The sequence below is a fragment of the Lujinxingia vulgaris genome, assembly GCF_007997005.1.
GTDB lineage: Bacteria > Myxococcota_A > Bradymonadia > Bradymonadales > Bradymonadaceae > Lujinxingia.
Map to the genome: position 1 here is coordinate 115344 of NZ_VOSL01000054.1, position 57671 is coordinate 173014.

The window sequence follows — 57671 nt, forward strand, 5'->3', positions numbered from 1 at the left end:
AGCGGGTGTCGACATCAACGATCGTCGCCTGTCCGCTGTCCCAGTGGATGCGCGCTACGTCCCAGAACTCGCCAGTACGCTCCAGAGGCTCCAGCGCCGATTCATAACGCAGCTGCCCCTGAATGTAGATGCGCACGGTGGCGTAGGCCGTACCGAAGAGCTGTCGGTAGTAGTGGACGCCGATGGCGTACCACTCGCAGTTGGCGGGGTTGCGCATCGTGATGTTCTCCGGGCCCGCCCCGTCGCGCACGTCAATGTCGAGACTGGGATCTTCCGGGCTCCAGATCGACTCCTGAGAGCGGTTGGGGAACTGGAAGTACACGCTGAAGGGCTCCTCCGCCCAACTTCCCGGCCCCATCTTCGTCAGGTGCAGGTCGACGTCGCTCCCTTCGCCGTCGCCCTCATCGGGGTCGCTGGGGTTGGTCCAGGTCAGCTCGATATGGATGTCCTGGTCGGGGATCGCCCGAATCTCGACCTCGGCTCCCTCACAGGAGCGGAACCCGTCGTTGTCGATCACGTTGAGGCCAATGCGGTAGGTGCCCGCGGTGAGCAGGCGGAACTCGCGGCGCGAGGTGTCGTTGCCCAGCGGATCATCCTGAGTCGGCCCCAGCTGCACGAGCGTGCCCGGAGGCCCCTGAAGCACCTCCCACTCATAGTCGACCACCTGCCCGTCGGGATCTTCGCTCTGGCTGCCATCGAGGATCACGTACTGCAGGGGGATCGCGGTGAGTGAGGGCCGGCCCATGCCGCTGACCCCGCGCACCCTCCCGAGCGCGGTGGCAATCGGGCACTCCCCGTCGGCCCCGCGCCCGACCACATCAATGACCAGCTCGGGCTGAATCGGATCATTGTTAACGATAACCACCTCGGCGCGCTCGGTCCCCTCCTCGAAAGGGATGAAGCGCACGCCGAAGCTCACGCTCATTCCGGGCGCCACGGAGACGGGATCATCGATCGCGCCGTTGCCGCTGCGGTCCCAACTCCCAAGGTCCAGTTCAAAGGTGTTGCCGGATTGATCCACCACGACGTTTTCGATCTGCAGCACCTGAGTGCCGCAGTTGGTCACCTCCACCCGGTCGAGGCTGGAGCTCCCGATAGGCACCTGACCGAAGTTGCGGTTTCGACTGTCCACCTCAATGCAGGCCGCATCAGCGTCGGCGCGCACATCAATACGCGTCAGCCCACGGTCCTCACGGCCCGGAACCGGGTCGCGCACGTCGTTGGTCACCACCGAGATCTCCCCGGTATCCTGACCCTGACCGGTCGGCTCATAGAGCACATCGATCACAAGCTCATAACGCTCGGGGTTTTCTCCGGCCGCTTCGGAGTCGAAGGGCAAAAGCTCCAGAGGATACGAGCGCTCGGGCAGCGCGATGCTGAAGTCTTCGCCGCCGCCGTACTCCGGCGCTTCGTAAATCACCAGGGGCGCGGTGCCCACGTTGATGAGGCGAGTCTGCCGCTCTTCAAAGGCGCCGGTCCCGGCGCGCGCAAAGCGCACGATAGGTGGGTCCACCAGGATCTCCGGCGAGTTCTCCAGGGTGGTGATATCGACATAGAGTGGCGAGTCGGCCGAAAAGCGCGGATCGCTGGAGAGGATACGAACGCGACCGCGAGCGGCCTCACCGGCCTGCGGCGCATAGGTCACCTCAATGACCTGCTCTTCCTGCGCTTCCAGCGCGAAGGGGAGCTCGGGCACCGAGCCCAGGCTCAACCCGTCAGCGCTCCCCTCCCCCGTCGCCTCCAGCTCCAACTCAAAGATCTGAAGCCGCTCATCGGAGTTGTTTCGGATCGTCAGAAACTCGGTGGCCGAATCGCCAAGCTCAACCTGCGCAAAACCAATCTGGGTCGGTGCCACCTCGATGACGCCGGCGCCGGTCTCACCGATGCCATCGCGATCGCCGCAGGCAACCAGCGCCATCGACGCCAACACCACCCAGAGCAGCATCCTACCGCCCGTTCGAAATCCCGACTGCCAGAGGCTTTGCATACGTCTCACCGACCAGAGGTTACGTTCCTTGAAGCGCCGCAACGACGCGACGATCGTGCGTGTGCCGACACCATAGCGAAACCCGCCCCCCATTGGAATGGCGGGCCTGCCGCTATCGACGACCGTCACGACGCGCTCCCGGAGCGTGCCCCTGACAGGCAGCGCCTCAACCGGCAGGCAGCGGACTCGTGGTCGATGCAGCGTCGCGCTGGCGCCCCCGGACCACGCCCTGGAGCGCCCGGGCTCGACGCGCGTAAACCTCATCACCCTTCCCTCCGAGGGCAATCACGCGATCGAGCATCTGGTGGGCTCGCTCCAGATTCCCCGCACGCAGAAGCGCCTCACCCAGCCGAATCAACACGTCGACATCCTCCGCGTCTTCCTCGGCAGCGCGCTCCAACCACATCACGGCCTCCTCGGCGTCGCGGCGTCTCAGCGCCACATCGCCCAGCACGAGGAGCGGATACACACGTGTGTCATCCAGCGCCACAATCCCCAGCGCCACCTCCTCGGCCTTCTCCAGCTGCCCCTGGCGGTGAAACTCGTAGGCGCGCCCCTCAAAAAACGCCATATCCGAGGGCGTCAGCTCCAGAATGCTCGCCATCGACTCCCCGGCCGCCACACGTTCGGCGACCTTATGAAGTGTCTTGATCTCTCTGGCATACCTGCCCTGCTTGTGCTCGCTCATCTCATCTTCTCCCGGGTGGTGGTCAGGCGCACATCGTGGCGCCCGAAGATCGCTGCGTGGGCTGCGCTCACACGCGCAGGTTGCTGATGATCGCCTTCGAGGTGTCGTGCATCGCCTGCGAGAACTGCGAGACCATCGAGAAGAGCTGGTTGATCTGCTGAAGCTGGCCCTGTACCAGCGTCATCATCGCCGCGCGCTCCTGAGGGTCTTCGATCGACTGCAGCTCCTCCATAAATGCGGTGGGATCGCTGGAGAGCAGGTTGACCATCTCGTGGACATCGACGTCCGCCGTGGTCTTCCCCGCCTCCTTCGTCGCTTCGGTCGAGTCCGGCGCGTCCGTCGTGTCCGGGCCTTTCGTATCGTCCGCTCGGTCGACACCACCGGACACGTTCGCGGCGTAAGCATCCAACATCCGAGCGCGCGCCGGACTGGCCCCTTCCACAAGCTCGGCGTTTCGCACGTGGGGCGATTGCAGGCTAAGCGGCCCCATCGCATCGAGCCCTCCGGACGATGGCGAGGCCGAGGCCGTGCCATACGCTTCATAGCTCGCCCCCAACTCGACCTGCATCTCGCGCACAAGCCCCTGAATCTGACCCAGGGGCATGCGATGCGAGTCGTCGTGAACATGGGTCACGCCCCCACGCTCAAAATGATGCTGAACCACCGCATCACTGAAGGCACGAAACGCATTCTCCAGTCGAGTGATCTCGCCCTTTAGCTCCAGCGACCTCGCGCTTTTGGGGTTGTCGGCGATCTGCGCCTTCAGGTCATCGATGCGTGCCAGAAAGTCGTTCTGCAGCTCCTGAACCTTGGGCGCCATCGAGGGTTTGACGCGGTCCATATCAATGGGGTTGTAGTCGACCGGCGCCTGCTGGTTGATGCCTCCACTGCTGATGCTCGTCATGCTGACCTCGGCAATAAGGGGTGTTTCGAAGTTGAAAACCGCATCCAGAAGCATCTTCACCCGATGCTCTCCCCTTTATTGTCGAGCGCTTCGCCGGCGTTTTGCGTCCGAGCCCCATTTTTTTTCATCACGCGCCTCCCCACCGCCTCACACTGGCCAAGGCGCGCCCCGCGTTTTATGACTTAGTGCACCTCGCTTGCCCTGATCCCACAGGCCCGGAGCCACCATCGTGAAGACCTACAAACTCAACCCCACCCCCGGCTCGGCCTCGGGCCTGGACTTTGAGCGCGACCTCAACGACGAGCAGCGCCAGGTGGTCACCGCCGGCTCCGGCCCTCTCCTGGTCATCGCCGGCGCGGGCACCGGCAAGACCCACACCCTGACCTACCGGGTGGCGTACCTGGTCTCCAAAGGTGTGCCCCCCGAAAACATCCTGCTGCTGACCTTCACCAACCGCGCCGCCCGCGCGATGACCAGCCGCGCCAGCGCGCTGATCACCACCGACGTGACCCGCCAGTGGAGCGGCACGTTTCACTCCGTGGCCAACCGCGTCCTGCGCGAGCACGCCCCCCTTCTGGGCTACCCCAAAGACTACACGATCATCGACGGCGAAGACGCCCAGACCCTGATGAAGTCCTGCATCGCCGAGGCCGGCGTCGGCCACCTCGATCGCAAACTTCCCCGCGCCAGCATGCTCACGCGTCTTCTGAGCACCACCCTCAACACCGGCGTCTCCCTCTCCGACGCCCTCTTCGAGCGCTACCCCTACTTCGCGCACCTGGTCACGCCCATTGAGAAGATCCTCCACCTCTATCAGATCCGTAAAAAAGAGATGGGACTGATGGACTTCGATGATCTTCTCGTGGGCTGGCATCGCCTGCTCACAGAGCACCCCGAGGTTCGCCGTCACTACGCCGCGCGTTTTGAGCACATCCTCGTCGACGAGTACCAGGACACCAACCACCTCCAGGGTGCGATCGTCGACCTGATGGCGTCGGTGCATGGCAACCTCATGGTCGTGGGCGATGACTGCCAGTCGATCTATGCCTTTCGCGGCGCGAACTACCGCAACATCCTGGAGTTTCCCGAGCGCTACCCCGACGCCCGCCAGTACCGCCTGGAGATCAACTACCGCTCCACCCCGCAGATTTTGGAGCTGGCCAACCGCTCGATCCGCTACAACGTCCACCAGTTCCAGAAGACGCTGCGTGCCGACCGCCCCGAAGGCCCGATGCCCGCGCACATTCACCTGCGTGACCCCAACCAGCAGGCCGCCTTTGTCTGCCAGCGCATCCTGGAGCTCGTCGATGAGGGCACCGAGCTGAGCAACATCGCTGTGCTCTACCGCTCTCACCATCACTCGCTGGAGCTGCAGCTGGAGATGACCCGCTGCGAGATCCCCTTTGTGGTGCGCTCCGGGCTGCGCTTCTTTGAGCAGGCGCATATCAAAGACGCGCTCAGCTACCTGCGCTTTCTCTTTAACCCCCGCGACGAGCTGGCGTTTTTGCGTCTGGTGCGCCAGTGGTACGGCATCGGCAACAAACGCGCGCAGGATATCTGGCTCTTCTTGAGCTCGCAGCCCGACGCCCTGGCGGCGATCGACGATCCGGCGCTTCTTGGGAGCCTGGGCGGGCGCGCCAAAACCTCGTGGGAGCGCGCCTCGAAGTTGCTCAGTCGGCTTCGCTCCGACCGCCTGGCCACCGGCCCCGATCAACTTCTGGAGACGCTGCTCCAGAGCGAGTTCAAAGATCATATTCAGAGCACCTACGATCAGGCCGACAACCGCATCGCCGACCTGGAGCAGCTGGCCAACTACGCCGCGCAGTACGAGTCCCTCGACCATCTTCTTGGTGAGATCAGCCTGCTCTCGGGCATCTCCGGCCAGGAGATCGGTGTGGGGGAGGCGTTCGACGACCAGTTCGTCTGCTTGAGCTCGGTGCACCAGGCCAAGGGCCTGGAGTGGGACGCGGTCTTCATCCTCAGCTTGAGCGATGGGGAGTTTCCGCATCAGAGCGCCTCGCAAGATCAGGCGCAGATGGAGGAGGAGCGGCGTCTTTTTTATGTGGCGACCACCCGCGCCAAACGCGATCTTCACCTCTGTCACCCGCTCATCAAGACCACCCGCGACCGAACGCCTGTGGTGCTCCGCGAGTCGCCCTTCGTGCAGGAGCTTCGCGATGAGTCGCACGTCGAGCAGCGCCCGCTTCCCTGGGAAGACTGGAAGATCGAGGCGTAGAGCCACCACCTTGACACCCGCACGCGCGCCGCGCCACCTTAGCGCCACTCGCCGCGCCCGGATCGGTGCGCACTCTGAGTCGACACAACCTCGTACGCCTCGCCACACCGGGCCCCTTCTTCCCTCTGACCTGTGAGACTCCTATGGCCAACGCACCTCTACTCTCCGGCGCCCTGACTGCCCTGATCACGCCTTTTACACCCGCGGGTGAAGTCGACTTCGACGCCCTGCGCGCGCTGGTCGATCGCCAGATTGAAGGCGGCATCAACGGTCTCGTTCCCTGCGGGACCACAGGTGAGGCGGCCACGATGAGCGACGATGAGTGCGCCGCCGTCATCAAGGCGGTCGTCGAGCACGTCGATGGCCGCGTCCCGGTGGTCGCCGGCACCGGCTCCAACTGCACCGCCTCGACCATCGCGTTTACGCGCCGCATCGCCGAGGAGAACCCCGGAAAGATCGCCGCCGCCCTGGTCGTGACGCCCTATTATAACAAGCCGGGGCAGGCCGATATGATCCGCCACTTCGAGGCGGTCGCCAACGAGGGCGGCCTGCCCGTGCTCCTCTACAACGTGCCCGGCCGAACCGGGGTCTCGATGAGCGCCGACACCATCGTCGCGCTCTCGAAACACGCCAACATCATCGGGGTCAAGGAAGCCAGCGCCGACCTTGTGGTCGATACCGACATCGCCGCCCGCGTCGCCCCTGACTTCGCGCTCCTCTCCGGCGACGACTTTACCACCTTCCCCTTCATGGCCATCGGCGGCCACGGCTGCATCTCGGTGGTCTCCAACGTGAGCCCGGAGACGATGAGCACGCTCTGCAAAGCCGCCGCCGAGGGCAACTTCGAGCAGGCGCTGACGCTTCATCGCAAGCTCCAGCCCCTGGCACGCATCCTCTTCGAGCGCAGCAACCCCATCCCCGTCAAAGCGGCCGCGGCCGCGCTCGGGTGGTGCTCTCCCATGATGCGTGGCCCGCTCTATGCGCCCGATGAGGCTTTTGTGGCGCGACTTCGTCAGGCCCTCAACGACTTCGGGTTGGCATGAGCACGCACGCCATTCACATCGCCATCGTCGGGGCCGCCGGCCGCATGGGCACGCAACTTCTCGAGGAGGCGGCAAAGCTCGACGCGCTGAAGGTGAGCGCGGCGATTGTCGCGCCGCAAAGCGAGCACGTGGGCCAGCCGCTGGGACCGCAGGGGCTCATTGCCACCAGCGACCTCGACGCCATCACCGACGTAGACGTGATCATCGACTTCTCATCGCCAGCGGCCTGCGTGCAGGTCGCCGAACACGCCGCCGGCGCCGGCATCGCAATGGTCAGCGGCACCACCGGCCTGAGCGCCGAGCAGCACCAGGCGCTCGTTGTGGCTTCCGGCTCTATTCCGCTGATCCTGGCGGCCAACTTCTCGGTCGGCGTCAACCTGCTGGAGCACCTGGTGGAGCTCGCCAGCCGCGGCTTTGGCGGCGATGCGGACATCGAGATCTTTGAGGCGCATCATCGGCGCAAGGTCGATGCCCCCTCCGGCACGGCCTTGATGCTGGGGCATGCGGCAGCCCGCGGCCGCGACTGGAACTTAGAGGAGGTCGCCACCTGGGCGCGCGAAGGCCACACCGGCCCTCGCCCTGACGACGCGATCGGCTTTCAGGTGCTGCGCGGCGCCGACATCGTGGGTGAACACACCGTCTACCTCTGCGCCGCCGGCGAGCGACTGGAGTTGACCCACCGCGCCACCGACCGGGCGATCTTTGCCCGCGGTGCGCTTCGCGCCGCGCGCTGGCTCGCCGGCAAACCGGCCGGGCGCTACCAGATGCGCGACCTCCTCTTCGGCGACGCATAAGCCTCACTCACCCGGCCCGCAGCCTCACTGCCCCTTCCACTGCGGGTCGCGTTTTTCCAGAAACGCGCTGATGCCCTCGGCGGCATCTTCGGCCAGGGTGTTGATCGTGAGCTGGCTGTGCAGCGAGCGCAGCGCTTGCTCCAGGCTCATGTCTTCGGTGGCGTAGTAGGCCTGCCTCCCCAACCCCACCACCGCCGGGGAGTGCGCGGCCACGCGCTCCGCCAGAGCGCCGACGGCGTCGTCCAGATCAGCCGCGGCCACCACCTCATTGACCACGCCAAGCTCCAACGCGCGGGCCGCATCGACGCGATCACCGGTGAGCATCAGCTCCATGGCGTGCTTCTGCGAGAGCGAGCGCTGAATCAAGGCCGAGATCATCATCGGGAAGAGCCCCACCTTAACCTCCGGCGTGCCGAAGGTCGCATGATCTGCGGCCACCGCCAGGTCGCTGGCGAGCACCAGCCCAAACCCGCCGCCCAGCGCATGCCCGTTGACCCGGGCGATCAGCGGTTTGGGCGAGCGACGCATCGCCAGGATCAACTCCGCAAAGCGCCCGCGCGCTCTGTGCATCCCCAGCATCCCCCCTTCCGGAAGCTGGTCGCCCAGGTCGCCGCCGGCGCAAAACGCGCGCTCCCCTTCGCCGGTGAGCACGATCGCGCGCACGTCGGCATTGTCGGAGAGCTGTGCAAGTCCGGCGATAAGCCCCTCGACCACCCCGGCGCTCAGCGCGTTGCGCCGGGTCTGCCGGCAGATGGTCAGGCGCGCCACCTGCCCGACCTCGATCTTCACGTCATCAGATGCTTCGACCATCGTTGCCTCCCGGAAGTTGCGTCGCTGCTTTTAACTTCTCATTTCCAATGAGATCATTAGGGTGCCACCTGCGGCGAGCCTCTCCAAGCCTCGCCAGACCTCAACCTCTTGCCCCACGGAACGATCATGGACGACACCGCCTGGATTCGCGCCGAGATGCTGGTCCCCATCGCCCAGACCGACTCCCATGTGCTCTGGGAGCTTGGCGCCCTGGGTGTCGAAGTCCAGGACCGCGACACCTTTATGGAAGACGCCCCCTTCGCGCCGCTGCCCGATGGGATGAACCGCCTCATCGCCTTCTTCGACCAGGGCGAAGACGCCGTGGAGACGCTCTCGCAGAAGATCGTCAGCCGCCTCGACGGCGCGCAGCTCGTAGGCGTCGCCCCCTACAACGACCGCAGCTGGGAGACGGCCTGGATGCGTTTCTTTCGCCCGGTCCGCCTCTCGCGCCGCGTGGTCGCCGGCCCCCCCTGGGAAGAGCTGGAGACGCCCGAAGGCGGCATGACCATCACCATTGAGCCGGGCATGGCCTTTGGCACCGGCACCCACGAGACCACCCAGCTCTGCGCAGCGATGCTCGATGAGCTCCTCGACGCCCGCACCTCCCCCACCGTGCTCGACGTGGGCTGCGGCTCGGCGATCCTCTCCATGTTGGCAAGCGGCCTGGGCGCAGGCCACGTCGTCGGCGTCGACGTGGACGCCACCGCCGTGGAGGTCGCAAAAGACAACCTGCGCGCCAACGGGTTTAGCGACGCGCAGATCGCCCTCTCGACCACCCCGCTGGCCCGGGTCGAAGGCGACTTCGACCTGGTGGTGGCCAACATCCTGGCGCATATCCTGCTGGGGATGCGCGACGATCTTCTAAGCCACGTCGCCCCCGGCGGCGACCTGCTGCTCAGCGGCATCCCCGACTTTGAGAAAGATCGCCTCATCGAAGCCTTCACCGAGCCCGGCTTCACGCTCATCGAGGATCGCCAGCGCGGCGAGTGGGTGGCCTTGAATCTGCGCCGGGAGGGGTGATGCGACGCGTCCCCCTGGCACCCGAGCGCTTCGACGCGCTCGACACCCCGGCACAGCGCGAGCGCTTTTCGCTCCCGGCCGAGGCGGCCCACTACGTGCGCACCGTGCTGCGCCTGGCCGCGGGCGCGCGCATCGAGCTCTTCGATGGCAGCGGGCGCCTGGCCCGCGCCACGCTCATCACCTCGGCCGCCGATGAGGTCATCGCCGAGGTGGAGCCCCCGCGCGTCAGCGAGCGCGGGGAGTCGTCGGTGGAGTGGGTGCTCTTTCAGGCGATCCCCAAAGGCGACCGCTGGGAGTGGTTGTTGGAGAAAGCCACCGAGCTTGGCGTCGACGCCATCGTGCCCCTCACCACGCGCCGCGGTGTGGTGCAGCTCTCCGAGGATCGTTTTGAGAAGAAGCGCGCGCGCTGGGAGAAGATCATCGCCGGGGCCGCCCGGCAATGCCGTCGCGCGAAGATCCCGACGTTGCATTCGCCGCTGACGCCCTCGCGCGCGCTGAGCGACCACCCCTGCGACACCTACCTTGTGGCGCACCTTGGCGAGGGTATGACCGGGGTGCAGCAAGCCCTTGACCAACGGGCGTCCGAGGGCGACGCCATCGCTCGGGCCGGCTTGTGGGTGGGGCCCGAGGGTGGGTTTGAAGACGCCGAGGTCGACGCCATCTTAAACGCCGGCGGCACCCCCATCACCCTGGGCCCGCGCGTGCTGCGCGCGGAGACCGCGGGAATCACCCTGCTCACGCTGGCTCAGAACGCCCTGGGCGAGCTCTAAGACCGCCCAGAGCCGGCAAGCGCCCCTGCGTTTAGAGCGCGATGAGCTCGCCAATCCCCCGCGCCAGCTCGCCGATCACATCGATCTCGTTGGAGAGGTGGCTGACCGTGTTGCACGTCACCACCCGCTCGACGCCGGCGCCGCGCAAGATCTGGTAGGCATCGCCCACAAAGAGCGCGTGCACGCCCACGCACACCGGAGGCTTGAGCCCGGCCTCGCGCAAAAGCCGCACGGTCTCGACCATGGTGCGTCCGGTGGAGATGATGTCATCGAGAATCACCGGGGTCTGGTCGGTCCAGGGCGGAAGCCCCGCGCCGGTGACCTGCACGTCGCGGTCACCGTGGCGGATCTTATCCATGATCACCGAGGGCAGACCGGCGCGCTGCGCCACCGCGCTGACCCACTGGAAGCTCTCCTCATCGGGCCCCACCACAAGCGGGCGCTCCACGTTCTCGGCGATCCAGCGCGCGATCGGGCCCGCGCTCTCGGCGACCTTGCTGGGGATCGCGTAGCACTCGTCCAGACTCTGGTAGCGATGCAGGTGCGGATCGATGGTCACCAGCCAGTCAAAACTCCGCGAGATGAGCGACCCGAAGTACTGACTGGTCAGCCCCTCCCCGGGCTCAAAGCGCGCGTCCTGGCGCATATAGGGAAGGTAGGGCGTGGCCAGGCCAATCGACGCTGGCGAGAGCTCGCGGGCGGTCTCGGCCAGAAAGAGCGCCGGAAGGATGCGGGCGTTGGGTCGCACCAGGTTGGCCACAATGATCACGTGACGGTCGGCCACCTCCGAGTCGATGCGCACATAGGTCTCCTCGTCGGGAAACGCGCGCACCTCCACGCGGGCAAGCTCCGCGTCCAGGTGGGCTGCGACATGCTCGGCCAGGGGGCGATCGGAGGGCGCGGCAACAATCAGGGCTTTCATCGGTCTGAGCTCTCCCCGGGAGCACGCAACGCAACGCCGCGCACACCCGTCGAAGCAAGGGAGCTCTCGCCATGAGGCTCCCACATCGTTGAGACTTCTACGGGCAAAACCGTCGGCGACTTTAACACCACGGCAACGCTCACCCAACCCTTAATCGCCGCCGGGCTTCGATGCTGTGATCACGTCTTCAAATCACTATAGTGAGCCGAGAACTTGCCAGCGGCCTCCCCCAGACCATCTTTGTTGACGGTCGGCTTGATCTGGCCGCTGTGGATGTCCTGCTCCAACCCTCGCACCAACCTTTGGGGGCCTGCCCCCCACGATGGATACCTGATGAATGACGCGACGATCCGGCGACTTCTGCCCTCCGCGCTGCTTTTTGCGACCGGCCTTGTGCTCACGCTCAGCGCGCTGCCGCCGGCGGCCGAGGCGCAGATTTACGTGTATCCGCGCCGCCCCAACCAGTCCAACGTGCGCTACTTCGACTTCGAGTGGTACCACGTCGACATCCTGGTGGGACCGGAGGCGGACCCCTCCGACGCCGACCGCCTCGACTCCCCGCGCGGCCCCTACGACGGGCCGCTTCAGCTAAGCCCGTCGACCTCCAAACAGGCCCCGCGCCTGGACTTCGGGCGGCCTGGCTTCGGCGACGCCCGTCCTCCCGTGCTGGCCGACGAAGACGCCTCACTCAACCCCGCCGACGACTTCCCGGACCCGGCCACCGACACCGCCACCGAGCCCCCCGAGATCGAGCTTCCGGCCGAACGTGAGGCGCGCAAGAAGCGCCGGAACACGCCGTCTCCGGAGTTTCCCGCCTCCACCCTCGATGAGCGCTCCGGCGGCGTGCGGCTCTACTTCTATGAGCGAGAGCGCGAGGTCGCCGAGCGGGCCGCCGCCTACATCGAGCGCAGCTACCGACGGCTGGCGCACGACTTCAACTACGTGCCCACGCGCACCCTCCCCTACATCCTCTACAACTCCTACCAGGAGTTTTTGCAGACCAACATCTTCCCCCTCCAGGAGGGGGTGCTCGGGGTGACCAGCCGCCGCGGCGACCTCAAACTTGTGCTCCCCTACTTCGGCGACCACCGCCTCTTTGAGCACGTCTCCTCCCACGAGATGGTTCACCAGTTCACCATCCAGAAAGCCCAGGATGTGGCCAAAAACGCCGGCGTAAGCGGTGATCCTCTCGACCGCATGCCCCTGTGGTACATCGAAGGCATGGCCGAGTATTATTCGCTCGAAGGGCTCGACCCCGAGACCGAAATGCTCGCCAGGGATCTGCTGCTTAATCCCGATCCCGAGCGCGGCTACGTGATGCTCGACTTCTTCGAAGACCGCCCCTACAGCGGCCTGTGGACCTACAAAATCGGTCAGACCCGCGTGGCCTTCCTCGAAGAGACCTATGGCGAAGGCACCCTCCAGGACATCCTGGAGGCCTCCCACCGACTGCTCGGCGGGCGCAACACCGAGGTTGAGCCTGTCTCCTTCCGCGGACTTCTGGCCGAGGTCACCGGCGATGATGCGCGCACCATCTCGGCGCGTTTTGAGAGCTGGCTCAAACAACGCTCCTACAAAAGTTTCTTAAACAGCGGGCAGGACGCCCCGGACCTGAGCATCTACACCGAAACCGAGGGGGTCATGCAGACGATGACCACCTCGCCAGACGGTTTTTTGATGCTCTACCGCGCCATCGCCACCGACACCGGCCAGGTGCGCCTCTACCTCAACGATGTGCGCGACCCCGAGCAGCATGTGCGCGTGGCCGCTGACGGCACTCCGGGCGTGGAGTCGCTTCACCCGGTCGGGCCGCGCACCTTCGATGTGCGCGACGACCGCCTCGTCTTCGTCGCCCGCGCCAACGGCCGCGATGTGCTCTACATCCAGGAGATCGAGAATGAGGTCGAGCGCACGCAGAATGGCGATGGCGAAAACACCGGCTGGAACGTCGACCTGGACCTCGGCAAACGCCGCGCCTTTGAGCTTGGCCGCGAAGGGCTGCTCGCCGCCGAGTCCCCCTCCTTCTCCCCCGACGGTCGGCGCGTGGCGTTTATCGGGTTGGACGACGACGGCCAGAAAGACCTCTACCTCTTTGAACCTCTCGAAGGTGACGACTACACGCTGCGCCGTCTCACCCGCGATCTCTACGCCGAGCGCGGTGTAAGCTGGGGTCCCTCCGGCATCGTGTACACCTGCGATGCCACCGACCACCGCTACTACAACCTTTTTGAGATCTCCCCGGCCCCCGGCGCCCGCCCCCGTCGCCTGACCCGCGAGGCCCGCGACCACATCGCGCCGCGCGCGCTGGAGGACGGCCGCGTCTTCTTCACCGCCTATGACTCGGGGCGCGCCAACCTCTACCAGGTCGGCGAGGAGGGGCTTACGCGCCGCACCGACATCGTCACCGGCCTCTTTGATCTTGCGCCCGGCCCCGGAAACACGTTGTGGGCCGTCTTTCATCACCGTGGCCAGCGCCGGCCCGCGCGCATCCAGGAGCAACGCCTCCTCGACGTCGGCCTCCCCGCGTCGCAGGCCCCTTCGGCCACGACCGATGTGCCCGCCCTTCCCAGCCGCTCCATCGAAGGCGCGGAGCGCTACAGCGCAGCGACCTTCAAAAACTGGGAGCTCGCCAACGTCTTCGGATTGCTCGGCGCGAGCAGCTCCGGGCTCTATGGCCAGCTGATGCTCCTGACCAACGACCGCCTTCGCAACCACGCGGTCTTCGTCAACGTGCTGGCCTTTGGCGACCTCAACAACACCCTGGCCGACCTGACCTACCTCAACCAGGAGCGACGCCTGATCTGGGGCACGGGCATCTTCCAGGACGTGCGCTACCGCGTCGAAGACACCCTCCCGGACACCCCGCGCTTTCTCTCGGGAGAGCGCTTCTACGGCGGGCGCGCGACGCTGCGCTACCCGCTTAACCGCTTCGCCTTTGTGCAGGGGGAGCTGGCCCTGGGTGGTGTCTCCTACTTCCTGACCGAAGGTTCCCAGAACCTGCTGCTCAACGAAGATCTGGCCACCCCGGATGTGGGGCGCCTGGAGCGCTGGGCCGGGCGCTACGAAGGCCCGCGCTTTCAAACCTCACCATCGTTGAGCATCGGCTACAACACCATCCGCTACCACCCGGGCACGGGGCCGCTGTCAGGAGGCTCGATCCTGGCGGAGACCACCGTCGATGTGCAGCCCTTCCAGGATGAAGTTCACGGCTCGGTGCGCGTCGACGCGGAGCGCTACTTCCCCATCTACGGTCGCATCAACCTCTCGCTGCGCGCCGCCGCCGGGACCACCTACGGCGGGCAGCTCGCCAGGCAGTTCTACCTCTCCAGCTTCGATACGCTGCGCGGGGTGGAGTTTGGCGACATCGACTACCTGCTCGGCAGCACCTTCGGCTTTCTGAAGACCGAGCTGCGCTTTCCGCTCAACTTCCTGCTGCGTGTGCCGCTGATCGACATCGAAGGGCTGGTGGGCGCCGACTTCGGCGGCACCGGTCAGGATCTCGAAGACCTCTGGCGCTGGCGCGCCTTCTCGCCGGTGGCGGGCCTGAACTTCGGGCTGGGGCCGCTGGTCTTCCGGCTGCACTTTGCCAAACCCATCGACATCGGCGCCCCTCGCCTGCCCCGCGACGGGCAGTGGATCACCAACTTCTCGCTGGGCTGGCGCTACTGGTAAAACAATTCCCTGCCGCCGGCCTTAGAACCAACGCCACGCTTGACGCTGCGCGTAATCTACAGCTAAAACTTGACAAGTTGTCCTCGTTCAGTCCTGTACGGAGGTTCATCCTTGTCAGATCCCATCGAGATCCTGGAGCGTCGGCTCAAGGCGGTCCTCGATCGTGAGCAGGACACCACCGGGCTCCACTTCTTCTGTCAGATTGGTGGGAACTACGACGATCTGGGTATTGTCACCCTTCAGATCTCGGGTGCCGGGCGTCTTCTGCTGAGTTGGCGCCTCGACGATGAGAGCCCCGATCTGTGGAGCCTGACCCTCTCCGAAGACGACACCCGCCGCTTCATTGCGATGCTCCTGGAGCATCCCTTCTGGACGGCGAGCCCGGCCCGGCGCCCGCGCCGCGACGATGAGACCAACGTGCACTTTCGCATCTGCGACCAGACCGTGGCCACCTACAAAGGGGTGCAGTTCTGGAGCGGCGATTTTGACGAATTCCCGGTGTTGCGCACCCTCACCTGGCGCATCTGCCGTATCATCGACCGGGTCAGCGAGGGTGAGATCGATCTGGACGATCTTCAGGCCGCCAGCGCGTGAGACCCTTTTACCGCAACATCTTCGGGGGATGCCTTCTCGGCGTGCTCTGCCTTGCCGGCTGCGAAGCGAAGCCTTTGCCCGAGGTCGATCGCGACGCCATCGAGGCGCGCATGCGCACCGAGCAGCAGGCCCTCAACGAGGAGCGCGCCGCGCTCGATGAAGAGGTCACCGAAGCGCTCGATGAGGCCGCTCAAGAGGTGCAAGAGGCCATTGAGCGCGCCGACGACATCGACGAGTCGACCTTCACCTTCGACGACTAACCCGTCGAGCTCCGGCCGCGCGAGGTCTCAGCGATTTAAGGCCGATGCAGCCACGCCAGCGTCTCAATATGGCGTGTGCGTGGGAACATATCGAAGAACTCCAGCCCCTCCACCTGCCAGCCTCCCTCACTCAGCACGCCGAGATCTCGGGCCATGCACCCGGGATCGCAGGCCACGTACACCACGTTGGGGATCGGGTTGTCGGCGGCGGCCAACCACCGGGCTGCCTCCAGCGCCCCGTCCCGCGGTGGATCGAGCAGCACGGCATCAAAGTCCGAGGCGACCACCGCGTCAAAGCTCCTCGCCGCAAAAAGATCTGCCCGCGCAAAGCTCAGATGCCCCAGGCCGGCCTCGCTCGCCATCGCCTGCGCGGCGCGCACCGTCTCGGGGCTCCCCTCCAGGCCGTAGAGCGCGTCGAGCTGCCCGGCCAGCGCGAACGAGAAGTTGCCCGCGCCGCAGAAGAGCTCCAGCACACGCCGACCTCCCAGCTCCGAGAGCAAGGCCGCGACACGCTCCACCAGAAGCGCGTTGACCTTCGGGTTGCTCTGACGAAATTGCCCGGCGTCGAGCGTGAAATGCCCCTCGCCCGGCACCTTCGCCACCACCTGACTTGCGTCCACCTCCACCCGCCCCAGATCGACTGCGGCTTCACCGGCCGGCCGCACGCGAAGCCCGCGCACCGCGGCGTCTTGCTCCACATCTCGACCCAACGCGTCGAGCGCGGTCGCACTCGGCGCGGTGTCGCGCTCGAGCATCACCGTGATCACGACCTCATCGTGACTCGCCGTCTCGATGAGCACCTCGGCCGCACCCAGCGCGCCCAGGCGGGCCTGCCACTCGGAGGCGACCTGGCGCACAGACGGCATCGCCACCTCACATCCCCCTCCCACCTCAATGAGGCGCTTGCCCTCCGCGCTGTAAAACCCAAACCCGGACTCGCCATCGCGTTGATGCATGCGCACCCGCGAGCGGTAGCCCTGGATCTCCGGGGAATGGCGTAGCTCAGGCTCGGGAAGTGCCACGCCAGCGATGCGCTTCATCGCCTCATACGCGGCCTGAGCCTTCCAGGCGAGCTCCTGCTCGGGCCGCACATGCCAGAACTGACACCCTCCGCAACCCTTTGAAAAATAAGGACATTCAGACACCACACGATGTGGCGAATCGACCCCACGGGAGAGCACCCGGGCCCGCGCCCAGCGCTTTTTATCGCGCGTGAGTTCCACGTCCACCACGTCTCCCGGCAGCGCGCCAGGCACAAAACAGACCCGACCGTCGGGGAGCTCCGCCACACCGTCTCCTCCCTGAGCGATCTCGCGCACCTTCAGCGCCTGATAACGGGCTCTCGCCATCTTCGTACCTCAACCTGCGTGCTGCTCCGGACGCAACGCCGCAACATCGCGCGCCCGGGGCCTCGGGGCCACTGTGGGGCGCGTGTCGCGTGGTCACCTCGAATCGGATGTTAGAAGGTGCTCTCCAGCGCCTTACGAAGCGTGCGGTCGTCGACGGCCGGTGAGCTGGTCTCGCGGTCTTTGCCGCCGCCCTCGGCCGGCGCCTCGACCTCGTCGTTGACGAACTCAAAGTCCTGCACTTGCCCCAGGCGCTCAGCTTCGGCCAGACGACGGGCCAGCTCGCGCGCCTCAAAGGAGACGTACGCGCCGTGCATCGCCGCCGCGCTTACCACGTTGCCCATATCGAGCGGCGTCGTCGGAAGCTGCGGAACCTCCGCCTCAGCGGCGGCCCCCTGCTCGGTGACGGTCGCCTCGGTGGGTGGGTCACCGCCGGCCATCAGCGCGGCGATCATAAGCACCACCAGGGCCGCCCCTGCGCCCACGACCATCATGGTGCGACGGCGCTCCTCCCGGGCCGGTGCCGCGTCCAGCACCGCGCTGAACTCCTCGGAGGCCGTCGCCGGCCCGCGATTCACGCTGAGCTCCGCAGAGGCCGGAGGCGATGACGCGTTCGCTGTGTCGGAGGCGCCCGGCGCGGGCAGCGTGTCCAGAAACTCCCGGGCGCTGCTCAGGGGAAAGGCTGGCAGCGCGTTGGCCATATCAGTCTGGCCAAACGCGTCGATCTCACGAGCCGGTCGCTCCTGGGAGATCGAAGCCTCCGAGTTCGCCCGGGCGTCCAGAGTCTGCGAGATGTCCGGCGCGTCGCGGATCCAGGCCTGCAGCGCGATCGGGTCGACCTCCTCCGCGGGAACATTCGCCAGCAGCTCCGGTCCAAAGTCCTGCGCGCGGATCACCTCCAGGCGCGCCACCACTTCCTCCATCGACCCGGGCCGCTCGTCGGGGCGCTTGGCCAGCATGCTCAACACCAGCTCATCGAGGGCCGGAGGCACGCTGTTGAGCCCGGGGATCGAAGAGAGCGGGCGGGCCGGCTCGTTGAGGTGTTTGACCGCAAAGCCCATCTGCGTCGAGGCGTGAAAGGGCAGGTTTCCGCTGATCAGCTCGTAGAGCATGACCCCAATCCCGTAGATATCGGCCGCCGCCCCGACCACATCACCACGGGCCTGCTCCGGGCTCATGTACGCCGGTGTGCCCCAGAGGGTGCCGGACTGCGTCATGGTCTCGGCGCGGTTGTGTTTGGCGATGCCGAAGTCGATAAGTTTAGGAAACTCGCGGTTCTCCTCAACCTTGAGCAGGTAGATATTTTCGGGCTTCAAATCGCGGTGAATCACATCCTGGGCGTGCGCCTCACCTAGCACCCCGCAGATGGGCGGGATGATGTCGAAGACCTCGCGGTAGGTCACAAAACGGTAGGCCAGCCGGTCGGCCAGGCTCTCACCATGGAGCAGCTCCATGACCATGTAGAAGTGGCCGTCGGAGGTCTGACCGAAGTCAAAGAGCCGCACCGCGTGCGGATGCTTGAGGTTGGAGATGACCCGCGCCTCGTACATGAAGCGCTTTCGGATCCCCTCGTCGCGGGCAAAATCGACCTTGAGCAGCTTGAGGGCCACGTCGGTCTCAAAGTCCAGGCGGCGCGCGCTGTAGACCGCGCCCATGCCGCCCTCCCCGAGCTTTTTGTAGATCTGAAAACGCCCGTCGAAGATCGAGCCTATCAGGGGATCTTCGAGGTCTTCGAGCCCCGTCTCAATGAGGCGAGCGCCGTCGTCCGGGCATACCTCGAGCGCGGTGCTGAAGGTGCGGCCGCATTGCCAGCAGACCTTCTCGCGCACGGAGCTTGTCGGGTCGTGTTCGTCGGTAGAAGCCACACACGTCTCAGATAGGCTTGGGCAGGGTCCCACGCGAGGGCCGCACGGGGGGCTCCGAGGCTCGGAGCACAACATCATGGCAATATAGGAGAAGCCCCCACAGGGGGCAATCACCCTTCGGTCCTCACCGGGTGCAGGCGTGGTTGTCAGATCGTCTGCTACCTCGTAGAGTTCGGCCAGATTTTCTGCGCACTTTCTTAACCTGACTGCTGTGGTTGAACGAACGCTGATGCTGCCATCATTCCGTCTTCTCGCTTCCGGGGGAAGCCGTCTGAGTCTGGGCGCGCTGACCGTGGTGGCCGTGAGCCTCTCGTCGCCCCTCTCGGTCCGGGCGCAGGCGCCCGCCCCGGCTCCTGCTCAATGCCCCGACTACGTCATCCCGGATCAGCAAGAGGATCCGCGGGTGTTGACCCTGCACGGGGTGTCTTGCTTTGAAGCCGGCGACTTTGAGCGGGCGTTGCATTATTACCTTCGCGCCTACGCCCGCAGCCCGGAGCCGCTTTTGCGGGGAGCGATCGGGCGCTCACTGCATGAGCTGGGCATCTACGGCCCGGCCCGCCAGTTTTATCAGGATTATCTCGACAGCCCGGCGGCCGACGCCTCCGGCGCGCAGCGCATCCGCGAGCGCATCGATCAGCTCGACGCGACCCTCGCCGCCGACGCCGCCGCGCTGGAGGTTCGCAGCTCGCCGCCGGGCGCGCGCGCCCACCTGGTGTTGGAGAGCGGGGAGTGGTTTGAGCTGGGTCCGACCCCTGTGACGACTCGGCTGCGCGAGGGGCATTACGAGGTGGCGATCACGCGCGAGGGCTACCAGACCCGACGCGTCAGCACTCGGGTTGACGCCAACGCTCAAGCGGTAGTCGAGCCCACGCTTGTGGCGGATGCCGCGGCCTTCGATGTGAGCGCGGCCGGCTGGCGGCGCGGTGCGCTCTGGACGCTTGCGGCGAGTACCCCGGTGGCGGCGGCAGGCACAGCGATGCTCGTGCTCAGCGCGCAGGACACCGCGGCGGCCCGCGACGCCGCGCGCCAGTATGATGACCCAGGTGAGTTGGAGCGACGTCGTAGGGAGCTTCTGGAGCGCTCCGATGACCTGCGCACCTGGGGGACCGTCACCACGGTAGCCGGCGCGGCAGGCATCCTCACCGGCGTGGTCCTTTATCTGAGCGCCAACCGCCTCGCCAGCCCGGGAGGTGGGTCCGATGGCGAGTCGCAGGCTGGCTTGCGTGTGCAGCCGGAGCTGGGTGCCAACTACGCCGGCGTGCGCGTTCACTTCTGACGCGCCCGCTCAGGTGGAATCGCCGCCCGCGTCGTCGGGCGTGCCATAGCCACCACCTCCCGGCGTCTCGATGATCAGGCGATCCCCCGCCTCGACCTCCACGCTGACCTTTCCCTCCAGCACGTCTTCGCGACCGGTGCGCGCGCGAACCAGGCGCGTCGCGCCGCAGACCCCGGGCGCCCCGCCCTCCAGTCCGTAAGGGGCAAAGCGCCGGCGCTCGGCCATCACGCTGACCGTGGCCGCCGCCTCAAAGATCATCTCCCGAACCACGCCCTCGCCACCTCGGTACCTTCCCGCCCCGCCGGAGCCTTCCCGCCGGGCGTAACGCACCATGCGGATCGGATAGGCATGCTCCAGCGCCTCCACCGGCGTATTGAGCGTGTTGGTCATGTGCGTGTGCACCGCCGACTGCCCCTCCCAGCCCGGCCCGGCCCCCGCACCGCCGGCGATCGTTTCGTAATAGGCGAAGGGCCGGCCACCGTGGCGAGGATCATCGCCCCCAATCGTCAGGTTGTTCATCGAGCCGCAGGAGGCCGCCGGGATACGCCCGGGCAACGCCAGGGCCAGCGCGCCGAAGACCACATCGACGATGCGCTGGCTCGTCTCCACATTGCCCAGCGCCACCGCCGCCGGATAGCTCGCGTCGACCACCGTGCCCGCTTCGGTCAACACCTCGACGCAGCGCATGTACCCGCCGTTGGAAGGAAGCTCCGGCGGCGCCAGGCAGCGGAAGCAATAGAGCGCCGCTGAGACCGCCACCGCCCTCGGCACATTCAGTGGCCCACGCACCGCCGGCGCGCTGCCCCGAAGATCCACTGTGGCGCGGCCATCCTCAATGCGCAGGTCGCAATGGATGCGGATCGCGCCGCTCCCAAGCCCGTCATCATCGAGCGCATCTTCATAGGACCAGCGCCCCTCGCCCACCTCGCGCAGCACCTCGCGCATAAAACGCTCGCTATGCGCCTGCAGCGCCCGGCAGGAATCGAGCACGTCCTTACCGCGCCGCTCCAGCTCCGCTTCAAGCCTGGCCACACCGCGCAGATTCGCGGCCAGCTGAGCCTGGAGATCACCTCGACGCTCCTCCGGCGTGCGGCTGGCCGAGGTGATCGCCTCCATCACGTCCTCATCAAAGACCTGCGGTCCCAGCCGGATCCCCTCCTCATCGATATGTTCAGAGAGGCCCATGCTGCCCGGCCACCTGCCGCCCACGTCGGCGTGGTGCGCGCGGTTGGCCACCACAAACGCAAGCTCACCGGCGCCGTCAAAGACCGGTGAGACCAGCGTGATGTCCGGCAGGTGCGTGCCACCGGCGTAAGGGTCATTGAGGATGATATGCTGCCCGGGCTTCATTGGCAGCGTCTCCAGCGCGGCGGCCACGCTCATCGGCGCCGACCCCAGATGCACCGGGATATGCGCGGCCTGCGCCACCATCTCGCCAGCCCCGTCAAAGATGGCACACGAGTAGTCGCGACGCTCTTTGATGTTCGGCGAAAAGGCCGAGCGCATCAGCACGACGCCCATCTCTTCGGCGATCGAGGCAAAACGGTGCCGCTCAAGCTCCAGGGTGATCGCGTCCATTAAGGCTCCCGCTCCAGAATCAGATGTCCCCGACTCACAACCACCTCCCAGCCCGGGAGCACCACCGTGGTGGCGCTGTACTCGGTGAGGATCACCGGCCCTTTGATGCGCTGGCCTTCGGCCAGCCAGGCCCGTTCGACCACCCGGGCGGCTTGAGGCCCCTCCCCCATGTCGAGCATCACCTCGTGGGCCGCTGCCAGCGCTTCGGCGTCGCCCCGAGGCGCGGCCGCATCAAGCGTCGGCGCATCGTTGAGGCTCGCGCTCAACCGCAAGCCCACAAGCTCCACCTCGCGGTCGGCGCGATAACCGTAGAGACGCTCATGCTCCTCTTCAAAGCGCTCGCTCGGGTCACTCAGCTCGTGGCGTTCTGCGGCCCAGTCCACGGGCACCACCACCTCGAAGCTCTGCCCCTGGTAGCGAAGCCCTGCCTCCCAGCGAAGATCGATCGCGGCACCCTGCGCATCTCCGAGCGCCACCCGGGCCCGGGCCTCGCTCTCGTCGAGAAGTTCGCGCAGCGAGCCAACATCGGCGAGCACGTCGTGGAGCGGGCGCAGCACGGTGCGGCGGTAGTAGCGCCGGCGTTTCGCCCCCAGCATCCCTCGGGCCGAGAGCAGGCCGGGGTTCTGCGGGATGAGCACCCGCCGCATCGAGAGCGCCTCAGCCAGGCGGCAGGCATGCAGCCCGCCGGCTCCGCCGAACCCCACCAGGGTGTAGTCGCGGGGATCTCGCCCGCGCTCCAGGCTCACCACCTTGAGCGCGCGGGCCATCGCGGCGTCGGCGATAGCCAGCACCCCGCGGGCGACCTCCTCGGGTGGCGTCTCAAGCTCGTCAGAGAGCCGCTCCAGCGCCTCGCGGGCCGCCGAAGCATCCAGGGTCATCTCGCCACCTAAGAAGCGGTCGGAGCGCAGCGTTCCGAGCGCGAGATGCGCGTCGGTCACCGTCAGATCCTGCCCCCCGCGTCCGTAACATGCCGGCCCCGGGCTCGCTCCGGCGCTGCGCGGCCCCACCCGCAACGCCCCGCCCGCGTCACGGTACGCGATCGATCCCCCGCCGGCGCCCACGGTCACGATATCGATGACGGGAACGACCATCGAGAGCCCGTCGACCTCCGCGTCTTCCCGGACCTCCAGCTCGCCGTCGACCAGGCTGACATCGGTGGAGGTGCCGCCCATATCGAGCGTGATGATCGTCTCCAGGCCCACCTCCCGGGCGGCCTGAAGCGCTCCGACCACCCCGCCGGCCGGCCCCGAGAGCACCGTGTGCACGGGCTGCTCAGCCGCAAAGGCAACCTCCGCCCGACCACCGTGCGAGAGCAGCACCTCCACCCCACGCGCGCCCTCAAGCCGCTCCTGAAGTCGCCGCAGATAGCGCGCCATCAGCGGCCCCACGTACGCATTCACACTCGCGGTGCTCGCCCGCTCAAACTCCCGAAACGCCCCGCTGATCTCGTGACTTGCGCTCACATGCCAGCCGGCGGCGTGCGCGCGAAGCGCGCGCGCAAGGCTCGCCTCATGCGCCGGGTTCGCCCAGGCGTGCAGCGTGCAGATCGCCACGGCCTCCACATCGAGGGCCTCAACCTCGGCCACCACCCGCGCGATCTCCGCCTCACACAACGGCTCGACCACCTCACCGGCGGCCGAGAGGCGCTCCCGCACCCCGATCACGTCGGCGCGCGCCACCACAGGCTCGGGCATCGTCACGTGCAACGCGTAAAGATGTGGCCGAGCCTGCCTCCCGAGCCAGAGCACATCCTCAAAGCCCGCCGTGATCACACACGCCACGCGCGCCCCGCGGCGCTCCAGGAGCGCGTTGGTCGCCACGGTGGTCCCGTGCACCACCTCGTAGGGCCGCTCGCCAGGGCCAAGAAGCGCCTCGACCCCGTCGCCGATCGCCTCAGAGGGATCGGCCGGGGTCGAGAGCAGCTTATAGACCCGGAGGCGACCATCGCCGCCCGGCATCACCACATCGGTAAACGTACCACCGGTGTCGACGCCGAAGCGGCTGGCCTCCGTGGGCCTGGTCATGATGCTACCTCCAGCTTTAGTCCCTTAAGGGAAGACGCCGCGCTCCACATAGACCGCGTTGATGCGCTGAATCGCCACGGCCAGCGCCGCGGTGCGGTTGTCGACGTCATTGGCGCGCGCAAACGCCCGCATCTCCTGGTAGGCGCTCTTCATCATGAAGTGCAGGCGGCTGTCGACCTCCTGAAGCTGCCAGGACTCCGAGCGCTTATTCTGAATCCACTCAAAGTACGAGACAACCACACCGCCAGCGTTGGCCATCATATCGGGGATCACCTCGATGCCCCGCTCGGCCATCACGCGCTCACCGCCCAGGGTGGTCGGGCCGTTGGCCGCCTCCACCACCACGCGGGCTTTGAGCTTGCGCGCGACTTCTTCGGTGACCTGAAGCTCCAGGGCGGCCGGAATGCAGATGTCGCACTCCACCTCCCAGAACTCATCCGACGTGATTGTTTTGGCGCCCGGATAGCCCGCCACTCCGCCATGCTCGGCGACGTGCTCGACGAGTTTACGCGGGTAGATGCCATCGGGGTTATAGAGCGTGCCGGTGTGGTCTTCGACCGCCACCATCACCGCGCCCAACCGCGAGAGGATCTGCGCGGTGTGGCTTCCCACGTTACCAAAGCCCTGCAGCGTGTAGGTGCAACCATCGAGGCGGAAGCCGTGCTCGTCGGCCCACTCCTGAATGCAGTAGACCACGCCCTGGCCGGTGGCCTTCTCACGGCCGACGCTACCGCCGGAGTTGAGCGTCTTGCCGGTGACAATCCCGCGCTGCGCGTTCTTATCGTTGGCGTTATGGGTGTTCATGTAGGTGTCCATCATCCAGACCATCGTCTGGCTGTTGGTGCCCACATCCGGCGCCGGGATGTCGTACTCCGGGCCGATATTGTTGCCCAGGTCGTGCGTAAAGCGACGGGTGATGCGCTCCAGCTCGGTCTGGCTGTACTTGCTCGGGGTGAGGCGAATGCCGCCCTTGGCCCCGCCAAACGGCACGTTGAGCAGGGCGCATTTGTAGGTCATCAGCGCGGCGAGTGCTTTGACCTCTTCGAGCGTCACCTCGTGGTGATAGCGGATCCCGCCCTTGTAGGGGCCTTTGATGTTGTTGTGCTGAATCCGGTAGCCGGTAAAGAGCTCGTAACTTCCGTCGTCCATGCGCACCGGGAAGTTGACGATGACCTCGTTTTTGGGCTGGCTCAAGATCAGGCGCACGTGGTCCTCAAGCGGCGCCGCGTCCATCGCCCGCTGGAGCTGAGCGAGGTGAACCTCAAAGAAGTTCTCCGCAGCAGCGGGGCTGGTCTGGGCCGCCTTCACAGAAGCCGGTGCCGTCGCCTCAACGACGTCGGGTGCGTCGGGTTTCTTGCTCATCGCAGGACCTTAATTTGGGACGTAGATGAAGAGCCAGAGTCACGTGCCACGACGTGACTTCAGCAGCGGATGGTCGCTCCGGAAAGGGGCTGCACAACGCTTACCGGACGCGATCGGATTAACAGCGCCACAGGGGAGCGTCAAGCGCTGGAGACGACGCGATGCGTCATCCCCGACCTGCCGAATCGCCTTACTCGGTGCGGTCTTCCGCGCTTTGCTCGGAGTCGGCCGCGGGGACCTCCGGCGCATCCTCGCCCGCAGGCTCCGCATCACCATCGGAAGTCCCATCGCCAGGCACGCCGCCCTCCGGCGGTACCGGCGCGAGATCGGGTTTCAACTCGCCCGCGTCGCGCTCCACCGGGCCTTCAAACCCGAGGATATCGCCGGTGTTTGAGACCTCGTACACCACATCCAGCGCGACCTCGCCGCGGGGCACGCGCAGGGTGACCTCGGCGCTGCTGAAATCCTGAGGCGTCACCGCCACCACACCCGCCGGCGTCACGCCCAAACCCTGCAACGCGGCGACGCGCTCACCGAACTCCTCCAGGGAGGTGCCGTAGAGCTCCGACTCCGCCGCCACATAGCGGCGGGCCTGCTCGACGCGGCCGTTGGCCACGTCGCGGTGGAAGCGTTGCGCCAGCATCGCGGCGGGCTCGTCGGCCAGGCTTCGCGTCACCCGGGTCACCTCCCAGGCGCTCACGCCGTAGACGGGCTCAGCGCCTTCCCCACCGTGGTAGGCCACCTCCAGGCTGATCTGAAGCGCGTGCGAGGCGCTCGGCTCGGCAACGCGCGTGGTCATCTCCCAGACCACCTCGCTCTGGTCGTCGTTGCGCGAGAGCAACGTCACGCCGAGGGGCGTGGGCATCCCCTTCTGCAGATCCTCGGTGTGCGGCTCAAAGGCACGGCGCACATCCTCGACTTCGAGCTCCTGCTTTGCGCTGGCGTCGAGCGCGGCGTAGGCGCTCTCGTAATCCTGCTCACGAAGATCGACCACAAACCCGTAAGCGTGCTCCTGAGCCCCCTCGGCCACCAGCGCGAGTTCTTGAAACTCGCCACAGCAGGAGACGGCCTTAAACGCTCCGAAGCCGGCCAGCACCGCGCCGATCAACACGATCACCGCGCAGCCGATCGCGCTGAACTTCAGCACTTTATTGAACGTGCTCGAGCCCTGCTCTCCACCCGAAAAATCTTCCATCGTCCCGTCTCCTGCCGAAGATCGTATCTGACGCTACCGCGAACCTCGCAACCGGAGAGGACCATACGCAAATCCGCGCGTGTTGTCCTCCCCGGCAGCCTCAATCCCATCGTAACTTAACGAGGCGGCGCTTCGCCCCGAGCCCTCAGCGGCCTCGCCCGTCGAGCACCCGTGAGACCAGCGCTCCAAGCCGCCCGGGGGGGCGCAACAGCGCCACCTTCGGCCCCGGGCTCACGCGCAGCACGCAGCCCTCATCCGGCGCAAAGAGCTCGCCATCGAGCACCCAACCCGAGGGCGCATCGAGCACCAGCTCATCAAGCGCGGCGGCGCGCCCGGCCCCCTCTCCGACCGACTCCAAAAGCTCCGGTTTGAGCCCCTGGCTGACCAGCGCGCGGGTGGGAATGTGCGCCCAGATCGCGGGCTGCGCGGCGGGGTTGCGAAGCCCGTACCAGGTGCGCTCCAGAGAGGTCGCCACCACCGAGCCCTGATGCATCTCCACAACAGCGCGATCCACACGCATCCGGGCGGCCACATCCTGGCCCTGCGTCTCGCGCAGGGTATCGGAGGCCAGCCGCGCCACCGCGCTGACCAGCCGCCCTGCCCCCTTCTGAGCCTCGCGCTGCGCCCGCCGCGCCCGATACACCCAGCCCGCCCCGAAGCTAAACCCGTAGCGCGCCCCGCCGAGGGTGCTCGCGCTGACCTTGAGCGTCGGCGTCATCTGCACCGGCCACTCCGCGGCCTCGCTCAGAGCGCGCGCCGCCCGAGCGGGCTTCATCTCTGCGCCCAGGGCCTCCCCCACCACCGAGGCCCCCTGCGGCCCACAGGGCCACACACGCATCCCGCTGGCCACCAGGCTCACGTCACCGAGCAGCGCGCTGATGGCTCGACCCACCAGCGCGTCGTCGCCATAGACCGCCAGCAACTCCACCCCGTCGGCGGCCAGTTCGTGAAGCTGCGCGCCAACTTCGGCGCGATCGTCTCCGAGCGCGATCACCCGTCCCGCGCCAAAATAGCGACGCGCGTCATCCAAAAAAAAGCCGCCCGAAAGGACGGCGTACGTTGCTACACTCATGTCTCACTCAGCCTTGAGGTGCCATCACCGTGGATGGCACCGTCTTAGCGCTTCATCGTGCCGGCGACCAGCCCCAGAAAACGATCTTCCTCAAGATCGCTCGTCATCGCATAGGTCACACCCAGATCCTGGACGACGGCCACGCCGTAGCCCTTCTGGTTAAGCCAGACAATGTCGCGATCTTCGACCTGACGGATCGACTCCCGCGGCACCTTGAGCCCCTCGCCATCAAAGAGCAGCACGCTCATGCGCGCCCCGTCGACTTCGTAGAGCACCAGCGCCGCGCGACGATCTTCGACGTGCGCGATGCGCCCGCCCAGCAGGTTGACGCGTCCGTTGTCGAAATGCGGCAGACGCACCGAGAAGTCCACCTTGTCCTGGAACCAGGCGCTGGCCTCCTGCGGGTTGCTCGTGGTGATCTCCAGGGGGAAGTTGCCCTTGTGCCACTCCACGGTCTGGTCGACCACGGGGGTGGGGCTGCTGGCCGCCGGCGCAATGGTCATCTCCGGCATCAGCAGCACCAGCGCCAGCATCGCCGCCAGCGGACCGGCCACCCAGCCCACCCGCACATAAAGCGGGCGCACGTCGGTGCGCTCCTCGTCGAGCTCAACCTCCAGCGTGGCGAGCTCCGAGGTGATGCGCTCACGCAGCGACTGCGGCGCGCGCTCCTCCGACAACGTCTCCCGAAGCTGCGCTTTAAAACGCATCTGGGCGTTCACTCGCCCACGGCAGCGCTCACAGCCGGCCAGGTGCGCTTCCATATCGGCGCGCTCCCGCTCGTCGAACTCTTCATCGACATAGGTGTCGATAAAAGGCTCAAAATCCTCACAGCCCAACGCCACATTTTGCACCAGTTGTCCCACGTTCTTCACCTCATCTGGAAGTTCGACTCAACCCGTCACCACCGACAGCGTCAGCTGGCCTGCGCGGCCTTGCGTTCGCGGTAGGCGTTCAGGTCGGCAGGCGCGTCCGTGGCCTCCGTCGCCTCTTCTTCCTCATCCTGAGAGGGGATGTAACCATTCTTGAGCGCGTACTCTTTGAGCTGCGCCTGAAGCATGCGCCGCCCGCGGTAGAGGCGGCTCATCACCGTGCCGATGGGGCAGTCCATGATCTCGGCGATCTCTTTGTACGCAAAGTCTTGCAGGTCAGCGAGGAGCACCACCATGCGGAAGTCCACCGGCACCTGCTCCAGCGCCCGCTTGACCTCGTCACCGAACATCTTGAAGTAGAGATGCTCCTCGGTATCGAAGCTCTCGTGGAAGGGCGTCAACTCCGGCGCCTCCGCGCGCTCCTGCAGCGGGCGGAAGTCGTCATCGACCAGGTACTCGCGGCGCTTCTGCTGCTTGCGGTAGCGGTTGATGAAGGTGTTGGTCATGATCTTAAAGAGCCACGCCTTGCAGTTGGTGCCCTGCTCGTATTTATCGAAGTAGCGATACGCCTTGAGCATCGTCTCCTGAATCAGATCCTCGGCGTCGCTCTCGCTCTTGGTCAGACGCAGCGCCGTGCCGTAGAGGGCATCCAGATGAGGGATGGCCTCCTGCTCAAACGCCAGCCGCTCCTTTGCGTCCATCTTCGCTTTGTTCTTCTTAAACATGGGCACCTTCCCGTGCTCTTAAGTCATCGCTGCGCCCCGAGTGGGCGGCGGCGCGCTGTCTTCCGAGGAAGCCGGCAGACCAACGCGTCGGTTGTAACTTCAGACGCGGGCGCTTCTATTTCATTCAGTCTGCAATCTTCCAGCTATGCGCCAATCGAGATCGCGTGCGCGTCACGCCTTCGGGCCGAGGATCGCAGATTGGGCGCCAGAAAAAAAGACACCCCCGCCAGACCTCAAGCTGGCCGCGGGGGTGTCGGTGTCTCCGGCGAGTCACAACCCGAGGTTAGAGCAGCTCGCTCAGCGGGGTGTACTCAAGATCCAGGCTGTCGGCGACGGCCTTGTACACGCACTGCCCCTTGTAGGTGTTGACGCCCAGGGCCAGCCCCGCATCGTCTTTGACGGCCTGCTCAAAGCCTTTGCTGGCCAGCGCCAGACCGTAGCCCAGCGTGGTGTTGTTGAGCGCAAAGGTCGAGGTGCGGGCCACCGCCCCGGGCATATTCGCCACGCAGTAGTGGACCACGCCGTCGACCACGTAGGTCGGATCTTCGTGGGTGGTCGGGTGGCAGGTGGCAATGCAGCCGCCCTGGTCGACCGAGACGTCGACCACCACGCTGCCCTCCTGCATCTGGCTGATATGATCGCGGGTCACCAGATGCGGCGCCTTCGCCCCGGGGATGAGCACCGCGCCCACCACGAGATCGGCATTGAGCACCTGGTCGTAGATCGTGCCGACGTTGGAGTGCATCGTCTGGATCTTGCTACCGAAGATGTCGTCGAGATAACGCAGGCGGTTGAGGTTCAGATCCACGATCGTGACCTGCGCGCCCATGCCCACGGCCATCTTCGCGGCGTTGGTACCGACCACGCCACCGCCCAGAATCACGACTTTGGCGCGGGCCACACCGGGCACACCGCCCAGCAGCACACCCTTGCCGCCATGCTCGCGCTCCAGACAACGCGCGCCCACCTGAATGGCCATACGACCGGCCACCTCACTCATCGGCTCCAGCAGCGGCAGACGCCCGTCGGGGAGCTGAATCGTCTCGTAGGCCACCGCGCGCACCTGACGCTCCAGCAGCACCTCGGCCAGCTCCGGCACTGCGGCCAGGTGGAAGTAGGTGTAGACGAGCTGACCTCGCTGCATCAGCCCGTACTCCGGGGCCATCGGCTCTTTGACCTTCACGATCATGTCCGAGGATTCCCAGACGGCTTCGGCGCTGGGCAGAATCGTCGCCCCGGCCTCCACGTAGCGCTCGTCCGGGATGGCGCTCCCTTCGCCGGCGCCGGCCTGCACCGCCACCTCGTGGCCCTGGCGCACGTACTCGGCCACACTGGCCGGGATCAACCCCACTCGATATTCGTGATTCTTAATCTCTTTCGGAACCCCAATTCTCACGGCTCTTCTCCGGGTAGCGGCAACGTTAAGGAATCCCGGGCCGCCCGCTCTCGGGGAGCCCTGTGGGCCGGACTATAGCGAGCGCTAACCGTCCCGGCAATCGAGCGACGCCCGCTCCAGCGCGGTAGCAAAGATGCACCGCGGCGCTGCACGTGCTCGCGTTGCGAAAGATGCGCTCGACCGCTAGGAATGCGCACGATCGCTTCGCGCTTCTTCATGCGTTGAGACTTCCCCACACCAGGACTCCCTCATGAATACTCACCAGACCTTGATGACGCGGCGCACCATTCACGACTACAAACGTGATCCCCTGCCCGAAGGTGCTCTGGAGCGCGCGTTGCAGGCGGCCACCCGCGCGCCCAACCACAAGCTGACCAACCCCTGGCGCTTCACGCTGATGGGGCCCGAGACCCGCGAGCGCATCACCGAGATCGGTGTGGCCGAGAAGCGCAAGAAGCGCGGCGGGTTGAGCGAGGCGGCCGAGACCTCCATCCGCACGAAGTTTAGTCGCCCCCCGGAGCTCATCGCGGTCAGCCAGGTGATCGACGCCGACCCGCACCGCCGGCGCGAAGACTACGCCGCGGTGTCCTGCGCCATCCAGAACATCCAACTCTCGCTGTGGAGTGAGGGCATCGGCTCCAAATGGAGCAGCGGCGGCGTCACCAACGCCCCCGAGACCTACGAAACACTCGGCATCGACCCGGCCGTTGAAGAGATTGTGGGCTTTGTCTGGGTCGGCTTCGCTGAAGTGGTGCCCGACCCGCCACGCGCCGCGCTGGCCGAGGTGATGCGCACCACCCCCTGACGCCCACGCGCCGAACTTACTGCCCCGGAACCTCATCCTGGAGACGCTCCGGGCGCATCTCCACCCGTGCGCCTTCGAGCAGCGCGCTGAGCTGCTCGGTGTAGGCCTGGGTGCGCGCCTCGCGTGTCAACGCGTGGGCCGCAAAACGCTCAACCTCTTGAGGATCGGCCGGCTGCCCGTCGAGCACGTCATCGACTTTGAGCAGGTGCCAGCCTACGGGCGAACGAACCGGCTCACTCAACGTACCGAGGTCATGCTCGCTGGCAAGCGACTCCGCCGCCCGGGAGAACTCCGGCACGACCTGAATCCACCCTTCGGGCAGGCGCTGGCGGACATCGCCCTCCGAAGGTGGGGCAAAGCGCATATGCGCGTTGACCACCGCCTGATACTCCGCAGGCAACACCTCGCTGTTGAGCCGCTGCGCCTCGGCGATCAACGCCTCAAGCGTGGGCGCTTCGCCGAGCTGCTCGGCGCTGGCGTCGATCCAGTCCTGTGCGCGCTCGAAGCGCTCGTCCCGAAGTTCTCGACGGCGCTCCGCCCCGAACTTCTCATCGCCGGGCATGCTCCTCGGGACCACGATCACCAGATGGCTGGAGCGGTATCCCCGGGGGAAGTCGGCGTTCTTCTGCAGGATCGCGACAAAATCCTCGGAGGGATCGTCGATCCGATTCTCAGCCTCAATCTCCCCTTGCAGATAGGCGTTCACCAGCCCCTGTTTACGTGCAAAACGGGCGTCGGGCCGCTGGTGCAGCCTGCGGCGGTAGGCCTCCTGCCAGAGCAGCGTCTCGTCGATCAGGGCGCGCATTGCCTCCCGACGATCGAGCTCCGGGTGAGCCTCCCAGAAGATCGCCAGCTCCTGCGCGCCCAGGCTGACCTCGCCAACGCGGGCGAGCTCCGGTTGCGGCGACGCGGCCAGCACACGCTCCATCGCCTGCTCCACCGGAGGGTGCGCTACCTCGGCCTGCTCCTCGGCGCACCCGGCCAGCAGCGCGATCACCGCCAGCCCCCATCCTCGTCGAAAGCTACGCATCAATCCTCCCGGCTCGCGGCCACCGCCAGGCGGCTCAAGTCCACGCCGGCGCGCACCACGGCGAAGGCCACCGCCAGCGCGATAAGCGCCGCCACATAATCGGCCTCCGCCAGAAAGTTCACCGTGCGCACAAAGAAGTACGCGCTCCCCGCAATAAACCCGATCCCCAGGATGTCGTACATCGTCGCGCGCATCTCGCCTCATCTCAGGTGTGTGGTCAGCCGGCAGAGAGCCATCCGGCGTCATGGCAACCTTACGATCATCTGCATGCCCAGCGCGATCACCATCGCCGCCGCAGCCACCCAGCCGACAACACGACGTTTCAGCGCCCCGGGGGACTCCAGAAGACGCAGCTGCCCTCGGCTCAGCACCGGCTGACGCCGCTCGTATTCCCAGTTCAGCGCCGGCAGCACCGCTGCCATGTAGGCCATCACGACCCAGGCGAAGAGCATCAGCACCGTCATAAAGGTCAGGTGCAGGGTAGCGCGATCACCGGCCCGCTCCACCAGGGTGCGACTGATCTGCGGATCGACAAAGAGCATCCAGACCAGGACGGCCAGCACACCCAGAACGACGGCCGAGCGCGTGCGCACGAAGACGCGGTAGCGCGACGCGAGGCTATCGGTGGTGTGAACCTCGGTAGGTTTCTGGCCCGGCGTCTCGTTGAGGTCGTCGCCGATCGCCGCGACGACCAGGTAACTCAAAAAGGTCGCCGCGCTGGCCAGCAGCGTCATCGGCTCGGCCATCGCCGCCCACTCGCGCTCGGTCAACAGGGCCATCGCCGGCAAAAAACTCACCGGAAAGACCATCAGCCGAAGCGCGGGGTTGGCGCGCACCACCGCCAGCGCCCCGAAAAAGAGCGGGGTCAGCATGGCGATCACGCGCAACCCGGAGCCATCGGCGCTGAGCACCTCGGCCACAAGCCCCGCTCCCAGCCACTGACCCCAGAGGGTCAGGGCCAGAAAGGCCAGCAGCATCGTACGCCACACCGAGCCTCGTTGACCCGATGCCTCCTGCTGCCCCTGATCCTCGCTCCGGGAGCGTTCAACCATCCCTGCCGCCCTGTCGGCTTCCACAACTGCTCGGGCTCACTCCACCCGCCAGATGGCGTGCGCCGGTTGCCCGTCGCGGCGAAAGTCCACTCGAATCTCATCGGCCTCGGCCAGCGTCGACCAGGCGTTGAGGTAATGATCCGGCCGCTCCAGTTTCACGAGGTTGACGTGGGTGACCACGTCGCCGACGCGAAGCTGAGGCGCCACAAAGCTATGCGCATGGGTGGAGATGTCGACGATCAAAAAGCCCACAAAGGCGCCGTCTTCATGGAAGGGCTCGGTGTCCACATGCTGAAAGACCACCGCCGGGCCGCGCTCTAAGAGCGCGTCGACCTCACCGCGGGAGATCAAGGAGACGCCATCGGGTCCGACCATGGGCTCTCGGAGCTCGACGCGCCGGGCTGGCGAGGAGGCGGGGTTGTCGGGGAGGGGCGCGACCGCCGCCTCATCGCCCGAGGGCGGCGCGCCTACATTCTGCTCCGGCCCTCGCTCGGCGGCCCGCCGCTGGTCGGGCGCACTCGCGCACCCCACGCTCAGCGCGATCAGCGCCAACGCGCCCAGACACAGACCCAACCTTTGCACTGCGTTCTTCATCAACGCTCCTCATCAAGTTTTTGAAACATCTCGGCCCGCGTGGCGAACTTGAACTCCACAAGCCCTCGCGCCTCCGCCTCTTTGGCGGCGAGTCGGTCGAGGTGCTTGACGCCCTCATAGTCGACGACGCGGACCTCGCGCTCCTCAAGAAGCGCGAAGAGCCCCTTGCGAACATCCTCGTAGCCGCGGGTGCCAGCCGGTCGCACCCGAAACGCACCATCGAGGTAGGCGAGGATCTCATCACATCCCTGAACCGCATCGGCGCGGGCTTTACCCACCAGACCATCGGAGGCTTTGCGTGCCCATCCCACCACGAAGGTGTCCCAGATCGGGGTCTCATCGACCGGGTCGTAGACCATGTAACGCGGGCGCTCCGGGTGCGTCTCCCAGGGCTCCTGCACCGTCGCAAACTCGCCGGACCACGCCGGGGAGAGCGGCAACCCGAGCGACGGCTCAATCGCATCGCCAATGGCGAAGACGATCGTGTCGCAGGCCAGCGTCTCGAACTCCCCGGTACGCTCCACGCCCACCCGACCATCCGGGCCGGGCGCCTTCAGACGTGTCTTTTCGCAGGTCAGCCCCGTGACCCGACCGTCCTCATCGACCTCCACCCGCGCCGGAGATCGCAGAAAGCGCATCCGGAAGGAGGTCTCACTGGGGTGCTCCAGGGGCTCATCCACAAAGCGCACATAGTCCTCGAAGAGCGCCTCTGGATCCTGGCCCACGTCGGTGAGCACCGGCGCGATCTGATCGAACTCCGCGCGCAACGCGTCCTGATCGAGCGCCTCACTGACGAGCTTGAACTCTTTGTCGGTAAACGCGCGCTCGGCCGGTCCCCGTCGGGCCACCGCGGTCACCGAGCGCACCTTCCGCTCGCAGACCATCCAGTGGACGATGTCCAGACAGACGTTGCCCATGCCCACCACCACCACGTCGTCGCCGACCGGGAACTCCCGCTCACTGAAGGGGGGAAGCCCGTTGTAGTGGTACACCAGATCTTTGGCGTGGAAGCAGGCCTCGGCATCTTCACCGGTTAGCCCGAGCCACTTGGTGCCCTGGGCCCCCACCGCGACCACCAGGGCGTCAAAGCCCAGCTCGCGAAGCTCATCGAGCGAGACGTCGGCCTCCTGCCCCACGCTCACGTTGCCCACGTAGTAGATGTTCTCGTGGGAAAGCACCCGATCGAAGTAGCGGCGAAGGCCGCGCTTCATCTTGTATTTGGTCGGGTAGATCCCGAACTCAGCCAGCCCGCCCGGCTTGATATCCCGGTTGAGCATCACCACCTGATGGCCTGCCTTGGCCAACACCTCCGCCGCATAAATGCTGGCCGGGCCAGCGCCGATCATCGCTACGGTGTGCGTTGCTTTCGTCGTCATAGTCTCGTGTCCTTACGCCTGGAGCGCGGCCTGGGCCAGCTCCTCATACTCCGCCACGTCGCCTTCAAGATCGGCGATGGCAGCCCGCCAGAACGTCGGATCGCCAAGGTCGCCACCGAGGTAGCGCTCGGCGAGCTCTTCGGAGGTCATCCGCCCGGAATCCAGCAGCAGATTGTCGATCTGATCGATGAACCCTTCGCCCTCCTTCTTTGCCCGCGCGTACACCGCCCGCGAGAAGAGGAACCCGAAGGTGTAGGGGAAGTTGTAGAAAGGAAGCCCCGTCAAATAGAAGTGCAACTTCGAGGCCCAGAAGAGCGGATCGACCGAGTCTAAGCTCTCGCCGAAGTGCGTGGTGAAGATCGCCTCGGTCATCTCGCTGAGCTGCTCTTCGTTGAGCGGGCCCTCAGCGCGCGCGTCGTGCAGCGCCAGCTCCAGATCGTAGCGCGCCGGGATGTCCATCAAGAACGCCACCCCGCGTCCCAGACGCTGGTCGAGCAGCCCCAGGCGCTGGGAGGCATCGGCGCGGGCCAGCGCGCCCTGCTCCACGATCACCTCCAGCAGCGTGCTGGCCGTCTCGGCCACGCCCATCCCCAGATCGCGCTCGCTGGAGGGCAGGCCACGCATCACCCATCCGTGGTAGGCGTGCCCCAGCTCATGGGCCAGCGTGGTCACGCCGGTGGTCGACCCACCAAAGGTCATAAAGATGCGCGTCTGGCCGCTCACCGGCAGCCCGGAGCAGTAGCCGCCCTGCGCCTTTCCGGGGCGATCTTCGACCTCGACCCACTGGTCCCGCAGCGCCATCTTGCAGAAGTCGGCGATGCGTTCGGCAAAGCCTCCCACCTGGTCGACGATAAAGGTCTGGGCCTCCGGGTAGGTGAAGCGCGGCGCCTCACCACCGACCGGCGCCATCAGGTCGTACCACTGCATCGCCTCCACGCCGAGTAGACGCTGCTTGGCTTTTAAGTAGCGGTGCAGCAGCGGCTGGGCGCCGCGGGCGGCTTCGAACATCGCTTCGATCGTGGCGCGCTCCACGCGGTTGGCGTTGAGCGAGAAGGTCAGACAGTCCTGACCGCGGCGGGTGTAGAGGGTCTGCTCCGCGCCAATGATCGAGCTGAGCGTCGCCGCGCAGACCGGCGCAAGCTCGCCCCAGGCCTTGCTGAGCCCTTCATGCGCTGCGCGCCGCACCTCGCGATCGTGATGGTCGAGCAGGTTTTTCGCCTGCCCCACCGACATCACCTCGACTTCGCCATCGCGCTCGACCTCCACAGTCTGACGGGCGCTGATCTGGCGATAGAGCATCCCCCAGGCATGCAGACCGTCGCGGTTGAGCTCCACCGCGAGATCTTCAAGCTCGGGATCAAGCGCCATATCGGCGTCGCGACGAAGCTCCTTGAGGTAGAGCTGCATATCTTCAAAACGCGCGTCGTTGAGCAGGCCGTCGAAGACCTCGTCGCGCAGTCCGCGGAACTTGCTCTTGAGCGCGACCGACAACTTCCCGTTGGCCGTGCTCACGCCCGTAAGCTGCGCCGGCAGGCGCAGCGCCACCGGATCATCGGCGTGCGCCGACGCCATCCCGCTGGAAAAACAGAAGGCCTGAGAGAGGCGGTCATGCATCTCGAAGAGCCCGTTGAAGAACGCGCGCCACCCGGCCACAACCTCCTCGTCCAGCGGGGCGGTCTCGGGAAGCGAGAGCGCGTCGAGCGTCGACTCCAACTCCTTCACACGGGCATCCAGCCAGCGCAGCTCCGCCTGGAAGGTCTTTGACGTGGGCCCGCCGGAGAACACGCTCTCCATATCCCAGGTGGGGTCGGTGGTTGGAAAGGGACGCGACATGGGGGCTCCTCTTTGGCGATAGCTCGAATGAAAACGCCGATCCGACGCACCTCAGATGAGCGTCGTTTCGGCACAGGATGATTGGCCGGGCAAACATAGTACTGCCACCGCGTTGAAACAATGGCCCTCGGTGCCAGGTTCTCCCGACCCGCTCGCGGGACGTTGACGCGGCGCGCTTCCATCTTCTAAACCTCCCTGTGGACTGCACATTTCCTCAGCCCCCGACACCACCATGACCAAGCCTGCCGAAGTCTCCAGCCCCGAGCGGGAGCTGGCCGCCCGCGTTGACGCCCTCAAAAAGGAAGTTCAGGTGGCGATGCGCGATCTTAACCGCGCACGCAGCGCGCTGGAGTCGATGACTCGCGCGGGCACCTTTGCCTCCGACGCCGCGAAAGTCGCCGAGGCCCTGCGTGACCTGCGTCGCTCCTCCCTCGACGCGCTGGGGCTCGAAGATGAGCGCATCGCGCTGGTAGGCGAGCTCGATGCGCACTTTGATCGCGAAAAAACCCGCGCACGGATGCAACTTCTCGGCGAGCTCGACCGCGCCCTTCGCGCCGAAGGTGGCCGCCTGGAACACCTTGGCGACCAGCCTTTGACCCTGGGCGTCGGACCGCTGACGCTGACCATCGATCTGCTCGCCAGACGCGCCACCTTAAGCTACGCCCGCGAGGAGCTCGCCGAGGTCGACGCCGACGCCCCGACCCTCCTCAAAGCCCTCAATGAGGCCCGCGCCTCCATTCAGGATCGCGCGCTGGAGAGCGATCTCTTCTTTGAGCAGCTTGAGCGCGCCTACCGCGTTCAGCTGGCAATGACGGGGCTTCCCGATGGCGAACGCGTCGATCTGGTGGACCTGCTCGTGCCGCTCTCGCTCGTCGATGCCGACAGCGGCGCGCGACGCAAGAAGGGTCTCGACGCGCTCAAACCCTGGCCTCGCTACCTGCTGGCGTACCAGCTGCAACGGTTGCGGCGCGACGGGCTGCTTGAGCGCCAGGGGCGTCGCCTCGATCTGGGCACGGCCACCGGCGGTTCGACAAAAAATAAACAAGATGTGCTTTTTGTCCCTGGACCCGGCACAGATGGGCAGTATTACTTATCGCTCCGTTTCCAATCCGTACCGGGAACTCCTGGCAGCTGACGTCGACGTCGGGCGCGCACTCACGCACATGTGCGCCTCAGGTTTTGACCGATGCGCTCGTGTGCGCCTGACCGACTCCCGCGCGATGCTCGCGCGTTCTGCACCCCCACGGATCGACCCATGAGACCTTCCCAACCCAACGCCGCTATCGAAGACGCCCTGGTGGCGCGCCACATCCTTCAACGCCTCGGCGAGGGTGGGCAGCCACCTCAGCACGGCGTGCGCCGCATCAACGTAGGCAACGAGAGCTACCTCAAGGTGCTCGAGCATGAGTACTTCGACTACCACCTGCGCTTTGGAGCGAGTTTTAAGCTGGTGCAGGGCTACTTTGGCGGCGGCAAGACCCACTTCCTTTACTGCGTGCGCGAGCTGGCGTGGGATCGTGGGTTTGCCACCGCGGTCGTGGAGCTTTCGCCCAACGAATGCCCCTACGACGACAGCTTCAAGGTCTACCAGGCGGTCGTGCGGCGCATCGGCCAGCGCCCGCGCACCGCGCTGGGCTCGCCGAGCTACGGCCTGCCCGATCTATTGCGCAACCTGATGGACGATCGCGTCGACGCCGCGCTGCAGACACCCTCAGTGCCCGACGTCGACGCCGCCCGCGAGGCGGTCCTGGGGTGGTTGCGTACCACCGTGGCGCGCGCAGCCTGCGAGAGTCACTCCTACCGTCGCGCCATCGTGGAGTTCGCCGCCGCCTTCCTCGAAGGGCGTTTTGAAGACGAACAGCGCCTGGAGGCCTGGCTCACTGGCGAGTCGATCCCGGCAAGTGAGCTGCGGGAGCTGGGTGTGTATGAGGATATCGGCAAGAGTAACGGCTTTATCATGTTGCGCTGCCTCACCCAGATGATCGTGGGCCTGGAGCTTCCCGGCACCGTGCTCCTCTTCGACGAGGTGGACCGCAACCTCTCGGTGAGCGTCAAACGCAGCCAGATCATCGGCGACAACCTCCGCCAGGTCATCGATCTCTGCGGTCGTCATCAACTCCCCAACACCCTTTTTATGTACGCGGTTCCCCCGGAGTTTATGCGCAACGTGGTGCCGGATTACCCGGCGCTCTACCAGCGCTTAAAGAGCCCGGTTCCGCTCAGCGTGCGGAGCCCTCAGGCGGTGCTCATTGATCTGGAGCGTCTTGATCTGGAGCCGGCCGAGCTCCTCTCCACGCTCGGCGACAAGCTGGTCGGTGTGTTCGAGTCGGCGCGCGATTGCACCTTCGATCGCACCCTGCAGTCCGCGAACGCCCGCGCGCTGGCCAACGCCTGCGTCTACAGCTACTTCGAGGTCAACCACCGCCGCCTCTTCGTCAAAACCTGGGTTGATTTTCTGCATCGCCAGCTCGTCGACGGTGAGCTGGAGCTTGACCCCAACGCGGCCACCGACCTTGTGCTCTCGGGCTACGACGCGCTCGCACAGACCCCGGCCCAGGACGACTTCTCCGACTTCTAACTCCATCGCGCTGTCCCCACAGGTGACGCCATGATCGCTGAAGCAGAAGAAGTCGAACATCCCGTCCACGGCAGCGGCCGCCTGGTCGGCCTGCGCCGCAACGGCCGGCTGGCGCTGGTCCACTTTGAAACCCTGCCGCTGCCGACGCTAGTGCCCACCCGCGAGCTGCGGCGGCCTGGCGAGCGCGCGCCGCACCCCTCATCGAGTGCCAACACATCGACGGATATTGACGCCCCCCCGGGCGACGATGCTCCCGGGCCCCTGCCAACGACGCTGCAACGCTACGCCCTGGAGCCCACCCAGGCGGATATGGCCCTGGAGGCGATGCGCCTTGGCGTGGTGCCCGCGCAGGGGATTGAGGCGTTTACCGTCGCTCGCGACGCGGCCTTCGCCAGCCTCAACGCCGCGCTGGTGGAAGCCTCCGGGCGAGGAGCGCTGCGCGTCATTGAGGGAGATTACGGCGCCGGGAAGACCCACATGCTGGAGTGGCTGGGCACCCGCGCGCTCTCCGAGAACTTCATCATCGCCCGGGTGACGCTGGACGCTGACGAGACCTCTCCGGCACACCCCCAGCGGGTCTACCGCGCGATGATGCACACCCTGCGCTATCCCGACCGCCCCGATGAGGTCGGTCTGGGGCTTGCTCCCCTTCTGGAGCGTGCGATCATCTCCGACGGCGCCCGCGAGATCTTTGCGGTCGGAGAGCGCGGTCACGGCACCCACCTCTACCTGAGCGCGGCGCTCACCTGGCTCGACGCCCTCAACGCCCCGGCACTCACCGTTGAGCCCGACCTCAACTCCTGGCGTCGCGCCGTGCTCGACTGGCTGGAGGGGCATCGCACCCAATCGAACCTCGGCCTCAACGAAGAGCTCAGCTCTGCCCCCGGGTCCCACCCCTGGCTCTACAGCCTCAAAGACTACCGCCCATGGGCGCGCATCTACGCATTTATCTTAAGTGGTCTGGCCACCCTGGCCCGCGAGTGCGGCTACAGCGGACTGATGGTGATGGTCGATGAGGCGGAGCGCTTCGCGCTGCTCTCCCGCGAGAACCGCGAACACGCCGCGGCCACCCTGCGCGCCTTGAGCAGCGCGGCCCTTGGCGATGCGCTCACTCCTCACCCCTCCGACGCCACCCTCGAGTTGGGTGGCGTCGGCAGGCTGCGCGAGCTCCCCTGCCGCTTTGAGCCAGCCTCGGGACTGGGCGTGGTCATGGCGCTCACCCCCAGCTACGACGACGACCCTCTCCTCCAGGGCCTCTTTCCCCCCGAGGCGCGCATCGAACTCGCGCGCCCTCTGCCCTCGGATTACGCCGAATTGGCCCGCCGCGTCAGCGCGTTTTACGCCGAAGCCCGAAACGGCCTGCCGCTGCGCCCGCAGCAAATCGACGCCATCGCCCAGACTATCGAGCGCCTCAGCGCCCGAGGCACGCTGGGGTCGATGCGTCAGGTGATGAAGACCCTCGTGGAGCTCCTCGACGTCCACCGTCACTTCCCTGAGCGCGCCGCTGGTGTCGTCGATAACCTCGCCCGCGTCAGCCACTTCGACATCTAGAGCTTATGACCTCATCCGCCGACACGCTCGACGAGCTTCGCGCCGCGCGCGAAGCGCTGCGCCACACCTGGCATGCCTTTTACGCGCGTTTTGGGAACCTGCGCGAAGCCCAGCGCCTTGCCGTCGCTCCGGTGGTTGCCGGACGCGACACCCTGGTGGGTGCCCCCACCGCCTCGGGTAAAACCGAAGCCTTAATGGCCCCCCTGGCGCAGCGTCTTCTGAGTCGTCGTGATGCCCCCACCGGGCAGGCACGTCTGCTGGTAATCAGCCCCACCCGCGCCCTCTGCAACGACCTGCATCGACGCATTGAGCCCCCCCTTCGCCAGTGCAAACTCAAGGTCGGCGTGCGCACCGGCGATCACAGCCTCAACATCACCCGCGACGCCCCGCCGGTGGTGATCACCACCCCGGAGTCCCTCGACTCGATGCTCTCGCGCTGGCCCGCCTCTCTGCGCTCGGTCGAAGCGCTTCTCCTCGACGAGATTCACCTCCTCGACGGCAGCGCCCGCGGCGATCAGCTGCGCGTGCTCCTGGAGCGCCTGGAGCGCATCTGCCATACCCGACCTCAGCGCTGCGCGGCGTCGGCAACGCTCCCTCACGCCGACGAGATCGCCCGGCGCTACCTTCACGATCCGGAGCTGATCCTTGTGGGCAGCGCCGGCCGCGGCCTCGACGCGCGTCTGGTGCACACGCCGGAGCTCGCCGACGCGGCCACCGACATCGCCGAGACCTTCCTCTCGGGGGAGTCGCGCAAGATCCTCGTCTTTGCCAACGCGCGCGCTCAGGTCGAGACGCTGGTGGCCTGCCTCTCGGCCCACCCGCGCCTGGCCGGTCGCATCTTCGCCCACCACGGCTCGCTCTCGCGCTCGGTGCGCCTGCGCACCGAGCGCCGCTTCCTCGACGCGCCGGCGGCCATCTGCGTGGCCACGATGACCCTGGAGCTGGGCATCGACATCGGCGACGTCGACCGCGTGGTGCTTGTCGGACCACCTCCCAACGTCGGCGCGCTGGTGCAACGCGTGGGGCGCGCCAACCGCCGCGGCTCGGTGGCCCACGTGACCTGCCTGGCCTCCGACGACTTCGAGGCCTTGCGCCTGGAGCACCTGCTGGTCTGTGCCGACGAGGGACGCCTCTTTGAAGATCCCGTCCCCTTCCGCCCCTCGGTGCTCGCGCAGCAGGCCATCTCGTTGCTCTTTCAGAGCCGTCATAAATGGATCGGCGCCGAGGTTCTGCACCAGCGTCTGCCCGAGGCGATCCGATCGACCTACTCGCCACACGATCTTCTCGATCTTCTCCAGGCGATGTGTGAGGCCGGCTACCTCACCCCCCTCAATGGCCAGCGCTTTGCCGCCGGCGATCGCGCGCTGAAGATGTACGAGCACGGTCTGATGCACGCCAACATCGACGATACCCCCGAGATCGAGGTCTTCGACGAGACCACCGGCGAACTTCTCGGGCGCGTGGCGCTAAGCCGAAAACAACGCGAATCCCTGGGGGACGGTCAGGAGCTCGGCCTCTCCCTTGCCGGCCGCCGCCGCGAGGTGGTGCGCATCACCCAGGATCAGGTCTTCGTCGACAGCGCCCAGGGCGAGGCACCCAGCGCCTTCTTTGCGCGCCAGGCGCCTCGTTATGCATTTGAGCTGGCCCGCGACCTGGCAGCCTTCCTGGGCATCGGCCACCACGAGCTACGCGTCGAGCGCTGGACCAGAGGCGCGCGCCTCGGCCACTTTCTGGGCACCCGCTGGGGACTCCTGCTCGATGGCATCCTGCGCGAGCGCGGCCTGGCCACTCGCCCCGGAAACGCCTTCTTCCACATCCTCAAACGCGATCCCGAGCTCAAAGACGGCCTCGACGACGCCGAACGCATCGAGCGCGACGCCCGCGCCTTTATCGCGCGCGAGAGCGAGCGCCTGGCCCGACGCCTCGACATCGGCCCCTTCTACGACGGGCTCCCCTCCAACCTGCTTCGCTCCTGGCTCGACGAGGCGCTGGCCCCCGCCGACTTCGCCCTTCACCTGGCCCAATGCGAATGGATCGAAGGCCCTATCTTCCCGCTTCCGCCTGAGGACTAGGTGCCCACGCCCATTGGCGTCTCCCTCCCGGGTGCGTAGGGTGGATCGCGTCGCGGGACTCATTGTTTTTCCCTCACTTCTCTTCAGGGCGCGCTGTGTTGGATACCATCGCCGACTTTCTCAACGCCTCGATCGGCCCCTACCTGCCGATGACGCTCACCACCCTCGCGTTGGCCGCCGCGCTCCTCTCATCAAGTCACATCCTGCTCTCCCGCCGCGAACCCGGCTCCACCATCGCCTGGATGGCCCTGGTGTGGCTGGCCCCTCTGCTTGGCTCGGCCGCCTACCTGATGCTGGGCGTCAACCGCATCCAGCGCCGCGCCGAATCGCTGCGTATGGAACACCACCAGCGCCGCCACGCCACCGAAGAGCTCACCTTAAGCGACGCCGAGCTCCGAGAGCGCCTTCATCACGACGTCGAACACCTCATCCCCCTGCGCGCCCTGGTCGATCGCGTGGTGCGCCGCCCTCTGGTCGCCGGCAACAAACTCCTCCCCCTCTTCGATGGCGACGACGCCTACCCGGCAATGCTCAAAGCCATCAATGAGGCGCGGGCTTCGGTTACCCTGGTCACCTACATCTTCGACAACGATGAGATCGGCCGCACCTTTGTTGACGCCCTGGAACGCGCTCATAAGCGTGGCGTTGAGGTCCGCGTGCTCATCGACGCCGCCGGGCTGCGCTACTCATTTCCCTCGATTCATCAACGCCTTAAACGCGCCCGCATCCCCTCGGCGCGCTTTCTCCCGTCGATCCTTCCGCCGCATATCATGACGGTGAACCTGCGCAACCACCGCAAGATCATGGTCGTCGACGGCACCCTCGGCTTTACCGGCGGGCTCAACATCCGCGACGCGCATCGCCTCGACACCCTCCCAAAATTTCCCGTCCACGATCTGCACTTTCAGATCGAAGGCCCCGTCGTCGCTCAACTTCAAGAGGTCTTCTCCGAAGACTGGGAGTTCACCACGGGGGAGCGACTGGAGGGGCCGGCGTTTTTCCCCGAGCTCAAGCCCGCGGGTGAGGTCGTCGCGCGGGGCATCTCCGATGGGCCCGACGAAGATCTCGATCGCCTGCGCTGGACCATCGTCGGGGCCATCGCCTCCGCCCGCCACCGCGTGCGCATCATGACCCCCTACTTTATCCCGGACGACTCCCTGATCACTGCCCTCAACCTGGCCGCGCTGCGCGGCGTGCAGGTCGACATCCTGCTCCCCTCGGTCAACAACCTCATCTACGTGCAGTGGGCCTCAATGGCCCACCTGCGCAGCCTCCTGGACTGGGGCTGCAACATCTACTTTAGCCCGCCGCCTTTTCATCACTCCAAACTCATGGTCGTCGACCGCACCTGGTTCACCCTGGGCTCGGCCAACATCGACCCGCGAAGCCTTCGCCTGAACTTTGAGTTCAACCTGGAATGTTGGGATCCCACCCTGGGCGGTCATCTGGATCAGCTATTCCAGGATCGCATCGAGGACTCCACACGATTAAGCCGCGAGGACTGGGAGACGCGCCCCCGCTGGCAACGCCTGCGCGACGGCGCCGCCGCGCTGCTCTCCCCCTACCTCTAAACCTCGAATCAGACCGGCTCAGGCTGCGTCCAGCGCTCGTAGATCTTGCGCGTCAGCGCCGAGATCGCCGCCTGGCCAAGCTCCCTTTCGGGCACCCAGCGCCAGCGATCCCCGGCGATGTGCACCGAAGCATCGATCTCGGCGGCGTAAATTCGGGTCTGCAGCCGGCGATGCGAGAAGACGTGGGTGATCTCGCCAACTTCCTCTCCGAGCTCCTCAATCCCCACGATCTGCGCGACCTCGTCGAGCCTGGGCCAGCGCTTGCCCTCGCGCTCCACCGTCGGAAACTCCAGCAGCCCGGCCAGGAGCCCTCCGGCCTCTCGCGGCCCCACAAGCACCTCTCGCTTGCCTGCGCGCTGACGGTAGACCACCACCGTCAGCGCCCGCATCGGCTTGACCGCGCTACGACGCGCCACTTCCGGGAGCGCCTCGGGCTCGCCGCTGGCAAACCCCGCACAGTACTCCCGCACCGGGCAGAGCAGACACGCTGGCGAGCGCGGCGTGCACACCCGGGCACCCAGCTCCATCAAGGCCTCGTTAAAATCGCCCGGCTTACGGGGGTCGACCAGCGCTTCAGCGAGCGCCCAGAAGGTCTTCTGATTGGCGCTGCTTCGCGGATCGCCGCTGATGGCAAATAGGCGAGAAAACACGCGAATCACATTGCCGTCGACGATAGGCGCCGCGATCCCATATGCGATCGACGCGATCGCCCCGGCCGTATACGGCCCGATCCCCGGGAGCTCGCGCAAGCCTTCCAGCGTCGAGGGCAGCTCCCCGCCATGCTCGTCGACGATCACCTTCGCCGCCCGGTGCAGGAAACGCGCACGGCGGTAATACCCCAGCCCCGACCACTGCTCGAGCACCTCCTCCTCGCGGGCCGCCGCCAGCGACGCCACGTCGGGAAACCTCGCCATCCACCGCTGAAAATAGTCGATGACCGTGACCACCTGGGTCTGCTGCAACATGATCTCGGAGACCCAGGTCGCATAGGGATCGCCCACCCCGCGCCAGGGCAGATCTCGCCGCTCCCGCCAGAACCAGCGCAAGAGCGCCTGCTGAAACGCCCCCTTTCGCGCCTCCCAACCGCTGGTCGCGAGCACCTCGCTCACGCCGGCTCCGGCGCCACACACTGGTTGGTCGACGCCTCGAAGACCTCATCGTCGGCGCAGCCCTCACATCCCGACTCGCAGCGGGCCAGCGGACAGCCGCGCTGATCCTCAAAGATCTCCAGACCGCAGCCCTCGCGGCACTGCGGCTCCTGAACTGCCGGACAGCTCATGCAGAGCTCTCGCGCCTCATCAAAATACTCCCCCTGACGGCAATCCTCGGGCCGATCGGTCGCCTCGGCACCACAGCCGACCATCACGAGCATCACCGCCGCCAGCATCCACTTCTTCACGCTCACCTCTGCACCTTGACCATCACAGGTGGCAACGCCACCGAGACCTCTGTCCTAACAGCGTCATCTTGCCCTGAAAAGCCCCCGACGCAGGGCCCGGGGTCGATTGCGCACCCCTTGCCGCTTTGTTACGGTATGTTCAACGTTCACCCCCGAAAACCTGCGGGCTTCATCCTCTCCCGCCCCCCCGGGTTGTGTGCGACGCGAACACCTCTCACCTCGAAGCCGTGAACCTCGACTCTTCGCACTCATCGGTTCAAGCATGTCAGCAGGCGCCCGCATCGGGACGGTCATTGAAAACAAATACCGCCTCGACGAGCAGATCGGTCACGGCGGCATGGGAGCCGTCTACCGCGGCACCCAGCTGATGGTCGACCGCCCGGTCGCCGTCAAACTGCTGCACCCGAACTTCGCGCATCAAAAGAATGTTCAGGCCCGCTTTGAGGTGGAGGCCCGCGCCATCGGCCGGCTGAACCACCCCAACTGCATCACGCTCTACGACTTCGGTTACTCGGCCGACCTCAACGCGTTTTACACCGTGGTGGAGTACATCGACGGCACCCCCCTCGACGAGCTCGTCAACCAGCGCATGCCCCTGCGCACGGTGGTGACGATCCTGCGTCAGATCGCCTCGGCCCTCGATCACGCCCATCACCACGGCATCCTGCACCGCGATCTCAAGCCCGAAAACATCATGCTCGCCAGGCAAACCGATGGCAGCGAGGCGGTCAAAGTCCTGGACTTCGGCATCGCCCAGATCATGACCGGTGAGAGCGAGGATGACGACGACTTTGAAGCCGATCGTCTCACCCGCGCCGGCGAACTCTTCGGCACGCCGCCTTATATGAGTCCGGAGCAGGCGCAGTCTTCGCGCACGCTCACCCCGGCCACCGACCTCTACTCGATGGGCATCATCGCCTACGAGCTTATTGAGAACCGCCTGCCCTTCTTTGCGGACACCCCGCTCGACATCTTGATGATGCACATCCAGCAGGCTCCGCCACCGATGCGCCGTGCCGGCATCCCCGACGCACTACGCTCGGCGGTGATGAGCCTGCTGGCCAAAGATCCGGCCGCGCGCCCCCCCAACGGCAAAGCCGTCATCGACCAGCTCACCACCATCCCGGCCGAGGCGCTCGACGCACCGCTGGCCGCCGCGCCTGCCGTAGAGGGCGCGGCGCGCGCGATCGACCCCACCCTGCTCAACCTGGACACCGGAGAGTCGCCGGCCCTGGACGCGTCCGACATCTCGCTGGACATCCCGCTGGACCTCCCCCCGACACGACCTCCCTCGACTCCGCAGTCCCCGGGACTTCCCCCTCGCAGCGACGAGGCCCCCACCATCCCCACCATGATGGGACCGCCAGACGACAAGCCGTGGCGCTCCCCTTCAGTCGATCGCATCGCCGAGTCCAACTCGCGCCGCGGCCTGGTGATGATGCTTGGCACCCTCTTCATCCTGATGTTCGCCGCGCTGCTCTGGTGGGTCTCGTCCCAGAGCGCCGGGGAGCCCGATGAAGCGTTGGCCGCCCCCTCCGAGGACCTCGCCAACACCGGGGCCGCCCTGGAAGCGCCGGACGAAACGACAGGGCTGGCCGTTGAAGAACCCGCCCCGCGCGAGGTTAGCGTGGAGCCCGTCGATGGTCTGGAGCAACCCACCGAGGAGCTCGCCCCCGCCCCCGGACTTGATGATTACCCTCCGCCACCGCCGCCCACCCGACCGGCCACCCAGCGGCGCCAGGCGGCCTCGAAACCCGCGCGCACGCGCCCCTCTCGCAGCGCCGACGAGGCTGAGAAGTCCGGCGATGACGCGCCCGTGCGCCTCTACGACGACCCGACCGATGATGACGCCCCGCGCCGCCCGGCGCGCCTGGGCCTCTGAGGAGTTCTCTTGTCTGTACGCCGACCTCTGATCGCCCTGGCGGCCCTGACGCTGCTCACCTTATGCAGCGCCCAGGCCCTGGCGCAGGATGAAGAGTCCCCGGAGTATCAGCGCATGCTCCAACTCAGCGACGAGGCCACCACCGCCGTGCTCGACGGCAACTTCGAGACCGGCGCGATCACCTTTCGCGCCGCCTACCGGGCCTTCCCCGACCCGGTGCTCCTCAAAAACGAGATGATCGCCTGGTACCGCGCCGGCGACTGCCACAGCGCCCTTCCCCCGGCACGCAGCTTCCTGCAGAGCGAGAAAGCGCTCCCCGAAGACATCGCCGACGTCCGCACCGTCGAGCGCGACTGCCACCTGCAGCTCGGCGAGGAAGCGCTACAGGCCGAGGACCTGGCCCTGGCCGGCTACCACCTCGACCGACTCGACACATTGGAGCTGCCCGCGGAGTCTGAACAGCGCCTGGCCGCGCTGCGCACGCAGTACGACGCCCAGATCCCGCCGCCCCCCGCCCCCCTCAACTGCCCTGATGATGCTGGCTGGAACGCTCCCCCTCCCCGTGCACTCGCGCTGCTCGGCGGCGGCACCGCCGGCGCCCTCACCGGACTGGGCCTGCATATTGTCGCGCTGCAACGCCAGGATGAGCTTGATACGCTCTCCAACTCCACCGACCCCAATGACGCCCGACGCTTGCGCCAGCGCCGCGACGCCTGGGACGGCTACCAGCGCACCACACGCTGGCTCGTGCCCACCCTCTACACCTTGAGCGCCGCAGCCATTGGCGCGGGAATCTACCTCACCCTCACCGAAAGCCCCGACTCGGACCCGGCTGAGACGCGCGCGCTGCGTCTCTCTCCGGCCCTCTCCCCCGGCTTTGGAGGCGCGCAGCTCTCCGGGACCTTCTAATAGCAAGCAAGCGCGCCCCCCGCTTGCCAGGAACGTGGCAGGTGAGCTTTGCATGACGCAGCAACCTCTAGTATCGCTCTCGAATACTCTGCCCTTTCAGGGGGCTCGACAGTGCCAACGCCCGGATGCTTGCCGCCATGATCCCTCCCCTTAATCGCGCCGCCACCTGTGCCCTCTCCCTGGCGTTTTTCGCCATGTTCGCCACCATGACGAGCGCGTGCATCTTTGCGGTCGACACCTCCTCGGTCGACTTCGATGCCGACACGCAGAACGATGGAGGCGATGCCGGAGATGTCGGCGAAGACGCCACGACCTGCTCGCCACCGAGTGAGCAGGCCCTCTGCGAGCAGTACGAGCTGGAGTGTGGCGAGTACGAGGTTCTGGATGACTGCGGCCAAACGCGCTCCATCGCCTGCGGCACGTGCCTGCTCAATGACACCTGCATCAGCGGCGTGTGCATCTGCCAGCCCGAGAGCCGCGAAGAGTTCTGCGCACGCAACAGCGCGCAGTGTGGCATCACCGAAGGCGTCGACCGCTGTGATAACGAGCGCCGTGTCTTCTGCGGAGAGTGCGGCGCCAACGAGGTCTGCCCCCCGGCGTCCGAGCCCGAGCAGGCCCAGCTCTGTCAGGCCGAAGAGGTCTGCTCACCGGCATGCGACGCTGGCGAGTCCTGCATCGACGAGCAATGCGTCTGCACCTCCCCCTCCGACGAGGAGCTCTGCGCCGAACACATCGCCGAACAGCCCGACGCGCAGGCCTGCGGCGAGCTCACCATGACCGACCGCTGCGGCGTCGAGCGCAGCGTCGATTGTGGCGGCTGCGCCGACGAGGCCCAGTCCTGCTCCACCGCCAACCTCTGCTGTGTGCCCCAGAGCGACGAGGAGCTCTGCGCGCAAAACCAGCGCGAGTGCGGCACCCTTGATATCACCGACAGCTGCGGCGAACGTCGGGTCATCTCCTGCGGCGGCTGCGGCACCCAGTGCTGCAACTCCGGCGTCTGCGAGCCGCGCGCCCTCGGAATCTTCTGCTAACGTCTTAACCCTCTCGCGATGAGCGACCTGCCATGAACGCTGAAACCATCGACACGACCTTTCTCATCGTCGGCGCCGGCATGACCGGGCTGGCCTTTGCCAACTTTCTGGAGAGCGACGACGTGCTCATCGTCGAGCGCGACCCGGAGATCGGCGGCTGGTGCAAGACCGTGCGCCAGGATGGCTTTGTCTGGGACTACTCCGGCCACTTCTTCCACTTCAAGCACCCCGACATTGAGGCTTACCTGCGTGAGCGCATGGATCCGGATGAGGTCATCACCGTCGAGAAGAACTCTCTGATCCACATCGCTGGCCACAAGGTGGACTTCCCCTTCCAGAAGAACATCCACCAGCTCCCAAAAGAGATGTTCATCGACGCGCTCTACGACCTCTTCTTTCGCGACGAAGCAAGCGCCGAGGCCGACACCACCTCCTTTAAAGGGATGCTCTACGAGAAGTTCGGAAAGTCGATCTCCGAGCTCTTTTTGATCCCCTACAACGAAAAACTCTACGCCTGCGACCTCGAAGAGCTCGATCGCGACGCCATGGGGCGCTTCTTCCCCCACGCCGACCTCAAGAGCATCGTGCGCAACATGCGCCGTCCCGATAACGCCTCGTACAACGCCACCTTCACCTACCCCATCAACGGTGCCATCCGTTATGTGGAGGCGCTGGCCAGCGACATCCCACACCAGGCCATGCGCCTGGGCGACGGGGTCAAAAGCATCGACCTCAACCAGAAGGTGGCCACGCTGCAGAGCGGCACACAGGTGCGCTACCAGCATCTGATCTCGTCGGCTCCTTTTGACCGCCTGCTGCAGATCAGCGGACTACCTCACCAGCCCGAGGACTTCAGCTCCAACAAGGTGCTCGTCTTCAACCTGGGCTTTGATAAAAAAGGCCCGGAGGGCGTCCACTGGATCTACTACCCGGAGCGCGACCTGGCCTTCTACCGGGTGGGCTTCTACGACAACATCATGAACACCGACCGCATGAGCCTCTACGTCGAGATCGGCCTGAGCTCCGACGCCGAGGTCGATGTCGAGGCCTCGCTGACCCGCGTGCTCGCCGACCTGAAACGAGCCGGCGTCATCGACGGTCATGAGCTCGTCTCACACCACAGCGTGGTGCTCGACCCGGCCTACGTGCACATCACCTCACGCTCCCGCGCGAGCTTCGAGGAGCTCTCGTCCATCTTGAAGCAGGCCGGGGTCTACTCGGTGGGACGCTACGGCGGATGGACGTACTGCTCGATCGAAGACAACATCGTGGAAGCCCGCGCGCTGGCTCAGCGCTTCAACACGCTGGCCCAGGCCTGAGCGCACAGACCTTCCTCTCAAGCGCATAAAAAAACCGACCTCGCAATGAGGTCGGTTTTTTGTGTCGTATGCGTGGGTGCGTGGTCCGCGTTAGCGGGACTCTCCGGGCTGCTCGAGCAGCCAGCGGGTCTGCTCCACATCCTGCTCCAGCTCCCAGGCGGACTCGTCGGCCTGCGGGAACCCCGTGGGATCGTGCGCCGTGGCGCGGTTGGTGCTCAGAAAGCTGAACATCACGAAGATCCCGAAGAGCACGAGCACCACCGCCACCATGTGGCTGGGGCGCAGGGTCTCAAAGTAGCGCTGCACATCGAAGCTCACCGGGGAGGCCGCAACGGCAGCTCCCGAGGCCACAGCCGGCGTGGTCTGACGCGCGGCCTGGGCGATGGCCCGGGGCTCCGGCGTGGCACGGCGCTCCTCGGGGATCGTCAGGGACTGACGTTTGCGCCCGGAGAAGCGCTCATAGACCTGAATGACCTGCTCGCCATCCAGCCCCAGCTCTCGCGAATAGTTGCGAAGATGGCCCCGAAGAAACACCTCGGCGACGTACTCCTCAAAGCGATCGTTCTCCAGATGTTCCAGCATCTGCCGCGGGATCCGGGTCATGGTGGCCACATCACTAAGCCCCAACCCTTTCTCCTCGCGCGCTTCGCGAAGCATCATTCCGGGCGATTTCATACGACGTCCTTACGCGTTACGACTCGACAACCTGCGTATTCTTCTGAGCTCGGCCGCGACCGGCGGCATCTCGCCATCTGTCGCGCTTTGAGCTGTGCTGCGTTGATACATCATTCCTCAGGGATTGCAACCCGTATTGGATAAGGTTTTAACCAGTTTAGCCTGCCCTCTGGCCATACCCCAGCGGAAGTTTTCCACACCTGCAATTCAACGCGCTAAACACTTAAAGAGATACTTCAATAGTGCATCGCACCGGGCAGGCCGTCAACAAATCCTAACGTAAAGTCATGTTACACAAGGAGCCTGGCACCCCTGCCCCCTTCTTGACACCCCTGCGCCTCACTGATAGCAATGCAGGGTGCCTCAAAGCTGTATTTTTTGCGTTCAAATATCCGCCCAAAATTTTCGGGTGTGCGTTCGCCCTCACCGCTTATGTTGTCCGGTCGAGGCCCCGGCCCTCTCAAGCGACGCCAGCCCTGGTCGGATCGAGGAGTAACCTATGTTGGTGCGTGTACTGAATCGACTGACCGCAAGCCCCCTGATCGCCACCCTGGCGGCCGCCGCGCTCTTTATGCCGGCCTCGGCCTACGCCGGTGAGTTCACCGACCTGATGGACGCCGCCGACAACTTCGATGACCGGGACCCGGCGACGCACGACCCCTTCGATTTCAACCTCGAGCCGACCTTCCGTTTCGACTACGGGACCGCGCGCATCAGCCGCGAGGCGGCCTGCGTGCCCACCGGCGGCTCCAGCAGCACGGTCGACGAGAACCCGCGCCTGGTCCGTGACTCCGGCCGCTGCAGCGAAGCGACGGTGGTCAACAACAAAGAGATGCTCTACCGCCAGACGCGCAGCACGCTCGACATCACCCTGCGCGCCGGCCTCTATAAAGATCTCGAGTTCCGCGCCACCCTCCCGTACGTCTTCGAGTCGAGCCGCGCGCTCAAGTATGCCGATGACGATCCCTCTGGACGTCGCATCGTCGACGCGGCGAACTCCTCGGTGGACCCCAGCGATGATCGCATCCGTCGCCACGCCGAGACGGTGTTTCAGCCCGGCGAGAGCGCGTCGGAGTTTGCGGCGGGCCTGGACGACTTTCAGCTTTATCGTTTCTTTGATCTGAGCAACCAGTACAGCACCGCCCGGTCGCGAAGTGGCCTGGCCGACCCGACCATCGGATTGCACTGGGCTCCCTGGAACGACCACCGCGACCCGACCAAAGCGACGCTTGCCCTGGGCATGGACTACACCATGCCGGTGGCCGAGGTGGAGCGCTTTGATAACAGCGCGGTCGGCCGCGGGCTGCACGTGCTCTCCTGGTCGGTGAACTCCTCGAAGAAGTTCGACTGGATCGAGCCCTACTTCGGCCTGAAGTACAACCTGCCCCTGGCGAGCACCAACTCGCTCTACGGGCGCACCGACCCCAACGCCGAGAGTCAGGGCCAGGTGCTGCTTAACCCGCCGATGAGCGGCATGTTCACCGTGGGCACGGAGTTTATCCCCTACGAAGACGCCGAGACCGGCGCGCGATACGGCATCGACCTGCGCTTTAGCTTTGGCTACACCAGCGAGGGTCGCGACTACACCGCGCTCTTCGACCACATGACCAGCGACGGCAACGAATGTAACAACCGCACCATCGACTCGGTCCGCCCGGAGTTCGATGGCGACGGCAACCTGCTTAACCCCGACGACGTGGCCTGTGCCTGGGTGGTGCGGCAGCCCTCCAACGCGCGCCCGCTTCCGGTCTACGACGTGCGTGAGGCGATTGAGAGCGGCGACTCCTCCGAGTTCGCCTTCCGCGACATCGCCACCGTCGGCAGCTACGGGACCTTCGCCGGGCAGCTGGGCCTGAACCTGCAGCCCTCGCGCTACTTCCAGTTTAAGGCGGTTGGCGGCATCACCCACCACCAGTCGCACCTGATCACCAACGCGCGCACCGGCCGCAACTCCGCCCAGAGCGGCGACAACACCGTCGCGCTCACCGGCCCCGACGCGCGCTACGAGCGCAACCCGGCCTACAACCCCAGCTACGACAACTCCGGGGCGCGCTTCCGCATCGAGAACTACAACATCTGGCACTTCGCCGTGACCGCCGCGCTGCAGTTCTAATCACCACGCCAGACGACGCGCACAAAAAAGCCCCCGGTCGACGCCGGGGGCTTTTCTAGTCAGGGCTTCACGTTGTGAAGGCAGAGGTGCAGCCAGCTCAGGCCCCGCGCTGGCCCTCCACCACCGCGATGCGCGCGTAGATCGCCGAGCGGGGAAGATCGCTGACCTTTGCCAGCACTTCTTTGATGCTGCGCGCGCTCAACCCCTCATCGAGCAACGCCCCGATAAGACGGTCGGCCTCGGCCTCCTCGGCGCTCACTTCGGAGGCCTGCCCTGGAGCGACCACCAGCACCAGCTCACCGCGCAGCTCTTCCTGCTGCGAGGCCACCTGCGCACGCACCTCGGCCACCGTGCCCCAGAAGTACTCCTCAAAACGTTTGGTCAGCTCCCGGCCCACACAGATCTCACGATCCGGGCCACAGACGGCCTCCAGATCGCTCAGGGTCTCTTCCAGCCGTCGGGGAGACTCGTAGTAGATCACCGTGACTCCGAGGCCCTCCAGGGCTCTGTGGCGTGCCTGACGAGCCGCGGATTTGGGGGGCAAAAACCCCTCAAAATAGAAGCGGTCGCTGGCAAGCCCCGAAGCGCTCAGCGCCACGGTGGCGGCTACCGGGCCGGGGAGCGCCATGACCTCCACGCCGGCCTGACGGGCCGCGCGCACCAGCCGGTAGCCCGGATCCGAGATGGTGGGGGTGCCGGCGTCGCTGATCAGCACGACCTGGCGGCCGGCCTCAAGCTCCTTGACCAGACGCTCGGCCTGGGACTGGGCGGTGTGATCGTCGTAGCGCCACAACTTCGGCCTGCCCTCAACACGCGCCACCCCGAGACGTTCCAGGAGTTTGCCGGCGTTGCGGGTGTCTTCGCACGCAATGATGTCGGCCTGGGCCAGCGCCTCGCGCTGGCGCGGGCTGACGTCATCGAGATTTCCAATCGGGGTCGGGCAGACCAGGAGCATGGCATCGTCTCCGCGTTCATGTCTGTTCGTCGAACTCTGCACGGTCGCCGGCAGGGACGTCGCTATCATTGCATAAAAAAGGCGGCCGCCACTTGATGTGACAGCCGCCCTCTTCACTGGCAAAGGATGACCTCGGCGGTCAAGCCCCCGGCGTTATTTACCGATGGCCAGCCCCAGCTCCTCGCGCAGCTGGAAGTACTCCTCACTGATGGAGAAGAGCACCAGCTCGCGGATCTTCTCTTTGACGCTGGCTTTGCCCATCGGCACCAGGTCGCTCTTGATGCAGCCCGCCGCGGTGTGAAGGTCACCACAGATGAGCAGCCCCATGCGGATCGCGGTGTGCTCCACCGCCAGCACCCACTCCGAGAGGTTGGGGTTTTGGCCCTTGCTCAGGAACTGCTTCATCGCCTTCTGCGCCTGCATCAGCATCGGGCCCGGAAGCGCCATGAGCTCTTCCTTGATCGGCGCGCCCTGTTCGCCGAGCGTCGCGCCGATGCCTAAGCTCGGGTCGGTGATGTCCATCAGCGCCATGAAGAGCAGCTTCAAGAACTCGGTGGGCTGACCGATCGAGCCAACGTAGTGGCGCGGCATCACCCAGGTGAGCGACTTGGCGATGATGAACGCCAGCTCGCGGTCGCCGCTCTTCTGGCGCACATCGCCACCGATGATCACCGCCGCCGGGTCGACGTTGGCGTTGCGCATGCCCATGGCCTGGTCACCCTTGAGGTAGACCCGGGGCGCAGGCAGGAGTTGCATCGTCTGAGCCACGTAGCGGTACACGTTGTTAAAGGGCGTCTGCTCTTCGAGGTCGACCAGGTCGCGCTTCTTATGCACGCCCCAGTCCTTGATCGAGGCCAGGGAGTACATCGGGCGAAGGCCCTGGCCGAGCACCGTCATGATGTACGTGATCAGCACATCCTGACGGGGGTGGTAGAGGCGCTTGTACATCTCTTCATTGAAGGTCCCACGCGCCGGCTGCATATGGGCGCCCAGGTACTTGCGGTAGAAGGTCTCCTCCTGCTCCGAGGCGCTCTGCAGGAAGCTGAGCGCGCCGGCCATGCACCAGGCTTTGTCGTACTGCTTGGTCTGGATGTAGCTCTTGAAGAGCACGCGGTAGCTCTCAACCCGGAACTGATCGAGCTCAATGAGAGCACGATGCTGCTCGATGGCGCCCTCCGGATCGCTGCCGGTCTTCTCGTAGAGCTCGGCCAAAATCAGGCGCAACTTCTCGTCGGAGGGGTTCAAGCCCACGGCGATCTTATACGCCTCAATGGCCGTCTCCATGTCGCCCAGGCGCGTGCGGTAGATCTCGCCGAGGTTCTGCCAGAGCAGGGTCTTGACGCTCTCCATCTGCCCGTCGTCGTGCTCGCTGACGCGGTGAAGCATGCGGCGGTAGGCGCGCGAGAGCTCCTTCCACTCCTTCTGCTTGGTGAGGATGCGGTCGATGGCCTCAAAGGCCTTGAGCATCTTCACGTCCACATCAAGCGTCTCATCAAAGAGCGCGACAGCCTGCATCGGGTCGTCGATCTCATCGCGGTAGATCACCGCCGCGGTGTAGTAGTACTTGGCGATGCGGCCCGGATCCTGCTCCTGCTCGATGATGCGCTTGAGGATATCGACGGCCTCATGCCACTGGCGCGTCTTGGTGTAGAGGTCGAGCAGCTTGCGCAGGATGACCACGCTCTTGGGCTCCAGCGCCAGGGCCTGCTCGTAAGCATCGACCGCCGCCGGGGGCTGGTTGAGTTTGGTCGCCAGCAGGTCGCCCATTTTGGAGAGGTGGGCAAAACGCGCCGTCGGGTCACTCTCAGCGTCGAGCAGCCAGCGGGTGTAGTGGACCACATCCTCCCACTTGCTCTGAGCCTCGGAGACCTCCACCAGGTTAACCAGCGTGGGCCGGTGCTGCGGGCTGAGCTCAAGCGTCTTCTCGAAGTACTGGCTGGCCTTGCGCATCTCGCCAAGGGTTTTGCGCACCGAGCCCAGGCGGAAGTAGATCTCGGCCAGCTCCGGGGTCTCGAGCTTGTCGGCGTGATGCAGCTGCAGCGCCTGAAGCACCTTGGAAGCCTGCTCCCACTCCTCGCGAGCGTAGAGCAGCTGACCGAGGCCTTTGAGCGTCTCCATATCGTTCGGATCGAGCTCATAGGCGTTACGGTAGGCCACCAGGGCGCGTTCGGGCTGCGCGAGCTGGTCGTAGGCCTGGGCGAGCTGGAGCTGACGCCGGTGAAGCTCACTGGCGGGCGCCGAGCCCTGGCTGAAGACGCCGATGACCATCTCAAGGAGCGGGATGGCGCGCTCAAAACGGCGCTCGCGCACATACACGTCGATCAGAGGTTCAGCGGCCTCGGTGATGCGCGGTTCAAGCTCCAGGGCCGACTCGTAATAGCGCAGCGCGCTGACCTCGTCGCCGACCTGCTCTTCGTAAACCTTACCGATCTCGCACTGCAGCGCGGCCTTCGCGCTCAAGTCGCGGGTGGCCTCTTCGGCCGCCTTGAGCACGCGGATCAGGCTCTGCCACTCCTGC

46 protein-coding genes (2 of these 46 cut by a window edge) are annotated in these 57671 nt (G+C 65.9%); 20 read left to right on the forward strand and 26 right to left on the reverse strand.

The annotated features are described in order from the left end of the window. The 3 genes from FRC96_RS13025 to FRC96_RS13035 all read right to left on the reverse strand — a co-directional run. Positions 1–1987, reverse strand: the 5' portion of a protein-coding gene (locus FRC96_RS13025; RefSeq protein ID WP_230470219.1) for a choice-of-anchor D domain-containing protein. It extends 98 nt beyond the left edge of the window; only the first 1987 of its 2085 coding nucleotides appear in the window; it begins with the start codon at positions 1985–1987; its stop codon lies beyond the left edge, outside the window. Positions 1988–2153: 166 nt separating this feature from the next. Beyond that, positions 2154–2675, reverse strand: coding sequence for a tetratricopeptide repeat protein (locus tag FRC96_RS13030; protein WP_146974918.1), 522 nt, complete (start codon positions 2673–2675; stop codon positions 2154–2156). A 67-nt stretch (positions 2676–2742) separates the two neighbouring features. Continuing rightward, positions 2743–3579, reverse strand: a complete 837-nt coding sequence (locus FRC96_RS13035; RefSeq protein ID WP_146974919.1) for a hypothetical protein — start codon at positions 3577–3579, stop codon at positions 2743–2745. Positions 3580–3808: 229 nt separating this feature from the next. Here FRC96_RS13035 and FRC96_RS13040 point away from each other — a divergent pair, with 229 nt between their 5' ends. The 3 genes from FRC96_RS13040 (at position 3809) to dapB (ending at position 7652) form a co-directional block, all read left to right on the forward strand. Further along, a complete protein-coding gene (locus FRC96_RS13040; protein WP_146974920.1) occupies positions 3809–5815 on the forward strand; it encodes an ATP-dependent helicase in 2007 nt (668 codons plus the stop codon). 143 nt (positions 5816–5958) lie between these two features. Beyond that, on the forward strand, positions 5959–6858 hold the full coding sequence (gene dapA / locus FRC96_RS13045) for a 4-hydroxy-tetrahydrodipicolinate synthase (protein WP_146974921.1): 900 nt from the start codon (positions 5959–5961) through the stop codon (positions 6856–6858). Next, positions 6855–7652 carry a 4-hydroxy-tetrahydrodipicolinate reductase gene (gene dapB, locus FRC96_RS13050; protein WP_146974922.1) on the forward strand — a complete coding sequence of 266 codons (798 nt, stop codon included), beginning with the start codon at positions 6855–6857 and terminating at the stop codon, positions 7650–7652. The genes dapA and dapB overlap by 4 nt, the downstream gene beginning before the upstream one ends. A 24-nt stretch (positions 7653–7676) precedes the next feature. Here the strand turns inward: dapB and FRC96_RS13055 are convergent, their stop codons facing one another. Beyond that, complete coding sequence (locus tag FRC96_RS13055; protein WP_146974923.1) at positions 7677–8462, reverse strand: enoyl-CoA hydratase/isomerase family protein; 786 nt, start codon at positions 8460–8462, stop codon at positions 7677–7679. Positions 8463–8588: 126 nt separating this feature from the next. Here FRC96_RS13055 and prmA point away from each other — a divergent pair, with 126 nt between their 5' ends. Together prmA and FRC96_RS13065 are read left to right on the forward strand one after the other, a co-directional pair. After that, positions 8589–9482, forward strand: coding sequence for a 50S ribosomal protein L11 methyltransferase (gene prmA, locus FRC96_RS13060; RefSeq protein ID WP_146974924.1), 894 nt, complete (start codon positions 8589–8591; stop codon positions 9480–9482). Next, positions 9482–10252, forward strand: a complete 771-nt coding sequence (locus FRC96_RS13065; protein ID WP_146974925.1) for a 16S rRNA (uracil(1498)-N(3))-methyltransferase — start codon at positions 9482–9484, stop codon at positions 10250–10252. The genes prmA and FRC96_RS13065 overlap by 1 nt, the downstream gene beginning before the upstream one ends. A 31-nt stretch (positions 10253–10283) precedes the next feature. Here the strand turns inward: FRC96_RS13065 and FRC96_RS13070 are convergent, their stop codons facing one another. Then, positions 10284–11174 carry a ribose-phosphate pyrophosphokinase gene (locus tag FRC96_RS13070; protein WP_146974926.1) on the reverse strand — a complete coding sequence of 297 codons (891 nt, stop codon included), beginning with the start codon at positions 11172–11174 and terminating at the stop codon, positions 10284–10286. Between the two features lie 333 nt (positions 11175–11507). Here FRC96_RS13070 and FRC96_RS13075 point away from each other — a divergent pair, with 333 nt between their 5' ends. The 3 genes from FRC96_RS13075 to FRC96_RS13085 all read left to right on the forward strand — a co-directional run bounded on the left by FRC96_RS13075 (position 11508) and on the right by FRC96_RS13085 (position 15700). Beyond that, positions 11508–14846, forward strand: coding sequence for a tolB protein precursor protein (locus FRC96_RS13075; RefSeq protein WP_146974927.1), 3339 nt, complete (start codon positions 11508–11510; stop codon positions 14844–14846). Between the two features lie 111 nt (positions 14847–14957). Then, positions 14958–15440 (forward strand): hypothetical protein, encoded by a 483-nt coding sequence (locus tag FRC96_RS13080; protein WP_146974928.1) that lies wholly within the window; start codon positions 14958–14960, stop codon positions 15438–15440. Next, complete coding sequence (locus FRC96_RS13085; protein WP_146974929.1) at positions 15437–15700, forward strand: hypothetical protein; 264 nt, start codon at positions 15437–15439, stop codon at positions 15698–15700. Before FRC96_RS13080 ends, FRC96_RS13085 begins: the two co-directional genes overlap by 4 nt. Positions 15701–15735: 35 nt before the next feature. On the opposite strand, the gene rlmD is transcribed toward FRC96_RS13085, so the two are convergent. After that, positions 15736–17049, reverse strand: coding sequence for a 23S rRNA (uracil(1939)-C(5))-methyltransferase RlmD (rlmD, locus tag FRC96_RS13090; RefSeq protein ID WP_146974930.1), 1314 nt, complete (start codon positions 17047–17049; stop codon positions 15736–15738). A 110-nt stretch (positions 17050–17159) separates the two neighbouring features. Continuing rightward, positions 17160–18911: a serine/threonine protein kinase gene (locus FRC96_RS13095; RefSeq protein ID WP_230470220.1), complete on the reverse strand. Its 1752-nt coding sequence runs from the start codon at positions 18909–18911 to the stop codon at positions 17160–17162. A 229-nt stretch (positions 18912–19140) separates the two neighbouring features. Here FRC96_RS13095 and FRC96_RS13100 point away from each other — a divergent pair, with 229 nt between their 5' ends. Beyond that, positions 19141–20187: a PEGA domain-containing protein gene (locus tag FRC96_RS13100; RefSeq protein WP_146974932.1), complete on the forward strand. Its 1047-nt coding sequence runs from the start codon at positions 19141–19143 to the stop codon at positions 20185–20187. A gap of 9 nt (positions 20188–20196) precedes the next feature. Here the strand turns inward: FRC96_RS13100 and FRC96_RS13105 are convergent, their stop codons facing one another. The 8 genes from FRC96_RS13105 to ald form a co-directional block, all read right to left on the reverse strand. Next, positions 20197–21765 (reverse strand): hydantoinase B/oxoprolinase family protein, encoded by a 1569-nt coding sequence (locus tag FRC96_RS13105; RefSeq protein ID WP_146974933.1) that lies wholly within the window; start codon positions 21763–21765, stop codon positions 20197–20199. Then, positions 21765–23789, reverse strand: coding sequence for a hydantoinase/oxoprolinase family protein (locus tag FRC96_RS13110; RefSeq protein ID WP_146974934.1), 2025 nt, complete (start codon positions 23787–23789; stop codon positions 21765–21767). The genes FRC96_RS13105 and FRC96_RS13110 overlap by 1 nt, the downstream gene beginning before the upstream one ends. Positions 23790–23813: 24 nt before the next feature. Continuing rightward, positions 23814–25151, reverse strand: coding sequence for a Glu/Leu/Phe/Val family dehydrogenase (locus FRC96_RS13115; protein WP_230470221.1), 1338 nt, complete (start codon positions 25149–25151; stop codon positions 23814–23816). A 190-nt stretch (positions 25152–25341) separates the two neighbouring features. After that, positions 25342–26346: a hypothetical protein gene (locus FRC96_RS13120; protein ID WP_146974935.1), complete on the reverse strand. Its 1005-nt coding sequence runs from the start codon at positions 26344–26346 to the stop codon at positions 25342–25344. A gap of 145 nt (positions 26347–26491) precedes the next feature. Next, positions 26492–27418: a hypothetical protein gene (locus FRC96_RS13125; protein WP_146974936.1), complete on the reverse strand. Its 927-nt coding sequence runs from the start codon at positions 27416–27418 to the stop codon at positions 26492–26494. 44 nt (positions 27419–27462) lie between these two features. Beyond that, positions 27463–28281, reverse strand: a complete 819-nt coding sequence (locus FRC96_RS13130) for an anti-sigma factor family protein (protein WP_230470222.1) — start codon at positions 28279–28281, stop codon at positions 27463–27465. 50 nt (positions 28282–28331) lie between these two features. After that, positions 28332–28988, reverse strand: a complete 657-nt coding sequence (locus FRC96_RS13135) for a sigma-70 family RNA polymerase sigma factor (protein ID WP_146975201.1) — start codon at positions 28986–28988, stop codon at positions 28332–28334. Between the two features lie 307 nt (positions 28989–29295). Further along, the gene (gene ald, locus FRC96_RS13140) at positions 29296–30408 is read right to left on the reverse strand and encodes an alanine dehydrogenase (protein WP_146974938.1); all 1113 of its coding nucleotides are present in this window, start codon (positions 30406–30408) and stop codon (positions 29296–29298) included. A 250-nt stretch (positions 30409–30658) separates the two neighbouring features. Between ald and FRC96_RS13145 the strand changes: the two genes are divergently transcribed. Further along, entirely contained in the window at positions 30659–31213 is a 555-nt protein-coding gene (locus FRC96_RS13145) for a nitroreductase family protein (RefSeq protein WP_146974939.1), read from the forward strand. A gap of 16 nt (positions 31214–31229) precedes the next feature. On the opposite strand, the gene FRC96_RS13150 is transcribed toward FRC96_RS13145, so the two are convergent. The 6 genes from FRC96_RS13150 to FRC96_RS13175 are packed head-to-tail and all read right to left on the reverse strand — an operon-like array spanning position 31230 to position 37098. Then, positions 31230–32243 (reverse strand): peptidylprolyl isomerase, encoded by a 1014-nt coding sequence (locus FRC96_RS13150; RefSeq protein ID WP_146974940.1) that lies wholly within the window; start codon positions 32241–32243, stop codon positions 31230–31232. Continuing rightward, positions 32243–32437, reverse strand: coding sequence for a hypothetical protein (locus FRC96_RS13155; protein WP_115603991.1), 195 nt, complete (start codon positions 32435–32437; stop codon positions 32243–32245). Before FRC96_RS13155 ends, FRC96_RS13150 begins: the two co-directional genes overlap by 1 nt. A gap of 48 nt (positions 32438–32485) precedes the next feature. After that, positions 32486–33295 (reverse strand): hypothetical protein, encoded by an 810-nt coding sequence (locus FRC96_RS13160; RefSeq protein ID WP_146974941.1) that lies wholly within the window; start codon positions 33293–33295, stop codon positions 32486–32488. A 36-nt stretch (positions 33296–33331) separates the two neighbouring features. Further along, on the reverse strand, positions 33332–33889 hold the full coding sequence (locus FRC96_RS13165) for a hypothetical protein (RefSeq protein ID WP_146974942.1): 558 nt from the start codon (positions 33887–33889) through the stop codon (positions 33332–33334). After that, entirely contained in the window at positions 33889–35265 is a 1377-nt protein-coding gene (locus FRC96_RS13170) for an FAD-dependent oxidoreductase (protein WP_146974943.1), read from the reverse strand. The genes FRC96_RS13165 and FRC96_RS13170 overlap by 1 nt, the downstream gene beginning before the upstream one ends. Before the next feature lie 12 nt (positions 35266–35277). Beyond that, the gene (locus FRC96_RS13175) at positions 35278–37098 is read right to left on the reverse strand and encodes a M3 family oligoendopeptidase (protein WP_146974944.1); all 1821 of its coding nucleotides are present in this window, start codon (positions 37096–37098) and stop codon (positions 35278–35280) included. A gap of 232 nt (positions 37099–37330) precedes the next feature. On the opposite strand from FRC96_RS13175, the gene FRC96_RS13180 reads away from it, so the two are divergent. The 5 genes from FRC96_RS13180 to cls all read left to right on the forward strand — a co-directional run bounded on the left by FRC96_RS13180 (position 37331) and on the right by cls (position 44870). Beyond that, positions 37331–38233 carry a hypothetical protein gene (locus FRC96_RS13180; protein ID WP_146974945.1) on the forward strand — a complete coding sequence of 301 codons (903 nt, stop codon included), beginning with the start codon at positions 37331–37333 and terminating at the stop codon, positions 38231–38233. 120 nt (positions 38234–38353) lie between these two features. After that, positions 38354–39676: a BREX system ATP-binding domain-containing protein gene (locus FRC96_RS13185; RefSeq protein WP_230470224.1), complete on the forward strand. Its 1323-nt coding sequence runs from the start codon at positions 38354–38356 to the stop codon at positions 39674–39676. A gap of 30 nt (positions 39677–39706) precedes the next feature. Then, positions 39707–41227 (forward strand): BREX system ATP-binding domain-containing protein, encoded by a 1521-nt coding sequence (locus FRC96_RS13190; RefSeq protein WP_146974949.1) that lies wholly within the window; start codon positions 39707–39709, stop codon positions 41225–41227. 5 nt (positions 41228–41232) lie between these two features. Then, the gene (locus FRC96_RS13195; protein ID WP_146974950.1) at positions 41233–43299 is read left to right on the forward strand and encodes a DEAD/DEAH box helicase; all 2067 of its coding nucleotides are present in this window, start codon (positions 41233–41235) and stop codon (positions 43297–43299) included. Positions 43300–43394: 95 nt separating this feature from the next. Beyond that, positions 43395–44870: a cardiolipin synthase gene (gene cls / locus FRC96_RS13200; RefSeq protein ID WP_230470225.1), complete on the forward strand. Its 1476-nt coding sequence runs from the start codon at positions 43395–43397 to the stop codon at positions 44868–44870. Positions 44871–44878: 8 nt separating this feature from the next. On the opposite strand, the gene mutY is transcribed toward cls, so the two are convergent. After that, positions 44879–45979 carry an A/G-specific adenine glycosylase gene (gene mutY, locus FRC96_RS13205; protein ID WP_230470226.1) on the reverse strand — a complete coding sequence of 367 codons (1101 nt, stop codon included), beginning with the start codon at positions 45977–45979 and terminating at the stop codon, positions 44879–44881. Next, the gene (locus tag FRC96_RS13210; RefSeq protein WP_146974954.1) at positions 45976–46275 is read right to left on the reverse strand and encodes a hypothetical protein; all 300 of its coding nucleotides are present in this window, start codon (positions 46273–46275) and stop codon (positions 45976–45978) included. Before FRC96_RS13210 ends, mutY begins: the two co-directional genes overlap by 4 nt. A 256-nt stretch (positions 46276–46531) precedes the next feature. Between FRC96_RS13210 and FRC96_RS13215 the strand changes: the two genes are divergently transcribed. The 4 genes from FRC96_RS13215 to FRC96_RS13230 all read left to right on the forward strand — a co-directional run bounded on the left by FRC96_RS13215 (position 46532) and on the right by FRC96_RS13230 (position 51410). Then, a complete protein-coding gene (locus FRC96_RS13215; RefSeq protein ID WP_146974956.1) occupies positions 46532–48151 on the forward strand; it encodes a serine/threonine-protein kinase in 1620 nt (539 codons plus the stop codon). Positions 48152–48160: 9 nt separating this feature from the next. Next, complete coding sequence (locus FRC96_RS13220) at positions 48161–49060, forward strand: hypothetical protein (RefSeq protein ID WP_146974957.1); 900 nt, start codon at positions 48161–48163, stop codon at positions 49058–49060. Positions 49061–49197: 137 nt separating this feature from the next. Then, positions 49198–50091 (forward strand): hypothetical protein, encoded by an 894-nt coding sequence (locus FRC96_RS13225; RefSeq protein WP_146974959.1) that lies wholly within the window; start codon positions 49198–49200, stop codon positions 50089–50091. Between the two features lie 32 nt (positions 50092–50123). Further along, the gene (locus FRC96_RS13230; RefSeq protein WP_146974961.1) at positions 50124–51410 is read left to right on the forward strand and encodes a protoporphyrinogen/coproporphyrinogen oxidase; all 1287 of its coding nucleotides are present in this window, start codon (positions 50124–50126) and stop codon (positions 51408–51410) included. Positions 51411–51500: 90 nt separating this feature from the next. Here the strand turns inward: FRC96_RS13230 and FRC96_RS13235 are convergent, their stop codons facing one another. Beyond that, entirely contained in the window at positions 51501–52085 is a 585-nt protein-coding gene (locus FRC96_RS13235) for a helix-turn-helix domain-containing protein (protein WP_146974963.1), read from the reverse strand. 499 nt (positions 52086–52584) lie between these two features. On the opposite strand from FRC96_RS13235, the gene FRC96_RS13240 reads away from it, so the two are divergent. After that, positions 52585–54198, forward strand: a complete 1614-nt coding sequence (locus FRC96_RS13240; RefSeq protein WP_146974964.1) for a hypothetical protein — start codon at positions 52585–52587, stop codon at positions 54196–54198. A gap of 97 nt (positions 54199–54295) precedes the next feature. Here FRC96_RS13240 and rsmI read toward each other — a convergent pair whose 3' ends face one another. Both rsmI and FRC96_RS13250 read right to left on the reverse strand, forming a co-directional pair. After that, complete coding sequence (rsmI, locus tag FRC96_RS13245) at positions 54296–55153, reverse strand: 16S rRNA (cytidine(1402)-2'-O)-methyltransferase (RefSeq protein ID WP_230470227.1); 858 nt, start codon at positions 55151–55153, stop codon at positions 54296–54298. Positions 55154–55306: 153 nt separating this feature from the next. Continuing rightward, a protein-coding gene (locus FRC96_RS13250) for a tetratricopeptide repeat protein (protein ID WP_146974968.1) crosses the window boundary here: on the reverse strand, positions 55307–57671 show its 3' portion. Its footprint extends 10130 nt past the window's final position; the window shows 2365 of its 12495 coding nt (coding positions 10131–12495); its start codon lies off the right edge, out of view; its stop codon occupies positions 55307–55309.

Bases quoted from the DNA above. Each gene is read 5' to 3' on its own strand.
- FRC96_RS13065 (WP_146974925.1), top strand. From the start codon at position 9,482: ATGCGACGCGTCCCCCTGGCACCCGAGCGCTTCGACGCGCTCGACACC.
- FRC96_RS13105 (WP_146974933.1), bottom strand. From the start codon at position 21,765: ATGGACGCGATCACCCTGGAGCTTGAGCGGCACCGTTTTGCCTCGATC.
- FRC96_RS13110 (WP_146974934.1), bottom strand. From the start codon at position 23,789: ATGACCAGGCCCACGGAGGCCAGCCGCTTCGGCGTCGACACCGGTGGT.
- FRC96_RS13230 (WP_146974961.1), top strand. From the start codon at position 50,124: ATGAACGCTGAAACCATCGACACGACCTTTCTCATCGTCGGCGCCGGC.
- FRC96_RS13055 (WP_146974923.1), bottom strand. From the start codon at position 8,462: ATGGTCGAAGCATCTGATGACGTGAAGATCGAGGTCGGGCAGGTGGCG.
- FRC96_RS13150 (WP_146974940.1), bottom strand. From the start codon at position 32,243: ATGCGTAGCTTTCGACGAGGATGGGGGCTGGCGGTGATCGCGCTGCTG.
- FRC96_RS13145 (WP_146974939.1), top strand. From the start codon at position 30,659: ATGAATACTCACCAGACCTTGATGACGCGGCGCACCATTCACGACTAC.
- FRC96_RS13185 (WP_230470224.1), top strand. From the start codon at position 38,354: ATGAGACCTTCCCAACCCAACGCCGCTATCGAAGACGCCCTGGTGGCG.
- FRC96_RS13030 (WP_146974918.1), bottom strand. From the start codon at position 2,675: ATGAGCGAGCACAAGCAGGGCAGGTATGCCAGAGAGATCAAGACACTT.
- prmA (WP_146974924.1), top strand. From the start codon at position 8,589: ATGGACGACACCGCCTGGATTCGCGCCGAGATGCTGGTCCCCATCGCC.
- rsmI (WP_230470227.1), bottom strand. From the start codon at position 55,153: ATGCTCCTGGTCTGCCCGACCCCGATTGGAAATCTCGATGACGTCAGC.
- FRC96_RS13190 (WP_146974949.1), top strand. From the start codon at position 39,707: ATGATCGCTGAAGCAGAAGAAGTCGAACATCCCGTCCACGGCAGCGGC.
- FRC96_RS13035 (WP_146974919.1), bottom strand. From the start codon at position 3,579: ATGACGAGCATCAGCAGTGGAGGCATCAACCAGCAGGCGCCGGTCGAC.
- FRC96_RS13170 (WP_146974943.1), bottom strand. From the start codon at position 35,265: ATGACGACGAAAGCAACGCACACCGTAGCGATGATCGGCGCTGGCCCG.
- FRC96_RS13125 (WP_146974936.1), bottom strand. From the start codon at position 27,418: ATGAGTGTAGCAACGTACGCCGTCCTTTCGGGCGGCTTTTTTTTGGAT.
- FRC96_RS13100 (WP_146974932.1), top strand. From the start codon at position 19,141: ATGCTGCCATCATTCCGTCTTCTCGCTTCCGGGGGAAGCCGTCTGAGT.
- FRC96_RS13215 (WP_146974956.1), top strand. From the start codon at position 46,532: ATGTCAGCAGGCGCCCGCATCGGGACGGTCATTGAAAACAAATACCGC.
- FRC96_RS13070 (WP_146974926.1), bottom strand. From the start codon at position 11,174: ATGAAAGCCCTGATTGTTGCCGCGCCCTCCGATCGCCCCCTGGCCGAG.
- FRC96_RS13165 (WP_146974942.1), bottom strand. From the start codon at position 33,889: ATGAAGAACGCAGTGCAAAGGTTGGGTCTGTGTCTGGGCGCGTTGGCG.
- FRC96_RS13075 (WP_146974927.1), top strand. From the start codon at position 11,508: ATGAATGACGCGACGATCCGGCGACTTCTGCCCTCCGCGCTGCTTTTT.
- FRC96_RS13180 (WP_146974945.1), top strand. From the start codon at position 37,331: ATGACCAAGCCTGCCGAAGTCTCCAGCCCCGAGCGGGAGCTGGCCGCC.
- FRC96_RS13235 (WP_146974963.1), bottom strand. From the start codon at position 52,085: ATGAAATCGCCCGGAATGATGCTTCGCGAAGCGCGCGAGGAGAAAGGG.
- FRC96_RS13115 (WP_230470221.1), bottom strand. From the start codon at position 25,151: ATGAGCAAGAAACCCGACGCACCCGACGTCGTTGAGGCGACGGCACCG.
- rlmD (WP_146974930.1), bottom strand. From the start codon at position 17,049: ATGGCGAGAGCCCGTTATCAGGCGCTGAAGGTGCGCGAGATCGCTCAG.
- FRC96_RS13225 (WP_146974959.1), top strand. From the start codon at position 49,198: ATGATCCCTCCCCTTAATCGCGCCGCCACCTGTGCCCTCTCCCTGGCG.
- FRC96_RS13195 (WP_146974950.1), top strand. From the start codon at position 41,233: ATGACCTCATCCGCCGACACGCTCGACGAGCTTCGCGCCGCGCGCGAA.
- FRC96_RS13240 (WP_146974964.1), top strand. From the start codon at position 52,585: ATGTTGGTGCGTGTACTGAATCGACTGACCGCAAGCCCCCTGATCGCC.
- FRC96_RS13160 (WP_146974941.1), bottom strand. From the start codon at position 33,295: ATGGTTGAACGCTCCCGGAGCGAGGATCAGGGGCAGCAGGAGGCATCG.
- FRC96_RS13135 (WP_146975201.1), bottom strand. From the start codon at position 28,988: ATGGACGCAAAGGAGCGGCTGGCGTTTGAGCAGGAGGCCATCCCTCAT.
- dapA (WP_146974921.1), top strand. From the start codon at position 5,959: ATGGCCAACGCACCTCTACTCTCCGGCGCCCTGACTGCCCTGATCACG.
- dapB (WP_146974922.1), top strand. From the start codon at position 6,855: ATGAGCACGCACGCCATTCACATCGCCATCGTCGGGGCCGCCGGCCGC.
- FRC96_RS13175 (WP_146974944.1), bottom strand. From the start codon at position 37,098: ATGTCGCGTCCCTTTCCAACCACCGACCCCACCTGGGATATGGAGAGC.
- FRC96_RS13120 (WP_146974935.1), bottom strand. From the start codon at position 26,346: ATGGAAGATTTTTCGGGTGGAGAGCAGGGCTCGAGCACGTTCAATAAA.
- FRC96_RS13155 (WP_115603991.1), bottom strand. From the start codon at position 32,437: ATGCGCGCGACGATGTACGACATCCTGGGGATCGGGTTTATTGCGGGG.